At 44.8% G+C, this 57,671-nt stretch carries 49 protein-coding genes and 1 riboswitch (2 of these 50 only partly in view); of the genes, 37 read left to right on the top strand and 12 right to left on the bottom strand.

Annotated features, from left to right (window positions below; genetic code table 11):
* The 15 genes from C6Y45_RS05895 to C6Y45_RS05820 form a co-directional block, all read left to right on the top strand.
* On the top strand, positions 1-415 hold the 3' portion of the coding sequence (locus C6Y45_RS05895; RefSeq protein ID WP_107584204.1) for an organic hydroperoxide resistance protein. It extends 8 nt beyond the left edge of the window; 415 of the gene's 423 nt are visible here — the last part of the coding sequence; its start codon lies off the left edge, out of view; it ends in the stop codon at positions 413-415.
* Between the two features lie 101 nt (positions 416-516).
* On the top strand, positions 517-1,665 hold the full coding sequence (gene msrA, locus C6Y45_RS05890) for a peptide-methionine (S)-S-oxide reductase MsrA (protein WP_245922587.1): 1,149 nt from the start codon (positions 517-519) through the stop codon (positions 1,663-1,665).
* A 13-nt stretch (positions 1,666-1,678) separates the two neighbouring features.
* Positions 1,679-2,227, top strand: coding sequence for a peptide-methionine (S)-S-oxide reductase MsrA (msrA, locus tag C6Y45_RS05885; RefSeq protein WP_107584230.1), 549 nt, complete (start codon positions 1,679-1,681; stop codon positions 2,225-2,227).
* Complete coding sequence (locus C6Y45_RS05880; protein ID WP_160058153.1) at positions 2,214-3,068, top strand: serine hydrolase domain-containing protein; 855 nt, start codon at positions 2,214-2,216, stop codon at positions 3,066-3,068. The genes msrA (C6Y45_RS05885) and C6Y45_RS05880 overlap by 14 nt, the downstream gene beginning before the upstream one ends.
* A 274-nt stretch (positions 3,069-3,342) precedes the next feature.
* On the top strand, positions 3,343-4,791 hold the full coding sequence (gene cls, locus C6Y45_RS05875; protein ID WP_107584200.1) for a cardiolipin synthase: 1,449 nt from the start codon (positions 3,343-3,345) through the stop codon (positions 4,789-4,791).
* Between the two features lie 127 nt (positions 4,792-4,918).
* Positions 4,919-5,947, top strand: a complete 1,029-nt coding sequence (gene argC, locus C6Y45_RS05870; RefSeq protein WP_107584199.1) for an N-acetyl-gamma-glutamyl-phosphate reductase — start codon at positions 4,919-4,921, stop codon at positions 5,945-5,947.
* 13 nt (positions 5,948-5,960) lie between these two features.
* Positions 5,961-7,184: a bifunctional glutamate N-acetyltransferase/amino-acid acetyltransferase ArgJ gene (gene argJ / locus C6Y45_RS05865; RefSeq protein WP_107584197.1), complete on the top strand. Its 1,224-nt coding sequence runs from the start codon at positions 5,961-5,963 to the stop codon at positions 7,182-7,184.
* Between the two features lie 12 nt (positions 7,185-7,196).
* Positions 7,197-7,997: an acetylglutamate kinase gene (gene argB / locus C6Y45_RS05860; RefSeq protein ID WP_107584195.1), complete on the top strand. Its 801-nt coding sequence runs from the start codon at positions 7,197-7,199 to the stop codon at positions 7,995-7,997.
* Positions 7,990-9,183: an acetylornithine transaminase gene (locus C6Y45_RS05855; RefSeq protein ID WP_107584193.1), complete on the top strand. Its 1,194-nt coding sequence runs from the start codon at positions 7,990-7,992 to the stop codon at positions 9,181-9,183. Before argB ends, C6Y45_RS05855 begins: the two co-directional genes overlap by 8 nt.
* A complete protein-coding gene (locus C6Y45_RS05850; protein WP_107584191.1) occupies positions 9,180-10,274 on the top strand; it encodes a carbamoyl phosphate synthase small subunit in 1,095 nt (364 codons plus the stop codon). The genes C6Y45_RS05855 and C6Y45_RS05850 overlap by 4 nt, the downstream gene beginning before the upstream one ends.
* On the top strand, positions 10,253-13,432 hold the full coding sequence (carB, locus tag C6Y45_RS05845; RefSeq protein ID WP_107584190.1) for a carbamoyl-phosphate synthase (glutamine-hydrolyzing) large subunit: 3,180 nt from the start codon (positions 10,253-10,255) through the stop codon (positions 13,430-13,432). The genes C6Y45_RS05850 and carB overlap by 22 nt, the downstream gene beginning before the upstream one ends.
* Entirely contained in the window at positions 13,429-14,358 is a 930-nt protein-coding gene (argF, locus tag C6Y45_RS05840) for an ornithine carbamoyltransferase (protein WP_107584187.1), read from the top strand. Before carB ends, argF begins: the two co-directional genes overlap by 4 nt.
* Positions 14,359-14,435: 77 nt before the next feature.
* Positions 14,436-15,656, top strand: a complete 1,221-nt coding sequence (locus tag C6Y45_RS05835) for an argininosuccinate synthase (RefSeq protein ID WP_107584185.1) — start codon at positions 14,436-14,438, stop codon at positions 15,654-15,656.
* Between the two features lie 643 nt (positions 15,657-16,299).
* Positions 16,300-17,676, top strand: a complete 1,377-nt coding sequence (gene argH / locus C6Y45_RS05825) for an argininosuccinate lyase (RefSeq protein WP_107584181.1) — start codon at positions 16,300-16,302, stop codon at positions 17,674-17,676.
* A 100-nt stretch (positions 17,677-17,776) separates the two neighbouring features.
* A complete protein-coding gene (locus C6Y45_RS05820) occupies positions 17,777-18,850 on the top strand; it encodes a branched-chain amino acid aminotransferase (protein ID WP_107584179.1) in 1,074 nt (357 codons plus the stop codon).
* A gap of 93 nt (positions 18,851-18,943) precedes the next feature.
* On the opposite strand, the gene C6Y45_RS05815 is transcribed toward C6Y45_RS05820, so the two are convergent.
* Positions 18,944-20,191, bottom strand: a complete 1,248-nt coding sequence (locus C6Y45_RS05815; RefSeq protein ID WP_107584178.1) for a patatin-like phospholipase family protein — start codon at positions 20,189-20,191, stop codon at positions 18,944-18,946.
* Between the two features lie 317 nt (positions 20,192-20,508).
* On the opposite strand from C6Y45_RS05815, the gene C6Y45_RS05810 reads away from it, so the two are divergent.
* From C6Y45_RS05810 to C6Y45_RS05800, 3 genes are all read left to right on the top strand, one after another.
* Complete coding sequence (locus C6Y45_RS05810; RefSeq protein ID WP_107584176.1) at positions 20,509-21,006, top strand: DUF6884 domain-containing protein; 498 nt, start codon at positions 20,509-20,511, stop codon at positions 21,004-21,006.
* Positions 21,007-21,110: 104 nt separating this feature from the next.
* Positions 21,111-21,974, top strand: a complete 864-nt coding sequence (locus C6Y45_RS05805; protein WP_107584174.1) for a 5'-3' exonuclease — start codon at positions 21,111-21,113, stop codon at positions 21,972-21,974.
* Positions 21,975-22,110: 136 nt separating this feature from the next.
* Positions 22,111-22,929, top strand: coding sequence for a cobalamin-binding protein (locus C6Y45_RS05800; RefSeq protein WP_107584172.1), 819 nt, complete (start codon positions 22,111-22,113; stop codon positions 22,927-22,929).
* On the opposite strand, the gene C6Y45_RS05795 is transcribed toward C6Y45_RS05800, so the two are convergent.
* Positions 22,926-23,321 carry a thiol-disulfide oxidoreductase DCC family protein gene (locus C6Y45_RS05795; protein ID WP_107584170.1) on the bottom strand — a complete coding sequence of 132 codons (396 nt, stop codon included), beginning with the start codon at positions 23,319-23,321 and terminating at the stop codon, positions 22,926-22,928. The genes C6Y45_RS05800 and C6Y45_RS05795 overlap by 4 nt on opposite strands.
* Before the next feature lie 166 nt (positions 23,322-23,487).
* Here C6Y45_RS05795 and C6Y45_RS05790 point away from each other — a divergent pair, with 166 nt between their 5' ends.
* Positions 23,488-24,195 (top strand): tyrosine-type recombinase/integrase, encoded by a 708-nt coding sequence (locus tag C6Y45_RS05790; RefSeq protein WP_160058151.1) that lies wholly within the window; start codon positions 23,488-23,490, stop codon positions 24,193-24,195.
* Positions 24,196-24,439: 244 nt separating this feature from the next.
* Here C6Y45_RS05790 and typA read toward each other — a convergent pair whose 3' ends face one another.
* From typA to C6Y45_RS05765, 5 genes are all read right to left on the bottom strand, one after another.
* The gene (gene typA, locus C6Y45_RS05785; RefSeq protein WP_107584166.1) at positions 24,440-26,278 is read right to left on the bottom strand and encodes a translational GTPase TypA; all 1,839 of its coding nucleotides are present in this window, start codon (positions 26,276-26,278) and stop codon (positions 24,440-24,442) included.
* A 76-nt stretch (positions 26,279-26,354) separates the two neighbouring features.
* Complete coding sequence (locus C6Y45_RS05780; RefSeq protein WP_107584164.1) at positions 26,355-27,629, bottom strand: glutamate-5-semialdehyde dehydrogenase; 1,275 nt, start codon at positions 27,627-27,629, stop codon at positions 26,355-26,357.
* The gene (gene proB, locus C6Y45_RS05775; protein WP_107584162.1) at positions 27,619-28,734 is read right to left on the bottom strand and encodes a glutamate 5-kinase; all 1,116 of its coding nucleotides are present in this window, start codon (positions 28,732-28,734) and stop codon (positions 27,619-27,621) included. The genes C6Y45_RS05780 and proB overlap by 11 nt, the downstream gene beginning before the upstream one ends.
* A gap of 386 nt (positions 28,735-29,120) precedes the next feature.
* Entirely contained in the window at positions 29,121-30,443 is a 1,323-nt protein-coding gene (locus tag C6Y45_RS05770) for a PFL family protein (protein WP_425427857.1), read from the bottom strand.
* 50 nt (positions 30,444-30,493) lie between these two features.
* The gene (locus C6Y45_RS05765; protein ID WP_107584158.1) at positions 30,494-30,769 is read right to left on the bottom strand and encodes an ACT domain-containing protein; all 276 of its coding nucleotides are present in this window, start codon (positions 30,767-30,769) and stop codon (positions 30,494-30,496) included.
* Between the two features lie 261 nt (positions 30,770-31,030).
* Positions 31,031-31,108: riboswitch (glycine riboswitch) on the bottom strand.
* Positions 31,109-31,238: 130 nt separating this feature from the next.
* Here C6Y45_RS05765 and C6Y45_RS05755 point away from each other — a divergent pair.
* Positions 31,239-32,330, top strand: coding sequence for a serine hydrolase domain-containing protein (locus tag C6Y45_RS05755; RefSeq protein ID WP_245922585.1), 1,092 nt, complete (start codon positions 31,239-31,241; stop codon positions 32,328-32,330).
* A gap of 19 nt (positions 32,331-32,349) precedes the next feature.
* Here C6Y45_RS05755 and C6Y45_RS05750 read toward each other — a convergent pair whose 3' ends face one another.
* Entirely contained in the window at positions 32,350-33,429 is a 1,080-nt protein-coding gene (locus C6Y45_RS05750) for an acyltransferase family protein (RefSeq protein WP_107584154.1), read from the bottom strand.
* Between the two features lie 195 nt (positions 33,430-33,624).
* Here C6Y45_RS05750 and C6Y45_RS05745 point away from each other — a divergent pair, with 195 nt between their 5' ends.
* The 9 genes from C6Y45_RS05745 (at position 33,625) to C6Y45_RS05700 (ending at position 43,356) form a co-directional block, all read left to right on the top strand.
* Positions 33,625-34,527, top strand: coding sequence for a DMT family transporter (locus C6Y45_RS05745; protein ID WP_107584152.1), 903 nt, complete (start codon positions 33,625-33,627; stop codon positions 34,525-34,527).
* A gap of 262 nt (positions 34,528-34,789) precedes the next feature.
* On the top strand, positions 34,790-36,067 hold the full coding sequence (locus tag C6Y45_RS05735) for an ammonium transporter (RefSeq protein WP_107584148.1): 1,278 nt from the start codon (positions 34,790-34,792) through the stop codon (positions 36,065-36,067).
* The gene (locus tag C6Y45_RS05730) at positions 36,064-37,005 is read left to right on the top strand and encodes a DUF294 nucleotidyltransferase-like domain-containing protein (protein ID WP_107584146.1); all 942 of its coding nucleotides are present in this window, start codon (positions 36,064-36,066) and stop codon (positions 37,003-37,005) included. The genes C6Y45_RS05735 and C6Y45_RS05730 overlap by 4 nt, the downstream gene beginning before the upstream one ends.
* On the top strand, positions 37,002-37,721 hold the full coding sequence (locus tag C6Y45_RS05725; protein ID WP_107584144.1) for an exonuclease domain-containing protein: 720 nt from the start codon (positions 37,002-37,004) through the stop codon (positions 37,719-37,721). The genes C6Y45_RS05730 and C6Y45_RS05725 overlap by 4 nt, the downstream gene beginning before the upstream one ends.
* Positions 37,722-37,888: 167 nt before the next feature.
* Positions 37,889-39,157, top strand: coding sequence for a threonine ammonia-lyase IlvA (gene ilvA, locus C6Y45_RS05720; RefSeq protein ID WP_425427854.1), 1,269 nt, complete (start codon positions 37,889-37,891; stop codon positions 39,155-39,157).
* 142 nt (positions 39,158-39,299) lie between these two features.
* Positions 39,300-40,160: a CvfB family protein gene (locus C6Y45_RS05715; RefSeq protein ID WP_107584140.1), complete on the top strand. Its 861-nt coding sequence runs from the start codon at positions 39,300-39,302 to the stop codon at positions 40,158-40,160.
* Positions 40,161-40,462: 302 nt separating this feature from the next.
* A complete protein-coding gene (locus tag C6Y45_RS05710) occupies positions 40,463-42,610 on the top strand; it encodes a type IA DNA topoisomerase (RefSeq protein WP_107584138.1) in 2,148 nt (715 codons plus the stop codon).
* Positions 42,611-42,769: 159 nt separating this feature from the next.
* Entirely contained in the window at positions 42,770-43,069 is a 300-nt protein-coding gene (locus tag C6Y45_RS05705) for a pepsin/retropepsin-like aspartic protease family protein (RefSeq protein ID WP_107584137.1), read from the top strand.
* An 80-nt stretch (positions 43,070-43,149) separates the two neighbouring features.
* Positions 43,150-43,356, top strand: a complete 207-nt coding sequence (locus tag C6Y45_RS05700) for a KOW motif-containing protein (protein ID WP_107584134.1) — start codon at positions 43,150-43,152, stop codon at positions 43,354-43,356.
* 60 nt (positions 43,357-43,416) lie between these two features.
* Here C6Y45_RS05700 and C6Y45_RS05695 read toward each other — a convergent pair whose 3' ends face one another.
* A complete protein-coding gene (locus C6Y45_RS05695; RefSeq protein ID WP_107584133.1) occupies positions 43,417-44,784 on the bottom strand; it encodes a hypothetical protein in 1,368 nt (455 codons plus the stop codon).
* Between the two features lie 53 nt (positions 44,785-44,837).
* Here C6Y45_RS05695 and C6Y45_RS05690 point away from each other — a divergent pair, with 53 nt between their 5' ends.
* Together C6Y45_RS05690 and C6Y45_RS05685 are read left to right on the top strand one after the other, a co-directional pair.
* Entirely contained in the window at positions 44,838-45,662 is an 825-nt protein-coding gene (locus C6Y45_RS05690; protein WP_107584131.1) for an SDR family NAD(P)-dependent oxidoreductase, read from the top strand.
* Positions 45,659-47,011 (top strand): hypothetical protein, encoded by a 1,353-nt coding sequence (locus tag C6Y45_RS05685; RefSeq protein WP_107584129.1) that lies wholly within the window; start codon positions 45,659-45,661, stop codon positions 47,009-47,011. The genes C6Y45_RS05690 and C6Y45_RS05685 overlap by 4 nt, the downstream gene beginning before the upstream one ends.
* Here the strand turns inward: C6Y45_RS05685 and C6Y45_RS05680 are convergent.
* On the bottom strand, positions 46,988-47,311 hold the full coding sequence (locus C6Y45_RS05680) for a hypothetical protein (RefSeq protein ID WP_107584127.1): 324 nt from the start codon (positions 47,309-47,311) through the stop codon (positions 46,988-46,990). The genes C6Y45_RS05685 and C6Y45_RS05680 overlap by 24 nt on opposite strands.
* Positions 47,312-47,525: 214 nt before the next feature.
* Here C6Y45_RS05680 and C6Y45_RS05675 point away from each other — a divergent pair, with 214 nt between their 5' ends.
* From C6Y45_RS05675 to C6Y45_RS05650, 6 genes are all read left to right on the top strand, one after another.
* Complete coding sequence (locus C6Y45_RS05675) at positions 47,526-51,092, top strand: dynamin family protein (protein ID WP_107584125.1); 3,567 nt, start codon at positions 47,526-47,528, stop codon at positions 51,090-51,092.
* 56 nt (positions 51,093-51,148) lie between these two features.
* Positions 51,149-51,355 (top strand): hypothetical protein, encoded by a 207-nt coding sequence (locus tag C6Y45_RS05670; RefSeq protein WP_107584123.1) that lies wholly within the window; start codon positions 51,149-51,151, stop codon positions 51,353-51,355.
* Between the two features lie 16 nt (positions 51,356-51,371).
* Positions 51,372-52,115, top strand: a complete 744-nt coding sequence (locus C6Y45_RS05665) for a Cof-type HAD-IIB family hydrolase (RefSeq protein ID WP_107584121.1) — start codon at positions 51,372-51,374, stop codon at positions 52,113-52,115.
* A gap of 172 nt (positions 52,116-52,287) precedes the next feature.
* Complete coding sequence (locus C6Y45_RS05660) at positions 52,288-52,680, top strand: DUF2203 domain-containing protein (RefSeq protein ID WP_107584119.1); 393 nt, start codon at positions 52,288-52,290, stop codon at positions 52,678-52,680.
* An 84-nt stretch (positions 52,681-52,764) separates the two neighbouring features.
* The gene (locus C6Y45_RS05655; RefSeq protein ID WP_107584117.1) at positions 52,765-53,757 is read left to right on the top strand and encodes a glycosyltransferase; all 993 of its coding nucleotides are present in this window, start codon (positions 52,765-52,767) and stop codon (positions 53,755-53,757) included.
* 78 nt (positions 53,758-53,835) lie between these two features.
* Complete coding sequence (locus tag C6Y45_RS05650) at positions 53,836-54,321, top strand: flavin reductase family protein (protein WP_107584116.1); 486 nt, start codon at positions 53,836-53,838, stop codon at positions 54,319-54,321.
* A gap of 143 nt (positions 54,322-54,464) precedes the next feature.
* Here the strand turns inward: C6Y45_RS05650 and C6Y45_RS05645 are convergent, their stop codons facing one another.
* Both C6Y45_RS05645 and parC read right to left on the bottom strand, forming a co-directional pair.
* Positions 54,465-55,277 (bottom strand): tyrosine-type recombinase/integrase, encoded by an 813-nt coding sequence (locus tag C6Y45_RS05645; RefSeq protein ID WP_107584114.1) that lies wholly within the window; start codon positions 55,275-55,277, stop codon positions 54,465-54,467.
* Positions 55,278-55,483: 206 nt separating this feature from the next.
* Positions 55,484-57,671, bottom strand: partial view of a DNA topoisomerase IV subunit A gene (gene parC / locus C6Y45_RS05640; RefSeq protein WP_107584112.1) — the 3' portion only. 230 nt of this gene lie beyond the right edge of the window; the window shows 2,188 of its 2,418 coding nt (coding positions 231-2,418); its start codon lies off the right edge, out of view — the gene reads right to left on this strand; its stop codon occupies positions 55,484-55,486.

Here is a 57,671-nt window from a genome sequence, read left to right as displayed (position 1 = left end):
AACAATATTTTCCACGAAAGCTGCAGCTAAAGGCGGCCGTGAAGGCCAAGTTAAGACTGATAATGGGGTCGTTGATGTCGCGCTGAAAATGCCTGATAAAAACGGCATGCCCGAAGAGGCATCCAACCCGGAGCAGCTGTTTGCAGCAGGTTACGCAGCTTGCTACGATGGAGCTTTAAACTTAATGGCATCCAAAGCCGGTAAGGACATTGAATCTGAAGTTACAGCAGAAGTCAGCCTTCTGAAAGATCCGGAAGACAATGGCTTTAAGCTTGGCGTGACGATGCACGTGAATGTTCAAGGAGTAGCTAAAGAGGAAGCGGAAGAGCTTGCCCATAAAGCCCACGATTTCTGTCCGTACTCCAAAGCAACACGGGGTAATATTGATGTCCAGCTGAACGTCAGCACGGATTAATAATTTTCCAGCCTGTCCTTGAAAAGGGACAGGCTTTTTTCGTGAGTATAAGCAGCACTTCCTTTATAATGGTAGGAAATACAGTGTCAGGGGGCAGTAGTATGAAAAAGATAATTATCGCCCTGTTTGCTGGTATGATTGTAATTTCAGCAGTTGTTTTTATCCCTATAATATACGACTACGTGGTCAACCGCTCCTATGGAAGTTTTCCTGTCGAAACGAACAATCAGTCCTTTCAGGAGGAAGCCACGTTTGCAGGAGGCTGCTTCTGGTGTATAGAAGCCCCGTTTGAAGAAATAGAAGGGGTTGATTCTGCAGTGACCGGATATACCGGCGGACAGCAGGAAAATCCAACATATGAAGAAGTTTCCTCCGGCGAAACCGGTCATATGGAAGCCGTTAAAGTAAGGTACGATGCGTCTCTAGTTACGTATGAAGAACTGCTGGAAGTATTCTGGCGGCAGATTGATCCGACGGATCCGGAAGGTCAGTTTGAAGACAGAGGGCAGCAGTATTCAACAGCGATTTTTTACCACTCCGAAGAACAAAAAAGAACAGCGGAAGACTCAAAAGAACGTCTTGAAGAATCAGGGATCTTCGAGGGACAGATCGTTACCGATATCCGTCCTGCAGAAACTTTTTACCAGGCGGAGGATTACCATCAGAACTTTTTCCGGGATAATGCAGTACGTTATGAATTTTATCGTGCTAATTCAGTTCGTGACGAGTTTAGGGAGGAGCACTGGGGGGAAGATCTTGACTATGAGGTCGCTTATGACCCGGAGCAGCTGCCTTTTTGGAGGCAGTATGAAGAAGAGTCCGAGGCGAGACTTCAGGAACGATTGACCTCCATGCAGTTCGAGGTGACACAGAACCGTGAAACAGAAGAATCGTTTGAAAATGACTTCTGGAATCACTTTGAGAAAGGTATTTACGTAGACGTCGTGTCCGGTGAACCACTCTTCAGCTCAACGGATAAATTTGAATCCGGCACCGGCCATCCAAGCTTTACAGATCCTCTATCGGAGGAATATGTTATCGAAGAAATTATTATGACAGCCTCTGGACAACGGAGGGAAGTCAGGAGTTTTTACGCAGACTCCCACCTGGGCTTCGTGCATGAAGATGAAGTGTATGAAGATGGATATTACGTAATTAATTCCGCAGCGCTTGTTTTTATTGCTGAAGAAAATATGAGCAGGCAGGGATATGAAGATTTTTTATATTTGTTTGAAGAAAACCAAGGATAAAGGATGGAAGACGATGAAGGAAAAGATGGAAGTTGCTACGTTCGCTGGAGGATGTTTCTGGTGTATGGTAAAACCTTTTGATGAACAGCCTGGAATATTGCAGGTTCGTTCCGGTTATACCGGCGGCTGGGTGGAAAACCCTGTCTATGAAGAAGTGAAAACAGGGACTACGGGTCATTTGGAAGCAGTACAGATTGTCTATGATCCTGCGATTTATTCCTACAGCATGCTTCTTGAGTTATACTGGCGGCAGGTGGATCCGACGGACGACGGCGGGCAGTTTTTTGACCGTGGGGATCAGTACCGGACAGCTGTTTTCTATCACAGTGAAGAACAGAGGGAGGAAGCTCTTCATTCCAGACAGAAACTTGACGAGGAAGGCCCTTTCAAACAGCCGGTTGTAACTAGAATTTTGCCGGCAGGCAAATTTTATGAAGCGGAGGAAAAGCATCAGAAATTTCACAGTAAATATCCGGATGCCTACCGGGCTGAACGAGTTAACTCAGGCCGCGAAGATTTTATTAATAAAAACTGGAAAGGGGTTCGTCATGCTGACAGATAAACTGAAGGAAGAACTGAAAAAGCACGGGCTTCATGCCTGTTTAATTAATCAGCAGGATGAGAGAATCTTTACATACGTCAAGGAAGGTAAAGAAAACAATCATGAAGTGCTTAATTCCGTATCGAAATCGGTACTTGGTCTTCTTATCGGTATTGCACTGGATGAGGGGCTTATGACGTTGAAAACTAAAACCAGCGACTTGATCAGCGTCCATGATTCTGTACAAAACTGCACAGTGGAAGATCTGCTTACGATGCAGTCGGGTTATTCGGAGAAAGAGTGGAATAAAGTCATTCAATCAGAAAACTGGGGAAATACTGTGCAGAAAATGAAAGCAGAAAAAGAGGGCATGACGTATAACAGTTTTGATTCGTATCTTCTGATTCTCATGCTTGCCGAAGCATCCGGTAGGAATCCCGCGGACTTTGCAGAAGAAAAATTGTTTGAACCACTCGGTATTACCGGCTGGCAATGGGACCGCTCAACGGAAAATTATCCGATTGGGGGTTACGGTCTTAAAACGTCGGCAGAAGATTTAATGAAAATTGGAGAGCTCGTACTGCACAAAGGAAAGTGGAACGGTAAACAGATTGTTTCAGAGAAATGGATCGAAAGTATGCTGAATCCTCACGTGAAAAATGCAGTCCGCGGACAGAGCTACGGTTACCACTGGTGGATTACTGCTGATACTCCACCGGTTTATTATGCTGCCGGAAGAGAAGGGAAATTTCTGTTTATTATGCCGGAGAAACATCTTTCCGCTGTGTTCATTGGGGAACTTCCAAAACAGGACCTTCTTCCTTTCCAGTGGTTTATGAAATATGTTTACCCCGGCGATTAATGGAAAAACAGTAAAAATAGATTTGAGCTTACTATAGTGGACTGCCGGGTACTTTAAAGATGATTCAGGAGAAGCTTTTGACCGGAAAATACAGCACTGCCCAATCCGCTGAAATAATCAGCCTCATAGGAAGCATTCATTAAGCGGAAAATAAAGCAGACTAACTGCAGAAAATTACTTTTCTGCAGTTTTTTGTGGGAAAAACATGGAAGCTGATGCAGGGAGCCGCCTTGTGAGTTAAAATAAAAGCAGCATCTTATGACCAGGAGGTCCTATGGATATACTTTCGATTTTATTATTACTGCTTTTTATTGTGAACATATTGTTCGCCGGGATAATTATTTTTTTCGAACGAAAAAATGCTGCTGCCACCTGGGCCTGGGTGCTGATTCTATTTTTTATTCCTTTTTTAGGCTTTATTATTTATATTTTTCTCGGACAGAATTTAACGCGAAGACGTCTTTTCGACTGGGAAGGAATTACTAAAATAGGTATACACGATATTCTTAAAAAACAAATCGACCAGATAAGTAATCCTTCCTTTTATTTTCATAATGAAAATATCGACCCTTCAAGAGACATGATCTACATGCATCTTATAAATAATGATGCCATTCTTACAAAAGATAACCAGATCGATATTTTCAATGACGGCAAAAAGAAATTCAATCAGCTTAAACAGGACATTCAACAGGCAGAGGATCATATTCATCTGCAGTATTATATTTTCCGCAATGACGAACTTGGAAGGGAATTGATCTCCCTTCTTACCCAAAAAGCGGAAGCAGGACTTACGGTGCGAGTCCTTTACGATGAACTGGGCTCAAGAAGGTTGAAGCGCAGGCATTTCCGGAAGCTGACGGAAGCTGGAGGCGAAGTGGGAGTATTTTTTCCTTCGAAGCTGGCTCCTGTAAATTTTCGGCTGAATTACCGTAATCACCGTAAACTTGCTATTATTGACGGGAAAATAGGCTATGTTGGCGGATTCAATGCAGGGGATGAATATTTAGGGAAAAGCCGGAAATTCGGCTACTGGAGGGACACACATCTCCGGATATGCGGAAACGCTGTGGATCCGATGCAGACACGTTTTATTCTGGATTGGAATCAGGCGTCCAAAAAACATGTCATCGCCTATGAACCTCACTATTTTCCAATGAAAGAACCTCTTGGAAACGCAGCAGTTCAGATCGTTTCCAGCGGGCCGGATTCAGAATGGGAACAAATTAAAAACGGCTATATAAAAATGATTACCAGTGCCAGGGAATCCATATACATTCAAACACCTTACTTCATTCCTGATGAAAGTTTGAGCGATGCTTTGAGAATAGCCTCACTTTCAGGGAAGGATGTCCGTGTAATGATTCCTAACAAACCGGATCATCCTTTTATATACTGGGCTACGCTCTCCCATATTGGTTTGATGCTTAAAGCAGGGGTGAATGTTTATATTTATCAAAATGGGTTTATCCACTCCAAGTCAATAGTGATTGACCGGAGCGTCAGCACGGTTGGAACAGCAAATATTGACATGAGAAGCTTTCGTCTGAATTTTGAAGTGAACGCATTTATATACGATAAAGATACATCTGAACTTCTTGCACGCGATTTTGAACAGGATATGATGCATTCTGACAACCTGACAGAAGAAAAATATCAAAAACGCTCAAAAACTGTACGGTTCAAAGAGTCTGTTTCAAGACTACTGTCCCCTATTCTTTAGAATGGGGGTTTTTTTGCGTGTGTTTATGCATAAAAAAACATTTTAATTCATAAATAATATTGCATAAAAATTATGTTAAGAGTATAATGATGAATTAATTCATATGTTTAAGAAAGGCGGGACTTTTATGAAGCAGGCAGCAGTTATAGGAGGTACGGGATACGGTGCCCTGGAGCTTATCCGGATTCTTGAAAGACATCCATATATCCAGATTAGTGCTCTTATCTCCCGCAGTGAAGAAGGAGAACCGGTAGCTGACCGGTACCCGCACCTTACGACCCTGGTAGATGAAAAATTTACCGGTCTTAACAGCGGATTGCTGGAAAAGGCGGATATTGTATTTTTTGCAACGCCTGCAGGTGTGGCGAAAGAACTCCTTCCACGGATCCAGAAGCCCGGGGTGCAGTACATTGATCTGTCCGGCGATCTGCGTATAGACAGCCCGGATGAATATGAACAATGGTACGGAGGAGAAGCACCTTCGGAGGTACTGCAGAAAGAAGCGGTTTATGGAATGCCTGAAATTAATAGTGAAAAAATTAAACAGGCAGAGATAATTTCCAACCCGGGCTGTTTTGCGACAGCAGCTCTTCTTGGTATTATTCCGGCAGTCGTTTCAGGAAAAGCTTCTCAAAAAGATATTATTATCGATGGTAAAACTGGGGTTTCCGGTGCTGGAAGAAAAATGTCCATGATGACACACTTTTCAGAAACGAATGAAAACATTAAAGCTTACAAAGTCGGCAGTCATCAGCATACACCGGAAATTGAGCAGTATCTGGCACAGGAAACCGCAGCAGATCATCCGGTTTCATTTCAGACGCATCTTATACCGATGACGAGAGGAATCATGTGCACCTGTTATTTATCTTTAAATGATCCTTCCGGGTTACATGAAACGTATCAAAAATTTTACGAAGACCATCCGTTTGTAAGAATTCGTCCGGAGGGAGCTGTACCTCAAACAAAAGAAGTATACGGCAGTAATTATTGTGACATCGGCATTTCAGTGGATAAAAGAACCGGGAGGCTGCTCGTAGTAAGTGTTATCGATAACCTTGTGAAGGGAGCTTCCGGTCAGGCAGTGCAGAATATGAATCTTATGAACGGCTGGAAGGAGTCGGAAGGTCTTACAGAAATTCCACTATATCCTTAAAGGAGTGAGAAAGATGCTGGTAAGTGAAAAAACAGGAGTAAACGTTATGCAGGAAGGTCATGTAACATCTCCGGCTGGTTTTTCGGCAGGGGGAGTCCACTGCGGACTGAGAAGAAAAAAGTTGGATTTCGGCTGGCTTTACTCTGAAGTTCCTGCAGCCGCAGCCGGGGTTTACACAACCAACAGTTTTCAGGCAGCGCCGCTCCAGGTAACAAAAGATGCGGTGGCAGTAGAAAACAAGCTCCAGGCCGTCGTAGTAAATTCCGCTAATGCAAATGCCTGCACTGGAGAGCAGGGGATGATCAATGCTTTGGCCATGCAGAAGCAAGCGGCAGAAGCGATGAATCTCAGTCCTCATCTCGTGGGGATATCTTCGACCGGTCTTATCGGAGTTCAACTGCCGATGGATAAAATTTCAACCGGCATTAATGCCGTAGATTTATCGGTTAACCAGGCATCATTGTTTGAGCAGGCTATTTTAACAACCGATACTATAACAAAACATGCAGCAGTTTCCGTCGAGATTGACGGAAAACGAATTACAATCGGAGGAGCTGCGAAAGGTTCCGGTATGATCCATCCTAACATGGCTACAATGCTTTCCTATGTTACTACTGATGCAGCCGTTGAACCGGAAGCACTCCAGCTTCTGCTTTCTCAGACTACTGACAAAACGTACAACATGATAACAGTTGATGGAGACAGCAGTACCAATGACACTGTCCTCGTGATGGCAAACGGGAAACAGGAAAATAAGCCGCTGAGCCCTTCTCATCCGGAGTGGGATAAATTCGCTGAAGCTTTTGTGATCATTTCAGAAATTCTTGCCAAAAAAATAGCCCGTGACGGTGAGGGAGCTACGAAACTTATTGAAACAGCTGTTAAAGGAGCAGTTTCTGAGGAGGCTGCGGGAAAAATTGCTAAAACAGTTATTTCTTCAAACCTCGTGAAAACAGCTGTCTATGGGGCGGATCCCAACTGGGGAAGAGTTGTCTGCGCTGTGGGATACAGCGGTGAACCGGTAGTTCCTGAAACAGTAGATGTGTTTCTGGGAGATATCCAGGTAGTCGAAAACGGCCTGCCGCTTGATTTCAGTGAAGAAGAAGCAACAGTCTACCTCGAAAACGGGACGATTACGATTACTGTTGATTTAAAACAGGGAGAATCGGAAGCTGTGGCGTGGGGATGTGATCTTACTTATGACTATGTCAAAATCAACGCTTCTTACAGAACATAGGAGGTGGCGTAAATGAACTATCTCGTAATAAAACTTGGAGGAAGTATCATTTCCCGTCTGCCGGATTTGTTTTTTCAAAACATTGCCGAGCTAAAAGAGAAATACGGATGCTGCCCGGTAATTGTGCACGGCGGGGGACCTAAAATAAATGAAGCACTGGAACAGAAAAAAACTGAAATTATTTTTCATGATGGCCTGCGGGTATCTACTCCGGAAGTAGTGGAAACAGCGGAAATGATTTTAAGCGGTCACTATAATAAGAAAATTGCAGCTAAACTGTACCAGGCAGGCGGCAGAGCTTTTGGATTCAGCGGAGTGGATGGTGCCTGCATGGAAGCAGAGCCGGTTAAACCGGATGGAAGTATTGGCAACGTAGGAAAAATCACAAAAGTAGACGGACAACTAATAGAGCTTTTATGCAGAAAAGGATATATTCCTGTTATTTCACCGATATCGATTGGACAGAACGGGACTGTTTACAATGTAAATGCGGATACTGCAGCCGGAGCTGTAGCTTCTGCACTGCATGCAAACATTATTTTTGTGAGTGATATTCCAGGAGTTATGAACCGTCATATCAGCAGCACACATGTCTACTCCCGGCTTACAGCATCTGAAACGGCATCTCTCATTGAAGAAGAAATAATAACTGGAGGAATGATTCCAAAAGTACAGGCAGCATTATCGTGTCTTCAGGAGAATGTAAAAGAAACTGTCATATTGAACGGATTCGACAGCAATTCACTGTTTACCTACGCTTCCGGGGGAGAATGCGGAACGAAAATAATGAAGGAGGAAGTAACATATGCCTGAGACCGCAGCAGTAACATCACATGTAATGGAAACTTACAGCCGCTTTCCGATTACAGTAACAAAAGGAGAGGGGAGCTGGCTGTGGGACGACAAAGATAACGCCTACCTTGACTTTACGTCAGGCATTGCCACCTGCAACCTCGGGCACGTTCCGTTCGAAGTGAAAAAAGCGGTGCAGGAACAGAGTGAAAAGCTGTGGCACTGCTCCAACCTGTATCATATTCCGCAGCAGGAAAAAGCTGCTTCCCTGCTGGCACATGGTGGTCTTAACAAGGCATTTTTCTGCAACAGCGGTGCAGAGGCGAATGAAGCAGCGTGGAAGCTTGCCAGAAAATACATGCATGATCGGAGCCAATCAGAGAAAAAAGAAATTATTACCTTTTCCCAGTCGTTTCATGGACGGACGGGAGGAGCTATGTCGGCTACAGCTCAGGAAAAAGTACACTATGGGTTTGCTCCGCTGATGCCGGGATTTTCTTACCTGCCTTACAACGATATTCATTCATTAAACAGCATTGACCCCGGATCAACCGCTGCCGTAATGCTTGAGCTTGTCCAGGGGGAAGGAGGGGTCATTCCGGCGCAGGAAGAGTGGATTACAAAGCTTACCGAATTCTGCAGAGAAAATGACATTCTTTTGATTGTAGATGAAATCCAGACCGGAGCAGGACGTACAGGCACGTTTACAGCAAGTGAGCAGTACGGTATTGAACCAGATATCCTGACGCTCGCAAAAGGAATTGGCTCGGGGTTCCCCGTCGGCGTCATGCTGTCCACTGAAAAAGTGGGTAGTTCTTTTAGTCCCGGCACCCACGGAAGTACTTTTGGGGGGAATCCGCTCGCGATGGCCGCCCTGTGCGCTACTGTAGAAACGGTGAATCAACCGAAGTTTTTAGAGGAAGTCCGGGATAAAGCTGCTTTTTTTCATTCTTCTCTGGAAAAAGTGCTTGAAGAAGAAAATGTGGAAATCAGGGGACGGGGGATGCTTATTGGTATTGATTTTAACCGCCCGGCTGCCCCGCTGATTACAGAATTAAGAAACAACAGCATTCTTGCACTTCCGGCAGGAGAAAATGTACTGCGCGTACTGCCGCCTCTCACCGTTGATAAAAAGGAACTTGAAAAATTTACTACAGGGCTTTCCAAAGCTCTTGAAAAAGTGAAAAAAGGAGCGTGGAAAAAGTGACAGCAGGATATCTTGTTTTAGATACAGGACATGTTTTTGAGGGAATCCGGATCGGAGCTGATAAAGAACCGGAGGGCGAACTCGTTTTTAATACAGCTATGACAGGATATCAGGAAATGATGACTGATCCTTCCTACAAAGGCCAGATTCTTACGTTTACTTACCCAATGATAGGAAATTATGGATGGAACAATATTGATGATGAGAGTGAAAGACCGGCAGCTGAGGGAGTAATTATCAATGATGACTGTCATGAACCGAATCATCATGAATCTGCCGGAACGATTCACGACTATCTTGTGTCTCATGGAGTAGCCGGTCTGGCAGGAGTTGATACACGTGCACTGGTTAAAATAATCAGGAAGTCGGAAACTGTCCGGGCAAGAATTGTGTCCACCCTCAGTGAAGCTGAGGAATTCCGCAGCGGCGCTTCTTCGGAAATCCAGCTTGTTGCAGAAGTTTCTATAAAAGAAGTAAAACATTATTCTGAAGGAGAAGGAGCTCATGTTGTTCTTTTCGATTACGGCAGCAAAGCCTCCATCCCTCAGGCTTTAAAAAAGGCAGGATGCAGAGTATCGATCGTTCCTTTTGATACCACTCTGGAAACAGTAAAACAATTGAATCCGGATGGTATTCTTTTCAGTAATGGTCCGGGGGACCCTCAGGCTTTGAGAGAGTATCTTCCGGAAATATACAATATTACGATGGAATTTCCGTGTCTCGGAGTCTGCCTCGGACATCAGCTTATGGCTCTGGCCCACGGGGCGGAAACTGAAAAAATGCCTTTTGGTCACAGGGGAAGCAATCACCCGGTAAAGCATCTGTCCACAGGGAAAGTCAGTATGACCTCTCAGAATCACGGCTTTGTTATACGTGAGAAAACACTTGGGGATACCGGGTTCGAACCATTGTTTGTCAATGTTAATGACAAAACTGTGGAAGGAATACAGCACAAATTTCTCCCTCTTCAGTCCGTACAGTTCCATCCGGAAGCTCATCCCGGCCCAAGTGATACTGCGTATATATTTGATGAGTTTGTTAAGAGTCTGGCAACAGGAGGAAAGAAGCTATGCAGAACAGTCAGCGTATAAATAAAGTACTTGTGATAGGGTCCGGCCCTATAGTTATCGGACAGGCAGCTGAATTTGATTATGCAGGAACCCAGGCCTGTCTTGCACTGAAAGAAGAAAACATTGAAGTCGTTCTTGTTAACAACAATCCGGCTACCATCATGACAGATGAGCAGATTGCAGACAGGGTATACATGGAACCCCTGGATACTGTATCGCTGGAAAAAATCATTGCAGCTGAAAAGCCTGATGGTCTGATTGGATCTCTTGGCGGACAGACCGGTCTGAATTTAACAATGGAATTGTCTGAGAAAGGCATACTGGAAAAATATAATGTTGAAATACTCGGTACTTCTCCTTCCTCCATTAAGCAGGGGGAAGACCGGGAACTCTTCCGCACATTGATGCAGCAGATCAATGAACCTGTACCTCCTTCAGAAATTGTCTCCTCCATTAAAGAAGGAGAAAACTTTGCTGCAGAAACAGGCCTGCCGGTTATCCTCCGTCCCGCCTACACGCTTGGAGGCGCCGGCGGTGGATTTGCTTATTCCGAAGAAGAACTGCAGGAGCGGCTTCGTCAGGCATTAAAAGCAAGTCCGATCAGCCAGGTATTGGTCGAAAAAAGTATTAAAGGATGGAAAGAAGTAGAGTATGAAGTAATGAGGGATAAAAACGATACGTGTATTATCGTCTGCAATATGGAAAATATGGATGCCGTCGGTGTCCATACCGGGGACTCCATCGTAACTGCACCATCCCAGACGCTTACAGACCGGCAGTACCAGCAGCTCCGCTCCTCTTCATTAAAAGTTATTCGTGCCCTTGGAGTAGTAGGAGGATGCAATATTCAGTTTGCTGTACACCCTTATAAGAATGAATATGCAATCATTGAAGTGAATCCACGGGTGAGCAGGTCGTCCGCCCTTGCCTCCAAGGCGACCGGCTATCCTATTGCGAGAATAGCGGCAAAGTGTGCTGTCGGTTACCACCTGGATGAAATTATTAATCCGATAACGGGTAACACATATGCCTCGTTTGAGCCTGCTCTGGATTACACTGTCGTTAAGCTGCCGCGCTTTCCTTTTGATAAATTTTCCGAAGCAGACAGAACGCTTGGAACCCAGATGAAAGCAACCGGGGAAGTAATGGCCATTGACAGAACATTTGAGGCTGCACTGAATAAAGCGGTACGGTCACTGGAAATGAACGTATTCAGCCTGACTACGAAAAATATGAAAAGTAAAAGTACAGAAGAACTGAAGCATCTGTTAACAACAGCAAACGACCTCAGGCTTTTCGCTCTTGGAGAAGCAGTTGAGAGGGGTATCGAAATCACGCAGCTGCATGAGTGGACGGATATTGATCCCTGGTATCTGCATAAAGTAAAGCGGATCGTGGATACAGAACAGAGCATCAAAGGACGAAAGCTGAATGATCTTTCGAAGAAGGAGATTCTCACATTAAAAAAGATGAATATCAGTACCCGCAGAATTGCTGAACTGACACACGTGAAAGAAGAAGACGTCAGGTTAAAAATGAACGAATTAAACTTGAAGCCTTCTTATAAGCTGGTGGATACATGCGCCGGGGAGTTTGAAGCAGTCACCCCTTATTACTATTCGACGTGGCAGGGAATGGACGAAGTGGAAACTGATTCTGATACACGCAGACTGCTGATTGTCGGGTCCGGACCGATCAGGATCGGCCAGGGAGTGGAATTCGACTACTGTTCTGTTCATGCAGCAGAAGCAGTAAAAGCTCTCGGATGGGAAGCTGTCGTTATTAATAATAATCCAGAAACGGTCAGTACGGATTATTCGGTTGCAGACAGACTGTATTTTGAACCAATTACAGCTGAAGATGTCCTGCATGTCGCTTCAAAAGAAAATGTGGAAGGTGTATTGCTGCAGTTCGGAGGACAGACGGCAGTCAATCTCGCAGATGAACTAAAAGCCGCAGGTATCAACGTGCTCGGTACAAAACCGGAAGATATTCAGCTGCTCGAAGACAGAGACAAATTCTACCGTCTGTTAAATAAACTGGACATCCCTCATATTGAAGGAAGTCTGGCCTACAGCGAAAAAGAGCTGCTCGAAACTGCGGCCTCACTATCCTATCCTGTTTTAGTAAGACCTTCTTACGTAATTGGCGGGCAGTCCATGTATATCTGCTACTGTGAAACAGAACTGCAGAACTACGTATCGCGTCTTTCGTCCACGACAAACGACAAATGCTGGCCGCTTTTAGCAGACGCTTTTCTACCTGGTAAAGAGTGTGAAGCAGATGTTATTTCGGATGGAGAAAATGTTTTCATCCCCGGTATTTTTGAACACATTGAGAAAGCGGGAGTGCATTCCGGAGACAGCATTACGGTCTTTCCACCCCAGACACTTTCAGAAAACGAAATATCATCAATCGTAGAAATCAGCAGAAAGATTGCTTCAAGCACTCCGGTTATCGGCATTATGAATATACAGTTCGTTATTCACAACGGTGTTATTTATGTGATTGAAGTAAATCCAAGAGCTTCCCGTACAGTACCTATCATCAGCAAAGTTACAGGCTCTCCAATGATTAAGGAAGCGGTTAAAGTACAGCTCGGCTATTCTTTAACGTCGACAGGACTCATGCCGCCACCTGAATATATAACTGTTAAAGCACCTGTATTTTCCGATAAAAAACTGAAGGGAGTCGACCATTCCCTGAGTCCGGAAATGAAATCAACAGGTGAAAAAATAGGAATTGCCGACAGTTTCGCAAAAGCTCTTACTAAAGTTTTTCCTTCTCCCGAAAAAAACCCTTCTGTAGTACTTTCCGCTTCCTCCAGGGATTATGCAGCCCTTTTCGAAGCTGTCAGTCAAAAAATAAATACTGCCTATGCCACCCCGGGAACGGCTCGTTATTTTACAGAAAGAGGCACAGCTGCTGAAGCAGTTCAGTCACTGGATGAATTTGAAACACTTTTAAAGAAAGACGAAATAGATTGTGTCATTAATATTCCCACTCAAGGGCGTAACCCGGAATCATTAGGTTTCAAACTGAGAGAACTGGCCGCTTCCTATGACGTTCCATGTTTTACTCATATCGATACAGCTTCACTTTATATGAATCACATTTCAGAGGATGATGATGCCCAGGCAGTACAGGATCTCAAAATGGTTAAGGAGGAAATTAAATGACTACAAAAGTTTTAGAGCATCTTCTGACAATGAATGATTTGTCTGCAGAAGATTTAAAAGAACTTATTGAGGAAGCTGTCCAGATGAAGCATCAGCAGAAAAACGGGGTGCCCCACCCCCACCTGCAGGGAAAAACGCTGGGGATGATATTTGAGAAGTCATCAACCCGCACCCGTGTATCTTTCGAAGTAGGAATGACACAGCTTGGCGGTCATGCTTTGTTTCTCAATTCCAACGACATGCAGCTGGGACGGGGAGAATCCATTGACGATACAGCGAAGGTTCTTTCCAGATATGTTGATGGTATAATGATACGTACTTTTGATCATCAAATTGTAGAGGAATTTGCAGCCGGATCCTCTGTTCCGATAATTAATGGATTGACAGATCAGCATCATCCGACTCAGGTACTCGCTGACCTGATGACAATTTATGAGCAGAAAGGGAGATGGGAAGGCCTGAAGCTGGCTTTTACTGGAGACGGCAATAATAACATGACGCATTCTCTTATACAGGGAGCACTTCTCAGCGGGATGAAAATGAGTGTCGCAAGTCCTGAAGGGTTTGAACCGGCAGAATCCATCTGGAAAGAAGCTGTAGACAAATATGGAGAAGAACGACTGCAATTTTATGCAGATCCATGCGAAGCTGTAAAAGGAGCGGACGTCATTGTAACGGATGTCTGGACGAGCATGGGAAACGAAGAAGAAACAGCAGAACGACTGCAGCTTTTCCGTCCGTATCAGGTAAACGAAGAACTTGTAAAGCATGCCCGGGATGATTTTATGTTTCTGCACTGTCTTCCGGCTCATCGGGAAGAAGAAGTCACAGCCGCTGTTATTGACGGTCCTCATTCCTATGTATTTGACGAAGCGGAAAACCGTCTGCACGCCCAGAAAGCCCTTCTTAAGAAATTAATAAAATAAATTTGCATTTTTTTGTTGCTTTATGCATAAAGATACGTTAGTATCTATATAAATACTAATTGAGGGAGAGATTATGCATGAGTAAAGGCAAAGTAGTACTCGCTTATTCCGGAGGTCTCGATACTTCCGTCTGCATTAAATATTTACAGGAAGAATACGGTTATGAAGTTATTGCGTTAGGTCTTGAGATCGGTGAAGGCAAAGATCTTGAAGCACTGAAAGAAAAGGCATTAAATGTCGGAGCGGAAAAAGCCGTTATTATCGATGCGAATGACCTGCTTGCTGAAGACTACCTGCTTCCGGCACTGCAGGCAAACACCCTTTATGAAGGGAAATATCCACTATCCTCTGCACTTTCACGACCGCTTATTTCCAGGCTTCTTGTCGAAGTTGCCGAGCAGGAGGGCGCTGTAGCAGTAGCTCATGGCTGTACAGGAAAAGGAAATGACCAGGTCAGATTCGAAGTTTCTATTCAGGCGCTGAACCCGGACCTGGAAGTTATTGCTCCGATCCGTGAGTGGAGCATGAACAGGGAAGAAGAAATTGAATATGCGAAAAAGAAAGGTATTAAAGTACCGGTGAATGTTGAAAAACCGTACTCCATTGATGCCAACATTTGGGGAAGAGCCTGTGAGGCAGGGGTACTCGAAGATACGTGGAAAGAAGCGCCGGAAGAAGCATTTGACTGGACCGCCAATATTGCAGACACGCCTGATGAGCCGGAATATGTAGAAATTGCTTTCGAAGGTGGAAAACCGGTTTCCATTAACGGAGAAGAAAAATCGTTTTCCCAGATTATAAAAGATCTTAATAAAACAGCCGGAAAACACGGCATTGGACGAATTGATCATATTGAAAACAGACTTGTCGGTATTAAAGCAAGAGAAGTTTACGAAAATCCTGGAGCAATGACTTTAATCAACGCACACAAAGAACTCGAATTTTTAACGCTGACAAAAGAAGTTACCCAGTTTAAGACTCAGATTGAGCAGAGATTTACGCAGCTGATTTATGATGGTCTCTGGTACTCACCGCTGAAGGATGCTCTGTACGGATTTATTACAGAAACTCAGCAGCAGGTGAACGGTAAAGTACAAGTGAAGCTGTGGAAAGGTACGCATACAGTGGTTGCGAGACATTCCGATAACAGCCTTTATAACGAAGAGCTTGCTTCTTATTCCAAAAACGATGCATTCGACCATGATGCAGCAAAAGGCTTCATTAAGCTCTGGGGTCTTTCTACGAAGACTTACTCCCAGGTAAACAAAAAGAAGAAATCGCTCATTGATATTAAATAGGTGGATCAAGGAAAGGGTAGGGAAAATGCCGCTGGCGTTTTCCCGCCTTTTTTTATGAAACAGACTGTTTAAACTTCCTGATACACGAAATCCGGCTGAAGAATATGAAAAATCTTTACTTAATGAATAACTCTGTTAAAGTCTGGTGTTGGTATATGCAGAAAACTTCGCTTTCACTCGGCAGGCTTGCCGTGGAGGAGATCTCCAGCTTCCTCGAGCTTACGCTCTGCGGGATCTTCCAATCTCCTTCTTCCACAGGCGTCCGCCGGTTTCCGCTTCGTTTTTGCCGTGAAAGAGACATCCTTCTGGGTTTTATGATGCCTATTTCTCCTTCCGTAAAACCGGTGTCAGGGTAGAGACACCTGCGGAAAAAGAAAGCGGAAAGATCCTCCCGGACATCAGGGAGGGAGAGCTGAAGGCTTTCTCCACGGCAAGCAAAGAAAAATGAATCGCACAGGCACTCCAAAAACAACGAGGAGCTTTAACAGAGCCTGATGAATAGTATTGAGGTGCAGAAACATATTTAAAAGATACAAATATATTAGAATATTCGGTTTGATTTCTATATACTAAATATATACTGTTGAAAACTAAAATCAGATGAAGACAGCACAATACTGTAGATAATGAAGGAGAGATACATATGTCCAAACTTTGGGGCGGAAGATTTACAAAGCCTACGAATAAACTCGTTGAAGAAGAAACAGCTTCCATTGGATTCGATCAGAAACTTGCTGCTCAGGATATTAAAGGAAGTATTGCCCACGTATCCATGCTTGCAGGGCAGGGTATTGTTTCGCAGGATGAAAAAGAAAAGATCGTAAATGGTTTAATAAAAGTGGGCGAGAAGCTGGAGGCAGGAAAACTGCACTACAGCACTGCAGACGAAGATATTCATATGAATATTGAAAAATTCCTTATCGAAGAGATAGGTCCTGTCGGCGGAAAACTTCATACAGGAAGAAGCCGCAACGACCAGGTGGCAACCGATATGCATTTGTACTTAAAAGAGCATACAGAAGCAATTATTGAGCTGATTTCAAAAACTCAAAAAGCAGTTTTTAAGCAGGCTGAAAAACACGTAGAAACACTGCTGCCGGGTTATACACATCTGCAGCGTGCCCAGCCTGTTTCTTTTGCACATCATCTCCTTGCGTACTTCTGGATGCTTCAGAGGGATAAAGAGAGATTCGAGGACGGCCTGAAGCGGACGAACATCTCACCTCTGGGTGCAGGAGCTCTTGCAGGTACGACATTTCCAATTGACCGGCATGAATCAGCACACAGTCTTGGGTTTGATCAAGTGTATGCCAACAGTATGGATGCTGTAAGCGACCGGGATTTTATACTTGAATTTATGTCGGCTGCTTCCATTATGATGATGCATATTTCCCGTCTGTCGGAAGAGCTGGTGATATGGAGCAGTCAGGAGTTTCAATTTATTGAGCTGGATGATTCGTTCTGCACCGGTTCGTCCATTATGCCGCAGAAAAAGAATCCGGACGTGCCGGAACTTTTACGGGCAAAAACAGGAAGAGTGTTTGGTAATTTATTCGGTCTTCTGACAGTTTTAAAAGGTCTCCCGCTTGCTTACAATAAAGATATGCAGGAAGACAAGGAAGGTATGTTTGATACAGTGGAAACGCTGGAGGCAGGTCTCGCCATGCTTGCACCGATGATTGAAACAATGGAAGTAAAAACAGAAAATATGAAACAGGCGGTTTCCGAGGATTTTTCGAACGCTACAGATATCGCCGATTATCTTGTAAACAAGGATGTGCCATTCCGCGAAGCTCACGAGGTTATTGGAAAAATTGTTCTTTATTCCATTAATAAGAAGAAATTTCTTCTTGATTTAACAATTGATGAATATAAGCAGTTCCATTCGCTGTTTGAAGAAGATATTTATCATGTACTGGAACCGTCTCAGGTGGTAAGAAACAGGAACAGCTACGGAGGAACAGGCCAGGAACAGGTTGTTTCCCAGTTAAAGGAAGCGGAATCTGCACTTTTAAAATAATTCATGAATTTTCGAAATTATTCACACAATTACAGAGTGATTCGTGATACAATATGAGACATTCTCAGAAGAAAGCAGCGATGAAAGAGAGGGATAGTTTATGGAAGCTACAATTGCCATAACAGAAGCAGAGCATAAAAAAACAAAACCGGATCCGGAGACACTGCAGTTCGGAAAAACGTTTACGGATCATATGTTTACAATGGAATATACAGAAGAAAAAGGGTGGATTTATCCGGAGATCAAACCGTATGCCCCAGTGGAAATTGACCCTGCCGCAATGGTTTTTCATTACAGCCAGAGCGTATTCGAAGGTCTGAAAGCGTATAAAGGCCCTGAAGGCGATATTATTTTATTCCGCCCGGAAGAAAACTTTAAGCGGATGAACCGCTCCAACAGAAGACTGCGCATTCCGCCCATTAATGAAGAACTCGTACTGGATTATCTGCGCCAGCTGCTGGAACTTGAAAAAGACTGGGTTCCTTCGGCCGAAGGGACTTCCCTCTATATACGGCCGTTTGTTATCGCAACCGAACCGAGTCTGCAGGTAGCTCCGGCGCGCAGCTACAAATTTTTAATAATTCTCTCACCGGTAGGTTCCTACTACCCGGAGGGGATCCATCCGGTAAGTATTATGGTGGAGGATCATTTTACCCGGGCAGCGCGCGGGGGGACCGGAACTGCTAAAACCGGGGGGAACTATTCCTCCGGCTATACCGCCCAGTCCAAAGCTTCCAGTGAAGGCCATGCCCAGGTTTTGTGGCTCGACGGGGTGGAAAAGAAATATATTGAAGAAGTCGGAAGCATGAATGTCTTCTTCAAAATTGACGGGGAGATCGTAACTCCGGAACTGAACGACAGCATACTGGAAGGAATAACGAGGAAATCAGTAATCGAACTGCTGGAATACTGGAATATACCAGTAGTGGAAAAGCGTATTACGATGCAGGAAATTTTAAAGGCATACGACGAAGGCCGCCTCGAAGAAGCCTTTGGATCAGGAACCGCAGCAGTTATTTCTCCGATAGGAGAACTGCATTGGAAAGAGCACACACTAATTGTTAATGGACGTGATACTGGAGAAACGACAAAATCCCTCTATCAGACATTAACGAGTATCCAGACCGGGAAAGAAGATGACCCTTTTAACTGGACTACGAAAATTAAGCTGTAAATTAATCAATGTGAAAAGTAAAAAACACCTTCAGGAAGATACGTCATTCACCTGAAGGTGTTTTTTTACGTGTAAAATCAATAATCCGGATTTTTAAGACGTTTTATCAAGCTTTCCCGTTCTGCGCTGGCTGCTTTGGAAGAAGCCTGCAAGTTTTTTTCGTTTCCACCCGTGCTGCAGAGCAAGTCGTATTACTTCCAGATCTTTCGTTGTGTAATCGGCGATTAACGGTACCTCGTATCTGTTATTATCCGCGGGCATCTCGGCAGCGCTGAAAAGAACTTTTATACCCAGGTCCGCCCGGACAGCCCCTGCCCACATTAAAGTACGTATTTCTATATCACTGAACGTATCCAGGTCTGTGCGGAGAGCAGCAAGCATCTTTTCAATATCAGTATACAATTCCGGGTAAGCCGGCAGATCGAGAGTATGTCCACGACTTCCCCAGTATTCTTCCTGAAAAGCTGCATTTTCACGAATTGTTTCCACATTTATAAGCTGGACACCTCTCGAGTCATCTTTTCTTATTAGTTTCTTTCTCAGTTCTGCTACCTGATCCAGACTTACATTAAAAATTCTGGACTGACGTTCCCGCCAGGTAGGCTGTTTGTCGGTATCCCATGCCTTCAGTCTGGCAGAAGCGTCCAGAATCATGTAACGACTGCCCTTATCTAAAAGTTCTTCGGATCCAAGGTTATCGTAAACTCCTCCATCAGTCAGGTGAAGATTTTTATATTGTTTTTTAATTTTATCAAATGGCCGGTTTTTAAGATCAAGATGCACCGGTTCAAACATAACCGGAAAGGCGGAAGAGGCCGCTACAGCCTCTGCAGTGGTCAGGCCGGAGACGTTCATACAGTCCCCCAGAACTTCATCGCAGATTTTTGTTCTGCTGAAAGAAATCCGTTTGAGTGTCTGCAGATTGGTAGCATTGCAGATCCATACCGGATATTCAGGGAGCTCTGTCAGCTGCATACCGTAAAACAAATATTCATCGAGCATTTCAGGAAGCAGGCGGCTGTTGCGGGCGCGGAGCAGTTCGGCCCGGAAGTTGCCGAGGTTCGGCCGGACAGCCCGACGCAGCAGGACGTTACGAAAATTACTTTTGCCAAAAGCTTTAAGTTTTTCCGTTACCCGGATATCGAAATCCGATACGTCTTTAAAATCTTTTTCGGCAAGCTCCATCATGATCACAGCTGCTGTAATACTGCCCCCGGATACAGAACTAAGCAATTTAATATTTTGATGAACGCCAAGCTCCACAAGTCTGCGGTAAGCACCGAGACAAAAAAAGGCTGCCCGGAAACCACCGCCTGAAAAAGATAATTTAAACTGTTCCATGATGCTCGCTCCTTTTTAAGTTTAGAAGAAAGAAATAAAACAGAGCCTGAAATCACTAATCAGTATACGGGGAAGGGGCAGGGGATGAAGGAGAGAAAGTATGAATAAACCGGGAAAGAATGATTACTATTATTAAACCCGCAGAATGAACTTTCGAAACCAGTCAGGAAATTATATTGTGTGGGAAATTATGAAAATGATGCTGTTATGTATTTATACCTCCTGAAAACATTGTAACAGGGAAGTATGTTAAAAATAACTCATCGTTCCGCTGAAAATAATTTATGTGTTAGGATAGAAAAAAAGGAGGATGCTGTTTGAATTCGTTATGTATTATTCCCTGCGGCAGGAAAAAAGTCTGGGATGATTACCCTGAATTAAAGGAGGTTCCGGCCGGAGAAGCATACACCGGCACGCTTCATAGAAAAAGTCGGGCCTATGCTGATACGTTCTGCACCGACGTCCGCATCCTTTCAGCCAAACATGGTTTTTTAGCGCTGTCAGATAAGGTGGAAGAAAATTATGATTTAAGTTTTCATTCCTCCAGGGAAAGTATCATATCTGTGAAAAATCTTCAGATTCAGGTGATGATGCAGGAGCTGCTGCATTATGACAAGATCACCGTACTTACCGGGAAAAAATACCGGCCTTTTCTGGAAAAGGTTTTTCCAGGAGAAACGGTGAATTATCCGTTGTTTCATTGCCGGGGGATTGGATATATTCTTCGGGAGCTTCAATCCGCTGTAGATACACTTTCTCCACTTCCTGAACATCTTGTAAAACATCCGCCGCTTCAGATGAAAGACAGTTTTTAAATAGATCAGGCAGAACGATAACTAGTTTACATAAAAATATTACGGTGGATCAATGCGGCTTAAGGAGACGTATATCTGCCGGTTAATAAAAAGGATGGATAGATATGAAACATTTCGTACTAATAGACGGATTTAATCTTTTAAGCAGAGCCTATTTTGCTACAGCCTACGGAAAAGAGCCGGAAAGCCTGCCGAAAAATCAGGAGGGGAGATATATAAACGCTGCCCGGGTCTTTTTTGCCAAGCTGAATCAGCTGGAAGGAAAACTTGGCGCAACGAATATGTCAGTAGCATGGGACGGTAAAAGAAAAGATACCCTGCGAAATCAGGAGCATGCTTTTTACAAAGCCCAGAGGCAGGATCTCCCGGAACCACTGATCGACCAGTATCACCTGGTTTCTGAAATCCTGAAAGAACTCGGTATTCATCAGCTGCAGGTGGATGGCTATGAAGCAGACGATATCATTGGTACATTCAGCACCCATTTTACAGGCGGCCGGTCGTATATATACAGCAATGACCGCGACTTGTTTCAACTGTTGTCAGAATCTACAGACCAGCTGTTTATGAAGAAAAAAAAGGAATATCATTTTACAGAAAAAGATTTTCGGGAGGAATACGGGATTGCACCTGCACAATGGATAGAAGTGAAAGCGCTGCTCGGAGACCCAAGCGACAATATACCCGGGTGCCCGGGTGTCGGCGAGAAATCTGCTCTCCCTCTGATCAAACAGTACGGTTCCATCGAAGAACTTTATAAAAAACTGCCGGAACTGGATCCTCTTTTCAAGCGGTATAAAAAGAAACTTGAGGCCGGGGAAGAATCAGTAAAAATCAGCAGGGAACTTGTCACTATCGAAACGAATATCGAAGCTGTCCGCAGCATAGCTGAAACGGAAACGGAGCTTCCTGCTGAAGGTGGTCGAAGCCCGGAAATACTTGCCGGGTATGGCCTGATTAAAGTATAAGTTCTGCTTCACGCCTTTTGCAGGTGCCTCTGCTATGCCACCGGTTTTATTGAGACTCCTGCTAAGCAGAACTACTTCTTAATCTACGGACTTCAACAGTGCTTTAACACAGCGAATAATATAAGGGGGCTGCATGATGAAAATTATTTCCATCTGTCCAAGTAATACAGAACTGCTGGCTTATGCCGGGTTGATTGACTCCGTAGCAGGAGTGGACGATTTTTCCGACTGGCCTGAAAGCATCCAGCAGCTGCCGCGCCTCGGGCCGGACCTGGACATCAACATGGATAAACTTGAAGACTTAAAGCCGGATCTCGTGTACGCTTCATTAAGTGTGCCCGGTATGGAGAAAAACATTGAACAGATGAAAGAAAGAAACATTCCATACACGATCGTGGAAAATCCGGAAACGTTAACTGATATCGGTTATATTCTTGAAAATATATGCCGGGATGCAGGCAGTCCGGAAAAAGGCAGGGAGCTAAAGAATGCTTTTCTTCGTTTTATTGATAAATACCACACACTTTCCAGCCGGGTGGAATATAAAAAGCGAATCTACTGGGAATGGTGGCCAAAGCCGATATTTACTCCCGGAAAAAAGAACTGGCTTACAGAAATGGGAGAACTCGCAGGAGCTGTAAATATTTTTAATGATGTTGATCAGGCAAGCGTACAAACTACGTGGGAAGAAGTGCTGCATAGAGATCCTGACTACATTCTGGCTGCCTGGGTCGGCGTAAGGAAAAATAAAGTGAATCCAAAAGTAATAAGAAAAAGACCGGGCTGGTCAGAAATGAAAGCAGTCAGAGAAGATCAGATTCATATTCTTGAAGAACCATATTACTGCAGGCCGTCTCCGAGGCTTCTTATCGGACTGGCAGAAGCAGCTTACCTGCTTCACCCGGATATCTTTCCGGAACCCGACGGAAAGGAAGACACTATATTAAATATTTAATCCAGAAAGCGTGCCGCTTCTTCTTTTGAAGGAATACGGCATGCTTCTTTTTTGCCGAAAATACGGTAGCGTCTGCGGGCAGCTGCGTTATAGAGCATATTTCTAACAGGCCGCGGGAAGATATAAAACACCTGCAGTAGCTTCACAGGGCCGTTGAGTTTCCTGCAGATTTCAAGCGCAGCATCTGATTCTGTAAAGACCTGACCATCAGAACGTATAAAGACAACGCTGTCGAGAGCTTCAGGAACGTGAAAAGCTTCCCGCAGTTCCTTTCCTTTACTGCTCTGCAGAGAGGCGAAAGTGAATTCAGCTCCAGGGTCTCTTTTTATTATAAACTGCACGCTCCAGTCACATAAGTTGCAGATACCGTCAAATAAAACAATATGCTTCACAATAAAAACACCTCCTGCTTATCTTTACCTGAAGAAGAGGTAAACAAAACCGAAACAGAGATATAATACTAAGAACTCATTTAGTATTGTTGATAAAATTTGATTACTTCTTATGTTGAGTTTATAATACTAAATGAGTATTCTGTATTATTATGGGAGGAGCCTAATGATCAAAAACAGGAAGGCAGAGAAAGGAATTTTTCTTTCCGAAGAAGAGTACAGCCGTCTCGAAAATAAACTCGGTAAAGAAGAAGTCGAAGCCAGAATTGCGAGACTCTCGCATCTGAAAAAAACAGGCGGAAGGCCCGAAAAACTTAAATCTGATTTTCAGGCGCTGCTTGCTATGGGGGCACGGCCGATAGATCCTTTAAAAAGCACTGCTCAGATTGAATCGATGAAAAGAATGCTGACTGCCCCAAGGGATTTATTTTTATTTGATTTTGGAATAAACACAGGCTTAGCTTTAGGGGAAATGCTTCAGTTAACAGCGGGTGATGTCAGAGGAAAAAAAGAGCTTTTTACGAAGAAGAATGGAACAAGAGTGCCGCTTAATAAATCTCTTCGAAACAAAATCTTTACGTATACAGCTTCGATGGAAAATGAGGAATATTTATTCTCCTCCAGTAAAACGAAAAAACCGCTTCAAAGAGACCGTGCGAATAAAATACTCAAATCTGCTGCAGAGCAGGCCGGCCTGCAGAAAGTTGGCGCTCATACGCTGCGTAAAACATTTGGATATCACTTTTATAAAAGGTATGGGGATGCATCCTTTCTCCAGGAGCTCTTTAATCATTCCTCGCACAGCGTGACGCTTAAATACATAGGTGTACTCGAGGAGGAAACGGCCTCAGCGATGGAGGAATTCAGTTTATGAAGGAATAGTTCGTTTGTAATAATTATATAATAAGTTTTATACAAAGCTATGTTAAAGTTCGCTGTTGACGGTTGGAGAAAACTTCGCTGACCGTCCTGCCGTGGAGGAGATTTTCGGGTAGGCCGCATGCTTTCTCCGCGGCAGGTGTAAAGAGCCGCAGGCAACTTTCAAAAACAACCCGGAGCTTTAACAGAGCCTTATACAAAAAAACGCCGGAGATTTCTCTCCCGGCGTTTTTGTATAATTAATTTTTAGCTGACAGCTTGCGGCGTTTTTCTTCGCGCTCACGCATGCTTTTATCAAGAATTTTTTTACGGAGTCGAATAGATTCCGGTGTAACTTCACAGTATTCATCGTCATTAAGATACTCGAGCGCTTCTTCCAGCGTCAGAACACGCGGGCGCTTCATAGTAACTGTCTGCTCTTTTGTTGCAGAGCGGATATTAGTCTGAGCTTTCATTTTCGTAATATTGACAGTGAGATCATTATCGCGGTTATGCTCTCCAACAATCATTCCTTCGTATATATCGGTACCCGGCTCTACGAAGAGCGTACCGCGGTCTTCCACCTGCAGCATACCATATCCAGTAGCCTTGGCAGTTTCCATCGACACGAGAACACCCTGTCGTCGGCCGCCGACGTGACCCTGGGCTCTAGGGCGGTAGCTGTCAAAGGAATGGTTCAGTATGCCGTAGCCTTTCGTCTGGGACATAAATTCTGTCGTATAACCGATCAGTCCGCGGGAAGGAACGAGGAACTCGAGTCGTACCTGGCCGTCTCCTTTGTTGATCATGTTCATCATCTCGCCTTTACGGTCGCCGAGTGATTCCATAACAGAGCCGGTGTATTCCTCGGGAACATCCACCTGTACACTTTCAAAAGGCTCACACTGTACGCCGTCAACTTCCTTGATGATTACTTCAGGTTTGGATACTTGAAGCTCAAATCCTTCACGGCGGAGGTTTTCAATCAAAATGGAAAGGTGGAGCTCCCCGCGTCCGGAAACGGTCCACGCGTCCGGTGAAGAAGTTGGTTCTACACGCAGACTGACATCTGTTTCCACCTGTGTCAGCAGGCGCGCTTCAATTTTACGGCTTGTTACGTGATCGCCTTCGCGTCCTGCAAACGGGCTGTTATTAACGAGAAACGTCATCTGCAGCGTCGGTTCATCAATTCGCACATGCTGCATCGGTTCAGGATGCTCAGGAGGGCAGATGGTGTCACCGACCATAATATCCTCGACTCCTGAAAGGGCAATAAGATCACCTGGCTGCGCTTCACTGATTTCTTCCTTCTTCAGGCCGAAAAAGCCGAACATTTTCGTAATGCGGAAGTTTTTTTCGGTGCCGTCTCTTTTAAGAAGTACCGCCTGGTCGCCTTTTTTCACGGTGCCGCGGAAGACTCTTCCTACACCAATACGTCCCAGGTAGTCATTGTAATCAAGCATCGTCACCTGGAACTGGAACGGTTCCGTAGAGTTGTCTTCAGGAGCAGGGACGTTATCTACGACTGTCTTAAAGACAACCGACATATTGTCGTCCTGCACATCATCTTTCAGACTGGCTGTTCCGTTCACTGCAGACGTATACACAACCGGGAAATCCAGCTGATCTTCATCGGCATCAAGCTCTATAAATAGATCAAGCACTTCGTCCACTACTTCGGAAGGACGGGCCATCGGACGGTCGATTTTATTAACAACAACTACCGGAGTAAGTTTCTGCTCCAGAGCTTTTTTCAATACGAAACGCGTCTGCGGCATACAGCCTTCAAAAGCATCAACGACAAGGAGGACGCCATCCACCATTTTCAGGATACGCTCAACCTCGCCGCCGAAATCCGCGTGGCCGGGAGTGTCGAGAATGTTGATCCGCTTGTCTTCATATTTTACAGCTGTATTTTTTGCGAGGATCGTGATACCGCGTTCTTTTTCAATATCATTATTGTCCATCGCGCGCTCTGCTACTTGTTCGTGTTCACTGAAAGTTCCTGACTGTTTTAGCAGTTCATCAACCAGCGTGGTTTTACCGTGGTCTACGTGGGCAATAATGGCAATATTTCTTACATCGTTTCGTACGCTCATTCGTTAAAACGCTCCTGTCTTCTATGGGATTACATCTTATCCATTATAGCATAAAAGAGAAGATCCTGCACGATTTTTAATGTTTTTCGTGAAGAGGCAGGTTTCCTTTCGTCTGTCCGGACCCCTGGACAAGGTATTTGGTAGTCGTTAGAGCAGGGAGTCCCATAGCCCCGCGGGCGTGCAGTTTTTGTGTGCTGATACCGACTTCAGCACCAAATCCGAATTCAAAACCATCAGTAAAGCGGGTGGAGGCATTGTGATACAGCGTACTTGCATCGACCTGATTGAAAAACGCTTCAACAACTTCCGGTGTTTCTGTTAAGACAGCCTCGGAATGCTTCGTTCCGTGTTTTTGAATATGGGAAACTGCTTCCTGGACACCGGAGACAATTTTCACAGCTGCAGTCAGTGCTAAAAATTCAGTATCCCAGTCCGCATCCTCTGCTGCTTCAATCCGGCTGTCCAGAGCACGCGAGGTGGCATCACCCTTCAAGGTGACACCGTGGGAAAGAAGATCGCCAGTAAGTGCAGTAAGATGGCTCTCGGCCCAGCTTTCATGAATGAGAAAAGTTTCGCACGCGTTGCAAACGGAAGGTCTCTGCACTTTAGCATCGACAGCAATAGTCCGCGCAAGCTTTTCTTCGGCACTTTCATCGATATAAATATGGCAGTTCCCAGCACCGGTTTCAATAACAGGTACTTCCGATTCGCGGACGACCGTGTCGATCAAAGCTTTCCCACCGCGCGGAATAATGACATCAATATATTCTCTGGCAGTAAATAGTGATTTAGTAAGCGTCCGGTCTGTGTTTTCGATAAGCTGGACACTTTCAGGAGGAAAACCTGACGTCTCCAAAGCTTTCTGAATGACGGAAGTAATCGCCTTATTCGAATGTATGGTGGAAGAACTTCCGCGAAGCAGAACAGTATTGCCGGTTTTAAGGGCGAGTGAAGAGATATCCACTGTAACGTTCGGGCGTGCTTCATAAATTACTCCTATTACTCCAATCGGGACCCGCACCTGTTTAATGTGAAGGCCATTTGGCCGGTCTTCTTCCCAGAGTATTTCTCCTGTCGGATCTGGAAGGGAAGCAATGTCGCGTACCGCCTCTGTAATCGCTTTGAGGCGCTCCTCGTTTAGACGCAGCCGGTCGATCAGCGCGTCGGATACTTTATTTTTTTTCGCCTGTTCCACATCCCTGCTGTTTTCCTGGAGAATATAAGCCGCATTCTCATTAAGCTTATCTGCTATTGTCAAAAGCAGGGCTGAACGGTCCTCCTGAGTAAAACCTGCGAGAGTGGAGGAAATAGATTTAGCTTTCTGAGCTTTCGATAATACTTCATTCTGCATAGTTATCTTCCTTTCTCTTATAACGGTGGTTTAACGTGACCCAGAAATCCCGATGGATAACAAGTGGGGAGGAACCGCTGGAGGTAGAATGTTCATGCAGCTCCCGGAACTCCGCGGCAGCCTTTCCTTTTCCGAGGAGTTCCCCATGCTCGTCAAAAACATCCAGTACATCTCCCTTTTTAAATGCACCTTCCATGGAAATGACTCCAACGAGCAGAAGGCTTTTTCCTTGATGAAGAAGGGCTTCAGCGGCGCCCGCATCCACTTTCAGAGATCCCCGGGGGGAAGCGTGATAAGCAATCCACTGCCTGCTTGTACGCATCTGTTTTTCATCCGCCGGCAGAATATACGTTCCTTTTCCTTTGTAGGAAGCAATATCTTGAAATGGTTCTGTTTCTTTAAAAGTACTGATGTAAACAGCAGTACCCATCTGCTGGGCAGCTTTTGCAGCGAGAAGTTTGGCATGCATGCCCCCGGTTCCGACCGTAGAGGAGGAGACGCCGGCACGGCCGAGCAGATCATGATCGATCGAATAAATTTTTTCGTATTTTTCTGCTTCCGGGTTTTGAAAAGGATTGTCATCGTAAATGCCATCGATATCTGTCATTAACAGGAGCATATCAGCATGCACGACTCCGCTGAGAAGGGCAGAGAGTATATCGTTATCCCCGAAAGTCAGTTCGTCGACTGCTGTAGAATCATTTTCGTTAATAATCGGAAGGATTCCTTTTTTCAGCAGTTCAGTAAGAGATTCAAATATGTTCTGATAATTTTCCGCATTTCGAAAATCATGTCTTGTCAAAAGCATCTGCGCAGGGGTTATCCCGTACTGCTGGAGCGAAAAGCGGTACTGCTGCATCAAAAGACTTTGTCCTACAGCAGCGGCGGCCTGTTTGGAACGTACCGTCTGCGGTTTGGATGGATAGCCTATTTCACGAAACCCGGCAGCTACGGAGCCTGAAGAGACAACTATTAATTCATGACCGGCTTTTTTGACGGATGCGAAAGCATCGCAGAATTTTGCCAGTTTCAACGGGGAGAGAGAGCCGTCCCGGTCCGTGAGGGAGCTGCTGCCGATTTTTACTACTAAGCGTTTTTTTGACATTTTCATTCTTCCTTTCCTGAAACATATAAAAAGCTCTTCATCCTTTATATAAAGGACGAAGAGCAGATGCCCGCCGCGGTACCACCTTAATTGACTGATGAACAGTCCGCTTCAAAATCACTGGTAACGGAGTGCGCCGTCCGCCAATACTGGAAGCAGGTTTGCCCCTTCGCATGACTGCACCGGCTTTCAGCCCGAGGACCGGTGCTCTCTGTAGATGGAGGGGAGGCTACTAATCTCCGGCGGATTTTCTTCTATTATTCAGTGGAATAAACGTTATGTCAACACCATAGTATAGAAATCACTAAATTTTCAATAAGTTTTTATGCAGAATAAAAATGTTTTAAAAGGGAAGTTTAACAGACACTTGATTTATAAAATCTTTGTTAGTTGATCAGGGCCTGAAGAGGGGCGGGAATTCTGCCGCCCCGCCGGATGAACTTTTCCGGAGAGCGGGGATTGAGACTGATAACAGGTGCTCTTCCGAGGAGACCACCGAACTCTGCCATGTCTCCTTCTTTCATTCCCGGCACCGGAATAACCCGGACGGCTGTTGTTTTTTTATTAATCATCCCAATCGCCATTTCATCCGCAATCAGTCCGGAAATACTGGAAGCCTCAGCATCTCCATTCAATGCAATCATATCGAGTCCGACAGAGCAGACGCAGGTCATAGCTTCAAGTTTGGAGAGGCTGAGGGAGCCGTCTTCAATTCCTTTGATCATCCCGTTGTCCTCAGACACGGGAATAAAGGCCCCGGAAAGTCCGCCGACATAGGAACTTGCCATCGCTCCGCCTTTTTTTACCGCATCATTCATCATGGCAAGAGCTGCAATTGTTCCGTGGGTGCCGACCTGCTCCAGTCCAATTTCTTCCAGAATTTCAGCGACTGAATCATTCATGGCGTTGGTGGGGGCAAGGGAAAGATCCATGATACCGAATTCAATGCCGAGGCGTGAAGCGACTTCCCGGCCGATCAGTTCGCCGGCCCGGGTAATTTTAAAAGCTGTTCTCTTAATAACTTCGGATACTTCTCCAAGATCGGCATCAGGGTAGCGTTTTAAAGCATTCAGTACAACACCGGGCCCGCTTACTCCGACGTTCAGTACGACTTCCTGCTCGCCCGTCCCGTGGAAAGCACCGGCCATAAATGGGTTATCTTCCGCAGGGTTGCAGAAAACAACGAATTTGGCACAGGCGATGCCATTGCTGTCAGCCGTTCTTTCGGATGCTTCTTTGATGACTTCACCCAATTTTTTAACCCCATCCATGTTAATGCCTGTTTTCGTTGTAGCCACTGATACGGATCCGCACACTCTTGCCGTTTCGCTTAGTGCCCTCGGGAGGGCATCGAGGAGTACATTGTCCCCCCGGGCAGCTCCTTTATGAATAAGAGCAGAAAAACCCCCGATGAAATCTATATCCGCCGCCGCCGCTGCTTTATCAAGTGTCTTCGCAAGTTCCACCGCATCTTCCACCGTAGAAGTGCCGAGCAGTTCGGCAGCAGGTGTAATGGAAATACGCTTATTTACAATCGGTATACCGTACTCTTCTGATACTATTTCCGCTTCCTGCACAAGCGTGCCTGCGTGGGAAAGAATTTTCTCGTAAACGAGCTTTCTCATCACAGCAGGGTTCTGGTCCATACAGTCCTTTAAGCTGATTCCCATTGTCACCGTCCGGATATCCAGCTTTTCCATCTGAATCATACGGATCGTTTCCTGAATTTCCTGAAATGCTAAACTCAAAGCTTTTCCTCCTAAATACGGTGCATCGTCTGGAAGAGATCCTCCCGCTGCACGTCTATTTTTAAATGCATTCTGTTTCTGATTTCCTCCAGGTCAAGCTGAAGTTTTTCCATTTTTTCCGGATCTTTTATTTCCACAAGCATCATCATCGTAAAAAAATCCTGCAGAATAGTCTGGGAAATATCGAGTATATTAATATCGTTATCTGCAAGTACAGTGGTGACACCGGCAATAATACCGACCTGATCTTTACCTACAACGCTGATGACTGCTTTTTTCTCTTTCATCTTTCCACCTGCTTTCCTTAAAATAAAGGCTCTATTAAGCTCCAGGTTGTTTTTGGAGTGTCGGCGGCTTTTTTTCCCATGCCTAAAAAAAGCATGAGACTTTCTTTGGCAGGCCTGCCGGATGGAAACGGATTTTTTCTCCAGTCATCAACTGTGAATGCTTTAACAGAGGCTGAAATAAAATAACTGCCTACACGGGCATAAAAAAAAGGACTGGTTCTGAAACCATTCCCGAGCACAAGCGAAAAATAAATCTTTAGATTATTTTCTCCTGTCCGTGTGCCTGAGATTGTGAACCCTTCGGCGCTGCATAGCTGCAGTCTCTCCAGAAGCTGCTCCTGTGGTAGTGAGCCCACCACTTTCATCGCAACGATTCAGTTGTAAGTTAAAAGCTATCAGCTTTTTAGAGAAGCGTCAAGCGGGGAATGGTAAAGGGGAGGCTGTTTCTGATATATTGTTAGAAACAGAGATGCCGCAGAGGATGATCGTGTTGTTTAACCGTATGATAACTGTGTTAATTACGATAATACTATGTCTGGTGGGAGCTTTTATGTATACGTACTATTCCATGGAGCCGGCGGAAGAAACAACGTGGGAGTATCACAGTTCCCCGGAAGAGGCCGGCTTTAATCCGGAAGCGCTGGATCAGGCCAGAGCTTATTACGAATCACTTAATTCCACCGCTGCAATGGTAGTGTCGGAGGGGAAGGTTCTTTTTTCGTGGGGGGACGTAACAAAAAATACGAATGCCCACTCCGTCCGGAAAAGCTTTTTGTCAGCACTTTACGGTATTGAAATGGAGAAAGGGTCTTTTCGTACTGATGATACACTTCATGATTATGACATTGATGACCAGCCGCCGCTTACCTCAAGGGAGCGGCGCGCCTCCCTGTCGAACCTTATGACTTCCTCATCAGGCGTATATCTGCCTGCAGGTGAGGAATCCTGGGGAATGAGGCTTGCCCGGCCGGCACGGGGCGACTATGCTCCCGGGGAAATGTTTTACTACAACAACTGGGATTTTAATGTGCTTGGTACGATTTATAACAACGAAACAGAAGAAGATCTGTTTGAACATTTTCAAAAACGCATAGCCGAGCCGCTTGGTATGGAGGATTTTGACATCGGTAATACGACGTACAAATACGAAAACCGGCGTTCCAGACACCCTTCCTATTTATTTCGTATTTCGGCCAGGGACATGGCGCGTTTTGGTCAGCTGTATTTACAGAATGGGGTATGGGGTAACGAGCAGATTGTCCCGGAGGAGTGGGTGGAGGAAAGCACTTCCCCCAAAATGGAAGTTCCGGGAAACACGATTTTCGACTACGGCTATTTATGGTGGACAGCTACAGAATCCCCGTATGCTGATTTGAAAATGTACTCTGCCGTCGGCCGCTACGGTCAGTCTATAGATATTATCCCTGAGCTGGACCTCGTTTTTGTGCACCGGGTGGATTCCAACCGTCTTGCATTTCAGTTTACAAGGAGTGCAGTTAACGATCTGCAGCGGCTCCAGCTGCTTCAGTTTGTAATTGACTCCAAAATAAGGGAAGATTAAAGAACCCGCCCCGGATCCGCTATATGCGGTCCGGGGCAGGTTTTTTGGGAGGTTTATAAGGTGCACCGATCTGACCGATGACCATATACCCGTATTTCCAGCGGTTCACAAGCAGAATGGTTAAGATAGAAGCAGTCAAACTAAATACGAAGAGAAGGATAATGTATCCAAAGCCGATCGGCAGCGGGTTTATCTGAAAAAAGAAATCGAACAGAAAAATATAAAAGTAATGGAGCAGGAATATCCCGAAAGAAAACCGGCTGATATATTCTAAAAAAGCAGGAAGCTTTTTCATTTCGGCAGTAATATAAAACAGGAAAAAACTGCACATTACTGTATGTATCATAATATCTGTTCTTTTCGAACTGTGTACCTGCAGGATGCCGGAATGGTAAAAGTATAAAAGCATAATGCTCGTAACGACCGGTCCGAGAATAAACACGTAGCGCCACTGGACAATAAAACGGGAGAATTTTTCATAGTATGTTCCTGCATAATACCCCACGGAAAAATAAAAAACCCAACCGAACATGGGCACCCAGTAAAAGCGGTCCCATATGTACGAGCCGGCCGGCAAGTTTTCTGGTGGGGAAGTGAAATTAAAAAATCCGAGGTACCCGGCATTAATGATAAACGTAATAGTAAGTACGACCCATGGTTTCCATTTCTTCAGCTTCCGGTGAAATAAGAAATGAAATAGATAGAACTGGAATATGATTAGAATAAAATAACCGTGGTAATCCCCCAGGAGAACATTCATAGCCATTTTAGCGACCCCGGCCTGCAGTCCTTCAGCGAAAAACGGGAGAGCATAAAAAACACCCATACATACGAACGGAACTAAAATAAACCGCATTCTTTTGGTTAAAAAGTGAGAAGGAAGTTCCCGGTTGCGGTAGGAATATGCGATCAGGAATTCAGAAATAAAGATAAACATCGGGGTTCCATAGTATAGTATCATCTGTATGGAATCAAAAAACAGGGCGTAAATTTCCCCCATTTCCCGTATAGTCATAGTTTCAATACCGATATGTATGCTGTGCAGCAGTACAATACTGAGACAGCCGATGCTTCTAAGCATAAATATTTCCTTGATCAATCCGGCGCCTCCTTTCTAAAGGCTGTGCAGCAGGCGGCTGAGGAGCCCTTTTTCATAAGCAGGATTTAAAAGTGATTATTGTTTGTACGCACGCCCGGCGTGTCGTAATTCCTAACATACCATAAAAATTATTTGTCACATAGAGTGATGCGGTATTTCAAAGTACTGCAGTAAAGGAAAGAGAGGGAATTAATAGTGAATAAAACGTTTACATACCTGCTGTTACTTCTTGTTATGTTTATATGGGGACTGAACGTCGTAGCTGTCAAGTTTCTCGTCGAGCACATGGAGCCGGTACAGATGCAGGGCTTGAGGATTGGAGTGGCAGGTATCGCAGCAATGGCGGCGGTACTTCTATTAAAAGAAACGAGCCGCCTGTCCCGCCGGGAGTGGAAAATCATTGTTTCTGCGGCGTTGTTCGGCCAGGTCGGCCACCATGCCTTTCTGGCTGTCGGTCTGACAGAAACTACTGCTGCGAACGGTTCTCTCATACTGGGTCTTATTCCGTTAACAACCGCCCTGCTGGCAGTTATTTTTCTCGGGGATCCGTTGACAAGGTGGCGGTTCGCCGGAATCATACTCGGGTTTCTCGGAATAGTTTTCATTATACTGAATCCGGAGGAAGGCGTTTCCTCTGCCTCAAGAGGAGATTTGTTTGTTTTCTTATCTATGCTGTCTCAGGCTGTTTCCTTTATTCTGATTAAGCAGGCTTCTGTCACTGTGTCGCCGCGCTGGCTTACAGCGCTTATGCTGCTGATCGGATCAGTCAGTCTTTTGATGTTAAGCTTTTATATTGAACCATCATTTGGAGGGTTTGCCGGTTATAGTGTTCTCGTACTGAGTGTATTTTTCGGGTCAGCGATTCTTGCCACCGGCATGGGCCATCTGCTTTTCAATGCTGCGATTCAGAAAATCGGTCCGGGTCAGAGTGCCCTTTTTAATAACTTTGTGCCTTTTTTTGCACTTCTCGGATCATATTTTCTGCTCGGGGAAACGATTTACAGCAGCCAGATTATCGGTTTTATCTTTATTGTGACCGGGGTGCTTCTCGGTACCGGATATATGGAACAGGTGATATTAAAGAAAAAATACAGCTGATTCAGCGTCCGGTGAATATTCTTTCTCTGATTGAAAGAAGCTTTTTTTAATCGTAAAAAAAAGCTTCTTTTTTTGGCGCAAACAGCACAATTTTAAGAGTAAGTCCTTATGTTCAAAGTGATTTACGAAGGTATTGTACGGAAAATAGTCTGTTAAATTTTCTGACAAATTCGTTGTGTCAGAATATTCCGCCGGTATACTAAGGGTCATAGCTGCTGGTACATTTGCTGACAGCCATAACAAAAAAAGGGGGAATAAAAACATGGAGGACATGTTTTTACTGAACAACGTCTGGGTCATCGTAGCTTTTATTTTAGTACTGCTTATGCAGGGAGGATTTATTCTTCTTGAAGCAGGATCCACCCGGATGAAAAATGCCGGACACATTGCCGGGAAAACGATTTTCACTGTAGGAATAGCTTCCCTCGTTTTCTGGGCTGTAGGGTACGGTTTCATTTACGGGGAAGGTAATCTCTTTATCGGCTTATCTGACTTTTTCTATGGAGATTTCACTTCTGCGGTAGACGGCCTTGCAGGATCCGTTGATTTTATTTTTCAGCTGGCGTTTGCAGCGATTGCATTAACTATTGCTTTCGGGGGCTTTGCTGAAAGAGCGAAATTATCTGTTTATATTATTTTTGCTGTTGCATTTTCGGCTGTCATTTATCCGGTAGTAGCACACTGGATTTGGGGAGACGGCTGGCTCGCCGGACTCGGCAAGCAGGATTTTGCCGGTTCTACCGTGGTCCATCTTACTGGTGCGATGGCAGCGCTGGCTGCGACTATTATATTAAAACCGAGAATTGGAAAATTTAATAAAGATGGTACGGCGAATGATCTTGCCGGACATAACCAGGTTTATACCGCTCTTGGCGTACTGATTCTCTGGGTGGGCTGGTTCGGATTTAACGGGGGTTCCACACTTGGAGCAGAAGGGGCATTTTTCGGATATGTGGCCCTGACAACACAGCTTGCGGCAGCAGCCGGTGCTGTAGCGGCTATGGTGGTCGTCTCCGCTTTTACCGGGAAAAACGATATTCCTACTATGCTCAACGGTGCGCTGGCCGGTCTGGTTGCTATTACAGCGTCGACAGCTTTTGTAGCTCCATGGGCTGCAGTAGTGATCGGGGCGACAGCCGGACTTATTGTACACTTCAGTATGGTGTTTTTCCAGAAGCAGCGCATTGATGATCCGATTTTTGCTTTGTCTGTCCACGGGGTGGCCGGTATCTGGGGTACACTTTCGACAGGATTTTTTGCTACACCGGCCCTGGCCGAAATGAATGGCGGTCTTCCCGGGCTTTTCTATGGTGGAGGTGTTACGCAGCTCGGTGTTCAGTTTACAGGGGTGGCAGTTTCCGCTCTTTATGCTTTTGCGGTTTCGTTCATCATCCTTAAAGTGCTGGATAAAGTACTTGGAGGCATTAGAGTATCGGAGGAAGAAGAACTTATTGGACTGGATATGAGTGAACACGGAAGCTACGGTTATCCGGAGAACCTTGCGGAAAAAACAGAATCAAGAGAGAAGCACGGCGCATGATAACAGCCGAAAAAAACATAAAGGAGGATTTCCTGACCGTCCGGGAGCTGAATGAGAGACACGATGAAGTAATGCGCGGTGTCGTTAAAGATGCCATAGTCAGTATGGAAAGCGGGTATGGGCTTCTGCCCGCCCGTTTTTCTTTTCTTCTTATGGGAAGTGCCGGACGGAGGGAACAGAGCATCCTCAGCGATCAGGATCATGCGCTCCTGCACGATGGGACGGAAGAAGATACAAAGTATTTTCTTGAGCTTGGACGGAGAATTACAGCCGGCCTTACGGAAAACGGCTACAGCCTCTGTGAAGGCCGGGTCATGGCTTCCGAACCGAGGTGGTGCAGGACGGTGGACAGCATGAAGGAGCAGGTGCTGGACTGGGTCAGGGAAGGAACGTGGGAAGGAGTTCGCCATGCGCTAATTTTATTTGACGCCCGTCCGCTTACCGGAAGCGGTCAGGGGATCCGTGAAATCAAAGAAGCTTTATTTCAGCTGCTTCGTGAAGATCCCGAAACGAGGGAGCGAATTCTTTCCAACACTTCTTTCCGGATGCGCAGAAAAAATATATTTGGTCAGATTCTTACTGATCAGCACGGCTATTTCGATTTTAAAGAAACGGTGCTTTTCCCTTATGTAAACAGTGCGAGAACTGGAGCGGTCCTGGAGGGGATTACTGCTGTCAGCACGCTGGAGAGGATGGAAGAGCTCGGTTATACTTTTCCATCTATGCAGCCCGCTGCTCCGTCTTTCCAGGACGCTCTGGCCTTCCGTCACAAGAAGTGCAGAACGAAGAAATTTTACGAAGAAGTTCATCTCGTTCACGCGCCGTCGCTGGACCGTGGAGAGAAGCGGAAAGTAAAGGAGTGGATGAACGAAGGGAGCCGGCTGATGGAAAACATCCACTCCTATTACCGGCATCTGGAAAGGAAGAGGCAGCAATGAGACTGATCGACCTTTGGAAGCAGCAGCTTGGGGGAAGTACTTACCCGGCTAAAGGAAGGAGGGATGCCGAAGCGATCGCCTACGCAAGAAGACTTCAGCGCGACCGGAAACAGATGGAGCATCTGACTCTTCCTCTCACGGAACTGCCGGTTGCAGCTTTCGATTTGGAAACTACGGGTTTTTCTCCCGGAAAAGGAGACACCATTTTATCTATTGGCGCTGTGACGATAAATCGCGGTAAAACAGAAGAGTTTTATTCCTTAATCTATTCCGATAAACCTCCCCCCGCACATATTACGGAACTGACAGGGATAACCGGAGAACAGCTGAAGGAGGCACCTTCCGCAGAGCACGTATTGAAGGACTTTTTGTATTTTATCGAAGGCCGTACGCTGGCGGCACACCATGCCTCCCATGAACGCCGTTTTATGGAAAAGATTCTGTGGGACCTGTTCCGGATGAAATTTAATTACCGTCTTCTTGATACATCCTACATGGCAGCTCTTTTGTCTCCCGATAAACCACTGCATACGCTGGAGGAATGCTGCGGTCATTTTAACATTCCACTGGCCGAAAGGCATCATGCCCTGGAAGATGCGAAGGCTGCTGCAGAATTATGGAAGATGTGTACGGAAAAATTTGAGGAGGAAAATTGTCTGTCCCTAAAGGATGTTTATACGAAGCTTGCCCAGAAAAGACACGGAACCCTTTATTAAAGGGTCTGTGTCTTTTCTTTTTTCAATGGTATACAGGCATAATTGAAGGGGAATTGTTTTGTTAATTAAATAAGAGCGCTTACAATATGGAATGTTGTGTATCCGCTGTTTTCAGGCCGTGCAACCTGTGTTACTATTAGTCATAATATTCGAAATAAGAGGAGATTTTGCAGATGGAAGAGACAACAAAGCAAGGAGTTCAGGTAAAAGATATTCTGCTTGCCCACCAGGCTCTGAAAGATGTCGTCGTTAAAACACCACTTCAAAAGGATGCTATCCTGTCAGAAAAGTATGAAGCGGACGTTTATTTGAAGCGGGAGGATCTTCAGGTGGTTCGATCATTCAAGCTGCGTGGTGCATACAATCTGATGCAGGGGCTGTCCGAACAGGATCTCCAGAAAGGGGTTGTGTGTGCAAGTGCCGGTAACCATGCCCAGGGAGTCGCCTATTCCTGTAAAGCGCTAGGGGTCCGGGGAAGAATATACATGCCTTCGACGACTCCCCGTCAAAAAGTATCCCGGGTGGAGTTTTTCGGAGAGCCTTTTGTGGAAGTTGTTTTAACAGGTGATACGTTTGATGATGCGTTCCATGAAGCGATGACACTTTGTAATGAGGAAGGCATGACATTTATTCACCCGTTCGACGACGTCCGTACGATCGCCGGACAGGGGACCGTTGGAATGGAGATACTGGAGGATATTGATGTGCCGGTATCCCACGTCTTTATGAGTATCGGAGGCGGCGGACTCATCTCGGGAGTCGGTTCCTATTTTAAAGAAATTTCTCCTTCTACAAAGATGATTGGCGTGGAACCGGCAGGAGCTCCCGGAATGAAGACGTCCTTCGATCACGGTGAAGTAACTTCCCTGCCTAAAATCAACAAATTTGTTGATGGAGCGGCAGTTAAAAAAGTCGGGTATACAAGCTATGAAATTGCTAAAAACGTGGTCGACGATATTGTGCTGATGGATGAAGGTCATCTCTGTTCCACCATGCTGAACCTTTACAACGAAAATGCGATTGTCGCTGAACCGGCGGGGGCCCTTTCGGTGGCCGCGCTTGATGATTACAAAGATCAGATTAAAGGGAAGACGGTCGTGTGCGTAGTCAGTGGTGGAAACAATGACATTGACCGGATGCAGGAGGTAAAGGAACGGTCGATGATATACCAGGGACTGAAACATTACTTCATCGTCAATTTCCCACAGCGTGCCGGTGCACTCCGGGAATTTTTAATCGACGTTCTTGGGCCGGATGATGACATCACAAGGTTTGAGTATACGAAAAAAAATAATCGGGATAAAGGACCGGTACTGTGCGGAATTGAGCTGAAATACCAGGAAGATTATCACGCGCTTATTGACAGAATGGACAAAAAAGGTTTTGCTTATATAGAAATTAACAAAGATGAAGATCTTTTTAATCTGCTTATTTAATTTCAATCCAGACCTTATCAGTGATATATTCATTGATAGGGTTTTTTAAATTTATTGACAATACTGCTTGAGCGTATGAGGGATAAGCCCGGCATATGATTTTATACACGCAGAAGCAGGTAATTACAGGAGGAAGAATATTATGGATCAGGCACCTATCAGTGGACAGATTGTTACAGCCAATTTTTTTAAACAGACGAGAAAAGGAATCGTACTGGAGTATAAAGGAGAACATATACTCCTTCCGGCAGAAAATGTGGAGGAAGCACCCGGAAGGACAGCTGAGGTTTTTATTTATGAAGATAAACAAGGTAAACTCACTGCTTCAACAGCACTTCCGGAAGTGACAGTTTCATCCTATGGATGGGTATATGTCGTGTCGGGGATAGATGCAGGGGTGTTTGTAGACATCGGTCTTCCTAAAGACATTCTTGTTTCAAAAGACGATCTTCCTGAAAACAGGGACTTGTGGCCGGTAAGGGGAGACCGTTTGTTTGCAACGCTCGATCATGACCGCAAAGGGCGGCTGAAAGCTGTCCCCGTTCAGGAAACGGTTATCGCAGAAGAAAAAGAACCGGCGGATAAGAGTCTCTACGGGGAGACAGTCAAAGGGAATGTGTACAGTCATAAAGATGCCGGAACGGCTTTAATTACGGAAGACGGCATCCGCGGTTTTATCCATGAAAGTGAAGCTGATTTTCTGCCGCGGCTCGGACAGCTTATTGAAGGAAGAGTTATCGATGTGAAAGAAGACGGGACAATAAATGTTACACTGCGGGATGAAAGGGTTGTAGCTCAGGGGAAAGACGCTGACAAAGTACTCCAGGTGCTTGAGAAAAGAGGCGGGGCCATGCCTTTTACCGATAAGTCAACGCCGGAAGAAATACAGGCTGCTTTCGGATTAAGCAAAGCCGCTTTTAAGCGGGCGCTTGGAAAATTGATGAAAGAAAACATCGTCAGTCAGGAACCCGGACGCACGTTTATAGTGGAAAAAGAAAAATAAAAAATAACCTTTTATGAGAAGTTGTCCGCAGGTGGCGCGGGCAGCTTTTTCATGGTTTGGCAGTAGTGAAAACAAGTCTTTCCCCCGGGAGAGTAAGGCGAGACTTTTTAATACTTAGGAAGGCTGCGTATTCATGCAGTGCGACTGTGGATGGAAAGTGGAATTTCTCTGCACATACAGCAGCCAACTCGTTTAATGGCAGCCGCTAAGCTTCCACCTTTTTATTGCGCCAAATGATGTATGGTTATAAAATAAAGGGGATGGAAACAAATGTTCTTTCACCTGAAAGGAGGCTGTGGACAATGCAGCTTATTATAGCGGAGAAACCGGATCAGGCCAGAAAACTGGCTGCTCCTTTTCCTTTTAAAAAAGAAAAAGATCATATAACGATAGAGCCATGTGCTGTTTTTCCCCGCGGTGCGGTTATGACGTGGGCTCTTGGGCACCTGCTGGAACCTGTCCCTCCCGAAAATTACAATAAAGAATGGAAGCGGTGGAAACTTGACTGTCTTCCCATGATACCGGAAAAGTTTAACTACCGGGTTAAGCGCAGACGGGAATTCAGTGTTATTCAGCAGTTTGCAAAGCAGGAAAAAATAAAAAGTATTGTCCATGCCGGTGATCCCGAAAGAGAAGGAGAAGCGATTATCCGGTTGATCCTGAAAGAAATCAACGTCCATAAACCGTTGTTCAGACTATGGATTTCCTCTCTTACTCCCCAGGCTGTTCAGGAAGGATTTGCGCAGTTAAAAGACGGAAGGGAAACAGAACCTCTTTTTACAGAGGCGGTCAGCCGTGCCTATGCGGACTGGCTTATAGGAATGAATGCATCAAGAGTGTATACGCTTCTTATGCAGCAGCATGGTGTTCAGGATGTTTTTTCTGTAGGGCGTGTGCAGACCCCGACCCTCTGCCTTGTCGTGCAGCGGGAACACGAAATTGCAGCGTTTGAACCGGAACCGTACTGGGAAGTGGAAGCGGAGTTTACACATGGCCATGGGACGTACAAAGGAACGTGGACGGACGAAGGGGAATCAAAAATCAAGAGCCGGGAGCTTGCAGAGAAAATAGCTGATTTTGCTGAAAATAAACCGGCAGAACTGACAAATTATACGGCGAAAGAAAGAAAAATCCCGCCGCCGCAGCTGTTTTCGTTATCAACACTTCAATCCTACGCGAATAAAGCGTTTAAATTTTCTCCTAAAAAAACGCTGGATACGGCACAGAAGCTTTACACGAAAGGGCTCATAACGTATCCTCGTACCGATGCAGCCCACGTAACGAAAGAAGAAGCTTCTCAGTTCCCCTCGATGCTCGCAAAACTGAAAAACATTTCTGCGTTCACCTCGTACTTCCCGCTCAACGGGCAGTCTGTGTTAAATAATAAGCGGTATGTAGACAGCAGAAAAGTGAAAGATCATTACGCAATCATTCCGACAGAAGAAATAAAAGATCCGGAAAAACTGGCTGACGACGAAAAAAAGATATACAGTGCTGTCATTAAGCGTCTGCTGGCAGCTCATGAGAAAGTCTGTATCATGGAGGATCTGTCAGTGAAAACACTTGTGGACGGGAGGGCTGTATTCCGTTCCAAAACGTCCCGGATGGTTCAGGAAGGATGGAAAAAAATTCTTCCTTCCGCGGAGGATAACAAAACTGAGAAAGGGCTGCATAATCTCTATAAAGGACTTCCTTCCAAAGTGACAGAGGCGGAGGTTATCTCAAAGAAAACGAAACCTCCGAAAAGATTTACGGAAGGAGACTTAATACAGCTGATGAAAACGTGCGGCAGGCAGCTGGATCCCGAGCTGGCACAGGTGATGAAAGAAACTGAAGGACTTGGTACAGAAGCGACGAGAGCCGGGATTATTACAGTGTTAAAGGACAGAGGATATATTCGTGTGACAAAAAATATGGTTTTTGCTACAGAAAAAGGTGAGGCATTATATTTTGCTGTATCCGGTACTATCCTGGCGTCCCCGGAAATGACAGCAAAGTGGGAGCAGCGCCTTGCGGAAATAGGAGAAGGAAAAAAAGGAGCCGGTGCCTTTCTGGAACAGGTGAAGAAACTGACTTCCCACCTCGTCACCGAAGCTCAAAAAGAATCCGGCGAATGGAAAGTGGATAAAGAAGCACTCCCTGCACAGAGTAACAGAAAGAGCGGCAGAAAACGGACAGTAAAGGCTGGTCCGTGCCCTCTGTGCAGTGCAGATGTAGTCGACAAGGGGAATTTTTACGGGTGCAGTGCCTACAGGCGTACTTCCTGCAGCTTTACTATATCCAAAACGATTCTTGGGAAAAAGATCCCCTTAAAACAAGTGAAAACACTTCTTAAAGAAGGTAAAACGGAAAAAATTGACGGTTTCAAAAAAGGAGAAGAAACGTTTCAGGCAGCCCTGGCATGGGACGGGGAAAATAAAAAGGTTATTTTTTCTTCACGGCCTTCCTAAACGGTGCCGGCAGACCAAAAAGACCCTGTCGTGTACAGTTTTAGAAAGCTGTGGGGAAATCATCTGCCGTAAAGTGACGCCCTCTGTTTTTCAGTGGTAAAATTATGTATAATGACAGAAAAGCATACTTAAGCATGTTACCTGAAGGGGGAATACATAATGAAACCACTTGAAAAAGAAGATGGACGACTGTATACAGAAGCCAGAGTTAAAATACACGGGGAATATGAAACATTTCGAGTTCTTATCGATACCGGGAGACGCTCCACTGTTTTTAACCGGAATAAAGTTCCGCACGACGTGCTGGACGCTGTAAGTATCGGGCCGTTAAAAGTAAGCAGTTTTTCTGTGGAACTTGAAGATATTGAAGAAGACGGGATTGTCGGACTGGATTTTCTTTTAAAAACCGGAGCCAAACTTAATCTGGATGCGATGACAATCTCCAGTTCAAGAACGTAATGTAACTTTAGTTGACCTTATAAATAGAAGCGTGTATTATCACCTTGAAAGAATGTTCAGTTGGAAGGGAGAGAAGAAAGATGGCCGAAGAAGAACAGGAAGAAGTACTGGTGCAGTCCGGTGATCAGGTACTCGTTACAGCGGGTGACTATAAAGGGGAACTTGCAAAAGTAATTTCACCATATACAAATTCCATCTCGGTAGAAATGGAAAACCGGGATGAAGATGGAGCGAAGCCAAGAACCGTGCTCCGACATGCGGAATATGAACTTGTCGAAAAAGCATAATAAAACGACCAGCCGGAGTAACAGGGCTGGTCGTTTTTGATGTTGAAAAAAATAAGCAGGTTACAAAATTCCAGTAAGATGGAGACTGTAAAGAAAGAGAACGAGCAGTGTTCCTGCAGCGGCAGTGAATCCCATATTCTTTTTGGATAATTCCAGGGGGGTAATTTTCATTAGTCTGGAAGACATGAGAATTTGACCGGCAAAAGGAGAAACCTGTGTAGCGGTAGTCCATGAAGCAAGGAGAAGCAGCGAAGCATACTCGGGACTGATCTGCAGAGCTTCTAGATTCAGGGAGCTGCCAATACCGATAATGATGACTATCGGATGAAAACCGATAAGGGCAAACATAGTAGTAACAGCTATGATGATCACTGTAAACAGCAGGACCGACCCGGAAGTCCAGTCGGCAAGGCGGCTTGAAATTACTGTACCTGCATCTGTGGCTGAGACAGCGGTTCCGAAAAAGCCGGCCGCTATAAAGATCGAAAGTTCATTTCTCAGCCGGAGAAAAGCGTGGGAGGAATCTTTGATAAGTTCTGCATAATAGCCGTTGGCTTCTTTTTTGATGAGGGCGTATAATGCGGGAAGAAACACAGCTGTTGTACAGACAATAACAATCATTGAAACATCGAACATATAGTATAAAAGGAAGGATAACCCCGTAAAGATCCCTCCGAAGCGGAGCAGCGGCAGTATTGATGCCTCTCTTCCCATCGGCTCCGGCTTGTTTTCCACGATCTGCTCCTGACTGAAACTCGTAAAGCGGAGCCAAAAAGCTGCAGTAAGGGCGTAAATTAATGCCATGATCATTCCGAAGAGACCGATAGAAAACCAGGAAACATCAAAGAGTGCAGTAATCAGACCCACATTGACAAAGTACGGGGACCAGAGCATACAGCAGGCAAAAGCTCTCATCATATGCAGCGTCAGTTGTTTTTCACGGAAGGATCGAAAGCTTTCATCAGCAATCTGTCGTATAATAGCCAGTGATCCATAATTAAGTACAAAGCCGATGCTCAGTGTCAGCAGGAAGCTGAGACGGTATGGGTGGCTTCCGGAAACGGTGCTCCGCTTAACTATAAACTGTTTTAGGCTTGTTAAATACCCTGTGTAGCTCATATATGTACCTGCAAGGGGGATAAGAAGAAAAAGAGCCAGTATGTTGGCGTTCGTACCAAAAGCTTCGGCCGCTTCCCGAGGACCGGTACCTTCCTGAATGAAAATGAAGGAGGCACTTCCGGTCAGAAGCAGTATAATAAGCTTATTAGGTATCGAAATAACGAGAAAAGCGGCAGTCAGCAGCAGAAGGGAAAGCAGACCGTATATAAGCGACATATCTATTGTTACAGCAGTATCCAAAAGAAAGATCAAAGCTGTTATGTAGGCGGCGTAGCCAAGAAGCTGAAAAGGTTTTGCCAGTATCCTCACTCCCTTCTCTGTCCAGTCAGCTTTATCGTATCATAAATGAAAGGAGGCCAGGCATGAAAGATCGCATTATAGTAGTCACCGGTGCAGCCGGGGGCTTTGGCCGTAAGATCGTCCATCAATTTAAAGAAGACAGCACCGTTATTGCCTGTGTGCGGAAAGAGGAGGACATAAACAGCCTCTACAAGGCAGGAGCAGCGGCCGTTTACCGTATGGATGTAACAGTGAAAGAAGACAGGTGCACGGTGATGAAAAAAATAGCAGAAAAATATCGGAAAATAGATATACTGATCAACAATGCCGGGATGTGTCAGGGAGGGGTCCAGGAAGCGCTGGATGATACTGACTGGGACCATCAGTTCAATGTAAATGTGACGGGGACTGCTTCCGTAACCCGGCTTGCACTTCCAATGCTTAAAAAAAGCAGTGCCGCAAAGATTATTCAAATGGGCAGCGTAAGCGGCAGGATCGGGCTGCCGGGCGTGGGAGCTTATGCCGCTTCCAAATTTGCTCTCCGCGGTATGAGTCAGTCTCTCCGTTTTGAGCTGCTTCCGCTGTCTATTCATGTCACCCTGCTTGAAATTGCCTCATTTAAAACAGCTATTTGGGATAAAAGCCGGGATACTGCTTCGTACTACGATGGACAGGATTATAAAGAGCTGGAAACATATTTAAAAGAAAAAGTTGAACATACGTCCATAAAAGCAGCGGATCCTGAAGCGGTCATAAAAATGATCGTCAGAATTTCCGAAATGAAAAAGCCTGCCTTCCTGTATCGTGTCGGGGCGGGAGCAGGAATATACGCGCTTATCGACAAATGGATGCCGATGCGGATCCTGGAAAAAATTGTTGTAAACAAAACAGGAGGGAAGTCCGGATGATCCACCGGGACAATCATTACCTTCTGTTTTCCATAGTAGTCTTTTTATACATATGCACACTTTTTGTGAACATTCCCGGTGTTCGTGAAATTCTTGCCGTTCTGGTGCTTTTTCTCTTTTTTATCTCTGTCCGGTACGCCTCCGGTCTTTTCCGGATACTTGCAACTGTATTCAGCGGTACGGGGATTATTCTGATCTGGAGATATAATCTCCCGGTGTGGGAAAGCATCATGTATGTTAATGATAATCTGGCTCTGTTATCGCTTCTTTTTATGCTTCCCTGGATGTCTGGTGCGGTCCGGTCCGGCAGATACGACCGGCGGATCAATACGATGCTTGCTTCCGACGTATCAAGACTCGGCCAGCTTTATCCGAGGGCACTGGGCGTTTCCTATATTCTTACGGCATTTATCAACCTTTCCGCTCTAAGTCTGAGTCAGGGTGTTTTAAAGGAGAACCTCAAAGCACTGGAAACGAAAGTACAGCAGAGTTTTATCGCCAAAACGACGCTGCGGGGCTTCGCTGCTGCACTCTGCTGGAGTCCTATGGAAATACTTGTTGCCATCAGCGTGGATGCTACAGGGGTGAGCTATTTTACGATGCTTCCCTGGCTGATGCTCGTATCATTTCTCACGTTATCTCTCGATGGGATTATCGGCAGGAACAGATGGAAAAACACTCCCTATATTTCAGATGCACCAGCGGCTTCTCCGAAACGACTTCTGCCTGATTTACTGCAGCTTGCAGCAGCTCTCACAGTGTTTCTTATATGTATTGTTGCCATCGGAAACTTTTTTCAGCTGAACTTTATTTTAACGGTTACTCTCGTCATTTTTCCGTTTGCATTTCTGTGGGCCGTGGTGATCCGCCGTACGAGAAGTTTTTTTAAACTCAGCGTTCCACTCTGGAAAACTCGCGCGTCCCATATGCAGAATTTCGTTCTGCTGTTTGTTTCACTGGCGTTCTTTTCCTCTGTGCTGAATGAAACCCCTCTGCTGGAAGTTATTCAGGCGCCGTTTCTGGCTGTGGAAGATACTCCATGGATCGCCCTTTTTATGATTCAGGGCGCATATCTTCTTCTGAGCATGACAGGGATTCATCCGATCGCGGTAATTGCTGTCCTCGTGGAAGCCGTAACACCGCTTTTTGCTGAAGCAAATCCTCTCAGTTTTGCGATTGTGCTCGTCACAGGGGCCCTGGCTACCGCCACGGTAGGGACATATGGCGTAACGGTGACGCTTACCGCCGCAAATACTCTTCAAAATCCGTATCGTATTACGTGGAGGAATATGCCTTTTGCGGTAATGTACGGATTGATCGGAACGCTAACGGCGGTTTTTCTTTTGTGACGGATGAAGCAGAATAAAAGCAGCGCAAGCGGCTGCTGAAATTATTAAAAGCAGGAGAGCAGGAACGTATCTCCCGTATTCAAGCGGCAGCAAAAGAATCAGTCCAGCGTTAATGCCCGCTCCTGTAAAAAACCAGAATGGAGTAAGTACGGGATAGAAAACAAAATAGCCGATGAGAGATACAGCGAAAATAAACAATACCGCTGCAAAATAAGGTTCCCTGGAATAATCGGCTGCTGAAAAAAACAAATAGGAAAGCAGCAGTCCGCTGAAACATCCGAGTACGATCCGGTCCAGCATCATATCACCTCCGTAAAGTTATACAGGAAAAAATTGTTTTACGTTCTTGTTTCCGGGAAATCTGCACCGGCAGCAAAAGAAAGTTGTTCTTATTCCAGTATACCGTATGGATTGCAGCGGAATAAAGACAGGTCATTTTATAAGCTGTACGGATGCTTATTTCAATTTTCCAACATTTTCGATATAGTTAAATAGATAAGGAGGAGGTATACGTATGATAGAATTGGAAACTCTGCATCTGACACCTCAGGAGGAAGAACGCCTGAGAAAAATAGAAGAAAAAAGATCAACCGGCGTTTTTGAGATCGCTTTCTGCGGACATTTCTCCGCAGGGAAATCGACGCTGTTGAATGCACTTGTAGGAGCTGAGGTACTTCCGACCAGTCCGATTCCGACGAGTGCCAACGTGATTAAAATAACGAAAGGGGAGTTCGGCCTCAAAGTTCTCGGTCCGGAGAGCCGCGTGCTCCATTCCTTCACCGGTGAACTTCCGTGGCGTGAAATAAAAGAGTGGGGAAAAGAGGGGGAGATACGCGAAATTCATATTTCAGCACCAATTTCTTTTCTTTCTTCCAACGGAGTTATCGCCGATACACCCGGAGTGGATTCCACCGATCCCACTCATGCAAAAGTAACGGCTGAACAGCTGTATTCGACAGATGCGATTGTTTATGTAATGGATTACAATCACGTGCAGTCGGAAACGAACCTGCATTTTTTAAAGCAGCTCTCTGAATCAGGAAAACCTATTTTTATTGTAATCAATCAAGTGGATAAGCATGATGAAAACGAAATGTCAGTGAATGATTTCCGCAGTCGCATAGATGAAGTGTTTGAGGAATGGCATATCCGCTATGTTCAGTTTTTCTTTACAACAATGAAAGAACTGGAGCATCCACTGAATGAATTTGCGGCCTTTAAAAATAAAATTAAAGCGATTCTTCAGGAAAGCCCGGCTTTTACAGATCCGGCCCAGCAGGCACTGAAAAAAGGATTTTACGAAGCTCTTACCGAACGTCTCCAGTCCGATGTGGAAGAAAAAAGACAGGAAGTGCTGCAGCGTGCGGAAGATGCGGGCTTTGCATCATCAGAAGTCGAGGAAGTGTCTTCTGTTAATGAAAAGCTGAAGCAGGCTGAAATGTATGAGGAACTGCTGGAGGAAGCTTACGAACAGGAAATGAAGCGACTGTATGATAACGTACATTTGTTCCCATCAACTACAACAGAGCTTGTGGAGCGGTTTGTCCACTCCAAACAGAAACAGTTTAAAGTCGGTGTGCTTTTTTCCGGAAGAAAAACAAAAGAGGAACAGCAGAAAAGGCTTCGCCAGTTAACGGTGGAGGTGAATGACAACCTGAAGTCCCAGCTGATTTATTATGTGGAGGATTATTTCCGGCGCGTCCCGGTACAGGAGCTGGCAAATAAAGAAGATTTTCTTAAAGCAATGCAGGAACTGGATATGCATGTCACCGAAGAGTGGATTGACAGCTGGGTCACGTCCAAATCGACGAACAGAGAATATATTTATACGCTGACGAGACAGATGAATGACCAGATTGTCAGAGACGTGAAAAGAAAAGGCGGAGAACTGCTTTATTTGTACATTAAAGGTATCAAACCGCGGAAGGAAGCGGAAATCAGCGGTCTGACCGAAAAAAAGCAGCAGCTTCAGGAGCTGGAAGCATACCACGAGGAGCTTCTTTCTATTCAAAATAAAGCGCAGCTTCTGTTAAAAGAAGCAGAAAGATATAAACCGAGAGCGGGATCGGTTAAGCCTCTGGAAGATCTGCTGAGTGACATTCAGAGTTCCGGGGAAGCCGAAGAAGAATCTTTCTGGCAGAACATAGACATTGCTGAAGCGGAGGAGGAAAACCTGAACGAAGAAGAAACGGTGGCGGAAAGTAAGGTCATTCTTAAAGAAGAGGCAGTAGCTCCATGGCTTCAGCAGCTGTCTTCCTGGAAAGAAGATTTTAAGAACCACACGTTATTCCGGGAGGAAGGAGCATCCCTGCAGCAGACGATCGAAAGTTATAACAAATCATCATTTACAATTTCACTTTTTGGGGCTTTCAGTGCAGGCAAATCAAGTTTCGCCAACGCGCTGCTCGGGGCTGATATCATGCCTGTTTCCCCGCACCCTACGACAGCTACCGTCAATACCGTGCGTCGTCCAGATGAGGAATACGGGCACATGGAGGCAGTAGTCCACTTCAAAGACCGGACCCGTCTTTCAGAGGAGATCCGTTCTGTTGGAAGATCCCTGCGGCAGGATCTTGATATTGACTCTCTGCCGAAATGGAATTACCGTGACTTGACGAAGCTGACAAAGCAGCAGAAGTCGAGCGTGGATTACCTGAAAATTCTTCAGAAAAGCCTCCGAGAAAAGCAGCAGGTGGTAGGGACCTCGGAAAGAACAGAAATTGGGAAGCTCGCCCCTTACATCGCGGATGAGGAGACAGCCTGTCTCGTCGATGAAGTAACGATGTATTACGACTGTGGACTGACCCGAGAAGGAATTATTCTTGTAGATACTCCAGGTGTGAATTCGATTCATGGAAGACATACAAATGTAGCTTTTAAGCAGCTTGAAGCTTCTGATGCTATTTTTTATCTGACATATTACAACCACGCTTTTTCAAAAGCAGATCAGTACTTTCTTCAGCAGGTCAGTTCCGTCAATGAAAGCTTTACAAACGATAAACTGTATTTTGTTATTAATGCAAGTGACCTGGCAGAAACGGATCAGGAGCTGAAACAGGTAAGACGGCACGTATCCACCCAGCTCAAAGAAAATGGATTTACAAATCCGAGACTGTACCATGTTTCCAGTAAACTCGCGTTAAACCCTGAAAGTGGAGATGATTCCTTCTCTGCATTTTCTGTACATTTCTACGACACGGTGCTTGCGGAGCTGAAACAGCTCGGTCTTCAGCTTATCGAGTCAGAAGCTGCCAGACTGTATCACCGTCTTAAGCATTTCGAAAATTATATGACTCAGGAGTCCGAAGATAGAAAAACGCTTCTGAATAAAGAGAAGCAGATTATAGAAGAGGAAATCAAGGAAGTTTCCTCCCAGTCGTTTCAATATGTGGAACGGGACGCCCTGCGCGAATTGGAACAGCTTTCCCTCTATTTAAGAAAACGTATGAGTTATGTCCTTCATGATTATTATCAAAATTCGGTGAATGTTTCCGTTCTTACTGCAGAAAATAGAAAAGCTCTGCAGCAGCAGCTGGAACAGGCCCTGACAGACTGGTCTGCAACAGGCGAACAATTTTTAAGGCAGGAATGGGAAGCAGTATCGATCCGGCTCGATCACGCAATTCAACGGCTGTTCAGAAGCTGGTGTGATACGTATGAACAGGATCTGCAGAAGAGAGTCAGCGGATTTCATTTTCCGAGACCTTCCTTTCAGACGGGGATCAGAACGCCGCTTGAACCAGTCAGTCTTCTTGAAAATATCGAACGTTATAAATCTTTTCTGAAAAGTAAAAAGGAATTTTTCGAGCAGGACAAGAGCAAAGAGCTGAAAGATACAGTCGTCCAGGATGCGATGGAGCGGGTGACAGATGTACTTCAGAAAAAAGAATACGAAACACAGGAAGTACTGCATGAGGCTGTAAAAGAAATTACTGAAACGACGCGGGGAGAAGTAGTACAGGCACTAACCCGGGAGCAGGAAAAGTATGAACTGCTGATGGATGCAGAACAGTTGTCTTTCATCCAATCGAAAAAGAATGCTTTTGAGCTGCTTCCGCCTTCCCCGTTGAAACAGGACTAGTTTTTTGATCACGGAGTGAATCCCCTATATAATATAAACAGCGGGGGTGCTAAACGATGAATATGATGCCAGTGCTGATCGCTGCTGCAGCTGTATGTATTGCAGGTCTTGCGGCCACTATTATGATTGGTATAAATCCTCAGGATAAGGATTACAATAATACTGCAAAAGCTAAGAAACACTACACGAATCTTTCCCTTCTTTATGTCGTGGCGTTTGTACCCGCATTGATACTGACCGTAGCTTATTTTATTATCCGCTGAGTGGAGAGGTGCAATAATGAACAACTATGATATTAAAATGGCCGTCCTGGATATGGACGGCACCCTGCTTCAAAACGATCATACGATCTCCCATGACAATCGCGAAGCTGTTAAAAAGGCACTTGAAAATGGAGTGGAAGTTATCATTGCCACCGGGCGTTCCCTCCAGGCTGTCGATATGTTTGCAGACGAACTCAGTCTTAAAGATTATATTATTACCGGCAATGGCAGTGAAATATGGCATTTGAGCGGGCCGGAGCTGATTGAACGATCTTCTTTAAAAGCGGAGCTTGTCGAAGCAATGTGGGAAATACGTAACGCTTATGGGACACGGCATTGGGCTGCTTCTGTCGGAAAAGTATGGAAGCAGGAAATGCCGGACAATTTAAAGGATCTTGAATGGCTGAAATTTGGATTTGATATGGACAGTATGGAAATTAAAAAAGAGGTATTAAAGAAGCTGGAACAGCTTGAAGGTCTGGAAATAACAAATTCAAGCCCTTTAAACATTGAAGTGAACGCGGAAGGGGTCCATAAAGCCGGAGCGATTGAAACACTGCTGGAATTTAAAAATCTTTCTTTCAATGAAGTAATGGCAGTCGGTGACAGTCTTAACGATATAAGTATGATTCAGGCTGCAGGAATCGGTGTTGCGATGGGTAATGCCCAGGACGTTGTTAAAGAAAAAGCGGACTTTATTACTACAGCTAACGGAGATCATGGTGTAGCTGAAGCTTTCCGGAAGTTCAGGCTGATATAACTGAACGGGCATCCGGAGAAAAGGGGCTGCTGAACTGTCCGGAACGAACTATAACCGGTTTGATTTTTTAAATTGAAGGGAATATACAAAACATAGACAATCCTTTCATTTTTGTGTCATAACGAGGTGACTGGCCTATTATTAACGACATTGTACCGGGGGGGTACCGGCTATGGCTAAAAAATATTTTACTGCTGAACAGGCGAACCGTCTGCTTCCACTTGTAAAGGAAGAAATTCAGGAGCTGAAACAAATACAGAAATCATTTGAGGAGAAGTGGAAACTGCACCGGAAACTCAAAGAAGGTCATCAAAATGTTCAGACAGAAACAAAAAGCCTGTTCACACTGGAATGCGAGCTTGAATTTATGGAAATACAGGCCCAGCTCCATGTAAACAACATCCAGTCTACAGGAGCCGTTTTAAAGGGCATTGAACCTGCTCTTGTTGATTTTCCTTCCTTCAAAGGCAGAGAGGAAGTGTATCTCTGCTGGCGGGAAGGTGAGGAAGAAATATCCTTTTATCACGGCCTCCAGGATGGCTATGGCGGCAGAAAACCGTTATAATTTTAAGGCAGGGAGTTAATCTCTCTGCTTTTTATATTTGCGGGAATAAAAGCTGGTTATTGAATTATCAGACGGAGGACAGTTATGGAAATTACTTTTGTATCCCCCCATTACGACGAATGGCGGGGAAATAGAATTACGGTAGACCGGATTGTAAACAGCGTACGCAGTGCCGGACATACTACAGAAATTATCTCTTCAACCGGTTCCTTCAAGGAGCCTGAGAAAGGAACAGAGCTTCTTCACGGGTTTCACGCCTATAAATTTGCCTTGTATTACAGAAAGCTTCAAGCGCCGCTTCCTTATATTATCACTGTGACGGGAACGGATATGAATCATGATATATTTCAGGAAGAAAAACGGCCTCTTATTATGGAATGTTTAAAAGGGGCAGCCTTCATACACGTATTTGATACAGGAATGAAAGAGAAAGTTAAGGAAGAAGTACCTTCCTGTCTCAGTAAACTACGTGTTATCCCGCAAAGTATCGAACCGATTCCTTTCCGACCGGCACCTGTACTTAACAACAGGAGTGATAAAGCAGTATTATTTCTTCCGGCCGGGATACGTCACGTTAAAAATATCCCGCGGGCAGTAATACTTACCGAAAAAATAAGGAGGGATTTTCCAAATGCAGAGCTTGTCGTGGCAGGGCCTGTAATAGAAAAAGAAGCGGGGGACTGGCTGAATGACCAGGCTCTTAAATTACCCTGGCTGACGTATGCCGGAGAACGTCCATTTGAGGAGATGATGGATCTCTATCATAATGCCTCGATTGTTCTTAATACGTCCCGAAGTGAAGGCCAGTCTTCTGCTGTGATGGAAGCAATGAGTGCGGGAGCGCCGGTGATTGCTTCAAATATTCGTGGTAACCGTGGTCTCATATCTCATGAATATACAGGTTGTCTTTTTGAATCCGACGAGGACTTTTACTATTGTGTCCGCAGACTGCTTCTGGAGAGTTCGTTCCGAGAGAGTATTTCCATACAGGCTGCTGATTACATTCGAACATACCACGGTGTTCAGTCGGAACGTGAAAAACTTATTGAAATATACACTAAAGCAGTACAAAAGTAGAATTTCGCATTTTTTTAACCAGCATGATAAAGTGAAAGAGAAAGTTTTAAATTAGTTTGTTAAATTGGAGTGATGATAATGGCAGAAGAAACTACATTCAGGAACATTATGGGTAATTATCCGACAGGAGTAACTGTCGTAACAGCTAACACGCCGGAAGGTGAACCGGTAGGTCTAACCGTTAATTCATTTACGTCTGTGTCTATGAATCCAAAGCTCATATCCTGGGCAATTGATAAAAACGTTTCAACCCATGACGTATTTGTGAAACAGCAGCACTTTGCTGTTCATACGCTTGCTCATGATCAAGGTGATGTGTGTATGCTGTTTGCAACAAAAGGTACGGATCGGTTCAGTCAGGTGCAGTGGTCGCCGTCAGCAAACAATGTGCCGGTTATCGACGGATATTCCGGACTTTTGGAGTGTAAAGTTTATGACACGATAGAAGCTGGAGATCACACAATAATTATTGGTGAAGTTATACAGGCGGTTGATAATGAAACAGCGCCGCTGCTTTACCATAAGCGTACATTCGGACCAGTACCGGAAGAATTTTATAAATAAAACAAAGGAGGGCTGTTTTTACAGCCCTCCTGAATAATATCATTTTCTAGTTTACATAATATAAATTATACGAACCAATGCAAATCTCAGTTAGTTTTGTTTCAATAATAAAGATTACTTTGAGATTTGAGATATAACAAAATTTATGAGGAACTTAACAGTTTCATTAAACTTAATTTATCAATCCCGAGCATTTCTGCTGCGCTCTCATATGTTTCTGTTTCCAGTAAGTAATCTCCGTACGCCCGCCGGATGCTGTTGGTAGTTAAGGTTTCCAAATTACTTTTTTCTGAGATCTTCCGCAGATTAAGACTTATCGTCATACGTTCGAGTGGTTTTTCCAGGCCATCACGGCTTTTGGAGTTTAATACATATAACGACTGTTGATTCTCTGAAAACTGTCTGAAAACTTCTGCATCAGTTCCGGAAATATTTATAACCCGTTCATGGCCTGTTTTATTAATAAAAAGCCGGATCAGCTGCTTATCGATAATCACTTCATTCCACGTAATATTAAATTCATCCGGCCTTAAACCCGCCATCGCAAGCATAAAAATAATTTTTCTTTTCATCGGTGTTTCTATATCCTGATTTACTGTTTGTTTAAGCTCAAGAAGTGTTCTGTAATCTACAGGTTCATTATCTTCTTTTGTAATTGCTTCATATCTGATTTTCTGCGCAGGATCTACTGCTACTTTATCAATCGTCCATGCATAGTCGAAAAATCGTCGAATAATAGCGATTATTTTATTGATCGTACTGATTTTCAGATCACGGCTTTTTTTGTATTTAATATACTGTTTTATATCGCCAGGAACTATTTCATAAAGTTCTTTTTGTCGCTTATACAGTCCGTCCAGAAAAATAAAAAAATATTCAAGCTGTCGTACATGTTCGTCAATGGTCGTATCTTTATATCCCTGTTCTTTTAAATAGCTGCTGTATCCATACGGCATGTTTTTTCTCCTTTCCTATTAATAATGTATAGTATATAATTCAGGTTTTTGGTATACTTTCTTAGTTGTGTTTTATTATATAATGAATATATATATTTACAGTGGTATATTACTGTTATATAGATAATTCTCATTAAACAAAAAACAAAGCTAAAATGAAAATAGTCCCGGCTACCATAATATACAGGCAGCCGGTTTTTCAGCAGTTACTCAATCCATACGTCCTTTATATCCCCATACAATTCTGTATCTACAACAAAAGAGCCGTTCGTATACTTATCCCCGGGCCGTATTTCACCAGCCGTAAAATCATGGACAGTGTAATCAGCGGTCTGGATACTGACTGTTTGTTCCCGACCTCCCGTTCCACCACCTTTTATACGGTGAGGGTTTTTCTTCAGCTCTTTGAGAATTTTAACACCTCTTGTTGCTCTTCCCTGAGATTCTAACTTATCCGGCGATATCCGTTTCAGCGCTCCCCGGTGCGTTATGATATATATGTCCCGTGGATCTGAGGAGCTGTACACACCGGAAGCTGCTATAAAGTCCGCGTCTTTTAAATTAATAGCTTTCATACCGCCTGTTCTCTGTCCTGTCGGGTTAACTTCAGTTTCCGTATAGCGGAGAGCATACCCTTCGTAAGTCAGCAGAACAACCTCATTGCTTCCACTGGTTTCATAAACAGCTTCTACTTCATCACCTTTTTTCAATTTTATTCCCATCAGTGCTTTTGAATAGCGCTGAGCTTCATAATCTTTGAGAGGAGTTCTTTTTATCATACCGTACTTAGTAATAAACGTAAGAAAGTTTTCGTTGTCTGAGAAATTTTTTACAGGCAGCGCGGCAATGATTTTGTCTTCCTGATTGACCGTTACTACGTTGGCAATATGCTGTCCGCTTTCTTTCCATTTCATTTCAGGAATTGTATGAACGGGTACGTACAAATACGAGCCTTTGTTAGTGAACAAAAGGAGTGTATCCGTTGTATTGATTTCCTGTGAATACATCAGCCGGTCTGTATCTTTCATAACAGGTGGTTCTCCATTCGAGGCAGAAAAACTTCGCAGACTCGATCTCTTAATATACCCTTCTTTCGTAACAGAAACCCGGACATCTTCTGAAGGCACCATTACTTCCAGGTCAATTTTTATTTCTTCGATTTCATCCTCTACAGTTGTAAGCCGCTCGTCAGCAAACTGTTTTCTTACCTGCCGGAGCTCTTTTTTCATCTGGGAGGCTAGTTTCTTATCTGAAGCGAGTAATTCTTCCCAGGCAGCAATGTTTTTGCGGAGCTTGTCTGCTTCATTTTCCAAAGTGGTGATATCTGTATTTGTCAGTCTGTAAAGCTGCAACGTAACAATTGCCTCTGACTGTACGGAAGTAAAGGCAAACGTTTCTTCCAGTTTGCCTTTTGCATCCTTTTTATCTGCTGCACTGCGGATCACCTGAATTACTTCATCAAGTATAGAAATAGCTTTAATAAGACCTTCCACAACATGGGCTCTTTCTTTCGCTTTTTCCAGTTCGTATTCGGTGCGCCGGATAATAACTTCTTTCTGATGCTCTGTGTAAGCTTCCAGAAGCTGTTTTAAATTCATCAGCTGAGGTGTTTTCTGGGCAATCGCCACCATATTGAAATTGAAAGTTGTTTGAAGATCTGTTGATTTATAAAGGAAATTCAGCACGCCTTTTGCATCAGCTTCCTTTTTCAGCTCTACAACGATTCTCATTCCTGTACGGTCGGTTTCATCCCTGACTTCTGCCATTCCCTCCACTTTTTTATCAATTCTCAGCTCATCCATTTTCTTTACAAGCACTGCTTTATTTACTTCAAATGGAATCTCTGTAATGACGATCTGTTCACGGCCTCCACGAAGCGGTTCAATCGCTGCTCTGCCTCTGACAATCACTTTGCCACGGCCTGTTTCGTATGCTTTTTTAATACCGTCAAGTCCCTGAATAATCCCTCCGGTAGGGAAATCCGGTCCCTGTATATGCTGCATCAGCTCATCGAGAGAAGCATCCGGTTTTTCTATCAGCTTAACCGCTGCATCAATAACTTCATGAATGGCATGCGGCGGAATATCGGTCGCATATCCGCTGGAAATACCTGTCGAGCCGTTAACGAGAAGGTTCGGGAAAGAGGCAGGCAGAACTACCGGCTCTTCCTGTGAATCATCAAAATTGGGCATAAAATCAACAGTGTTTTTATCAATATCCTCGAGCATTTTTTCGGAAAGCGAAGCAAGCCTGGCTTCCGTATAACGCATAGCTGCCGGTGGATCACCATCTACCGAGCCATTGTTACCATGCATTTCAACGAGCGGCATCCGCATTTTCCAGTCCTGGCTCTGACGGATCATTGCTTCATATACTGATGAATCACCGTGCGGA

It is taken from the genome of Alkalicoccus saliphilus, from assembly GCF_003044065.1.
Lineage (GTDB): Bacteria > Bacillota > Bacilli > Bacillales > Salisediminibacteriaceae > Alkalicoccus > Alkalicoccus saliphilus.
Note: the sequence above shows the minus strand (reverse complement) of the source record. Positions and strands in the feature narration are given on the sequence as shown.

Excerpts from the sequence above, each read along its gene's own strand:
- msrA (WP_245922587.1), top strand. The coding sequence starts at position 517 with ATGAAAAAGATAATTATCGCCCTGTTTGCTGGTATGATTGTAATTTCA.
- msrA (WP_107584230.1), top strand. The coding sequence starts at position 1,679 with ATGAAGGAAAAGATGGAAGTTGCTACGTTCGCTGGAGGATGTTTCTGG.
- C6Y45_RS05880 (WP_160058153.1), top strand. The coding sequence starts at position 2,214 with ATGCTGACAGATAAACTGAAGGAAGAACTGAAAAAGCACGGGCTTCAT.
- cls (WP_107584200.1), top strand. The coding sequence starts at position 3,343 with ATGGATATACTTTCGATTTTATTATTACTGCTTTTTATTGTGAACATA.
- argC (WP_107584199.1), top strand. The coding sequence starts at position 4,919 with ATGAAGCAGGCAGCAGTTATAGGAGGTACGGGATACGGTGCCCTGGAG.
- argJ (WP_107584197.1), top strand. The coding sequence starts at position 5,961 with ATGCTGGTAAGTGAAAAAACAGGAGTAAACGTTATGCAGGAAGGTCAT.
- argB (WP_107584195.1), top strand. The coding sequence starts at position 7,197 with ATGAACTATCTCGTAATAAAACTTGGAGGAAGTATCATTTCCCGTCTG.
- C6Y45_RS05855 (WP_107584193.1), top strand. The coding sequence starts at position 7,990 with ATGCCTGAGACCGCAGCAGTAACATCACATGTAATGGAAACTTACAGC.
- carB (WP_107584190.1), top strand. The coding sequence starts at position 10,253 with ATGCAGAACAGTCAGCGTATAAATAAAGTACTTGTGATAGGGTCCGGC.
- argF (WP_107584187.1), top strand. The coding sequence starts at position 13,429 with ATGACTACAAAAGTTTTAGAGCATCTTCTGACAATGAATGATTTGTCT.
- C6Y45_RS05835 (WP_107584185.1), top strand. The coding sequence starts at position 14,436 with ATGAGTAAAGGCAAAGTAGTACTCGCTTATTCCGGAGGTCTCGATACT.
- argH (WP_107584181.1), top strand. The coding sequence starts at position 16,300 with ATGTCCAAACTTTGGGGCGGAAGATTTACAAAGCCTACGAATAAACTC.
- C6Y45_RS05820 (WP_107584179.1), top strand. The coding sequence starts at position 17,777 with ATGGAAGCTACAATTGCCATAACAGAAGCAGAGCATAAAAAAACAAAA.
- C6Y45_RS05815 (WP_107584178.1), bottom strand. The coding sequence starts at position 20,191 with ATGGAACAGTTTAAATTATCTTTTTCAGGCGGTGGTTTCCGGGCAGCC.
- C6Y45_RS05805 (WP_107584174.1), top strand. The coding sequence starts at position 21,111 with ATGAAACATTTCGTACTAATAGACGGATTTAATCTTTTAAGCAGAGCC.
- C6Y45_RS05800 (WP_107584172.1), top strand. The coding sequence starts at position 22,111 with ATGAAAATTATTTCCATCTGTCCAAGTAATACAGAACTGCTGGCTTAT.
- C6Y45_RS05790 (WP_160058151.1), top strand. The coding sequence starts at position 23,488 with ATGATCAAAAACAGGAAGGCAGAGAAAGGAATTTTTCTTTCCGAAGAA.
- typA (WP_107584166.1), bottom strand. The coding sequence starts at position 26,278 with ATGAGCGTACGAAACGATGTAAGAAATATTGCCATTATTGCCCACGTA.
- C6Y45_RS05780 (WP_107584164.1), bottom strand. The coding sequence starts at position 27,629 with ATGCAGAATGAAGTATTATCGAAAGCTCAGAAAGCTAAATCTATTTCC.
- proB (WP_107584162.1), bottom strand. The coding sequence starts at position 28,734 with ATGTCAAAAAAACGCTTAGTAGTAAAAATCGGCAGCAGCTCCCTCACG.
- C6Y45_RS05770 (WP_425427857.1), bottom strand. The coding sequence starts at position 30,443 with ATGATTCAGATGGAAAAGCTGGATATCCGGACGGTGACAATGGGAATC.
- C6Y45_RS05765 (WP_107584158.1), bottom strand. The coding sequence starts at position 30,769 with ATGAAAGAGAAAAAAGCAGTCATCAGCGTTGTAGGTAAAGATCAGGTC.
- C6Y45_RS05755 (WP_245922585.1), top strand. The coding sequence starts at position 31,239 with ATGCCGCAGAGGATGATCGTGTTGTTTAACCGTATGATAACTGTGTTA.
- C6Y45_RS05735 (WP_107584148.1), top strand. The coding sequence starts at position 34,790 with ATGGAGGACATGTTTTTACTGAACAACGTCTGGGTCATCGTAGCTTTT.
- C6Y45_RS05730 (WP_107584146.1), top strand. The coding sequence starts at position 36,064 with ATGATAACAGCCGAAAAAAACATAAAGGAGGATTTCCTGACCGTCCGG.
- C6Y45_RS05725 (WP_107584144.1), top strand. The coding sequence starts at position 37,002 with ATGAGACTGATCGACCTTTGGAAGCAGCAGCTTGGGGGAAGTACTTAC.
- C6Y45_RS05715 (WP_107584140.1), top strand. The coding sequence starts at position 39,300 with ATGGATCAGGCACCTATCAGTGGACAGATTGTTACAGCCAATTTTTTT.
- C6Y45_RS05710 (WP_107584138.1), top strand. The coding sequence starts at position 40,463 with ATGCAGCTTATTATAGCGGAGAAACCGGATCAGGCCAGAAAACTGGCT.
- C6Y45_RS05705 (WP_107584137.1), top strand. The coding sequence starts at position 42,770 with ATGAAACCACTTGAAAAAGAAGATGGACGACTGTATACAGAAGCCAGA.
- C6Y45_RS05700 (WP_107584134.1), top strand. The coding sequence starts at position 43,150 with ATGGCCGAAGAAGAACAGGAAGAAGTACTGGTGCAGTCCGGTGATCAG.
- C6Y45_RS05690 (WP_107584131.1), top strand. The coding sequence starts at position 44,838 with ATGAAAGATCGCATTATAGTAGTCACCGGTGCAGCCGGGGGCTTTGGC.
- C6Y45_RS05685 (WP_107584129.1), top strand. The coding sequence starts at position 45,659 with ATGATCCACCGGGACAATCATTACCTTCTGTTTTCCATAGTAGTCTTT.
- C6Y45_RS05680 (WP_107584127.1), bottom strand. The coding sequence starts at position 47,311 with ATGCTGGACCGGATCGTACTCGGATGTTTCAGCGGACTGCTGCTTTCC.
- C6Y45_RS05675 (WP_107584125.1), top strand. The coding sequence starts at position 47,526 with ATGATAGAATTGGAAACTCTGCATCTGACACCTCAGGAGGAAGAACGC.
- C6Y45_RS05670 (WP_107584123.1), top strand. The coding sequence starts at position 51,149 with ATGAATATGATGCCAGTGCTGATCGCTGCTGCAGCTGTATGTATTGCA.
- C6Y45_RS05665 (WP_107584121.1), top strand. The coding sequence starts at position 51,372 with ATGAACAACTATGATATTAAAATGGCCGTCCTGGATATGGACGGCACC.
- C6Y45_RS05660 (WP_107584119.1), top strand. The coding sequence starts at position 52,288 with ATGGCTAAAAAATATTTTACTGCTGAACAGGCGAACCGTCTGCTTCCA.
- C6Y45_RS05655 (WP_107584117.1), top strand. The coding sequence starts at position 52,765 with ATGGAAATTACTTTTGTATCCCCCCATTACGACGAATGGCGGGGAAAT.
- C6Y45_RS05650 (WP_107584116.1), top strand. The coding sequence starts at position 53,836 with ATGGCAGAAGAAACTACATTCAGGAACATTATGGGTAATTATCCGACA.
- C6Y45_RS05645 (WP_107584114.1), bottom strand. The coding sequence starts at position 55,277 with ATGCCGTATGGATACAGCAGCTATTTAAAAGAACAGGGATATAAAGAT.